The organism is Kitasatospora sp. NPDC004272, from assembly GCF_053603035.1.
In genome coordinates this window covers 1-57,671 of record NZ_JBSGET010000028.1, presented here as the reverse complement: position 1 = coordinate 57,671, position 57,671 = coordinate 1, and the positions used below count along the sequence as shown (strand labels likewise).

The 57,671-nt window shown below is 73.8% G+C and carries 34 protein-coding genes, 1 other RNA gene and 1 pseudogene (1 of these 36 running past the window's edge); 6 read left to right on the top strand and 30 right to left on the bottom strand.

Features of this window, described 5'->3' with window-relative positions:
- The 4 genes from ACWEO5_RS11955 to ACWEO5_RS11940 form a co-directional block, all read right to left on the bottom strand.
- Positions 1–1,109: the 5' portion of a WXG100 family type VII secretion target gene (locus ACWEO5_RS11955; protein WP_452162280.1), read on the bottom strand. The gene continues 424 nt to the left of window position 1, outside the view; 1,109 of the gene's 1,533 nt are visible here — the first part of the coding sequence; the start codon lies at positions 1,107–1,109; its stop codon lies off the left edge, out of view.
- 1 nt (position 1,110) lies between these two features.
- A complete protein-coding gene (locus ACWEO5_RS11950; protein WP_452162279.1) occupies positions 1,111–1,440 on the bottom strand; it encodes a hypothetical protein in 330 nt (109 codons plus the stop codon).
- A gap of 128 nt (positions 1,441–1,568) precedes the next feature.
- Entirely contained in the window at positions 1,569–2,987 is a 1,419-nt protein-coding gene (locus tag ACWEO5_RS11945; RefSeq protein ID WP_452162278.1) for a S8 family serine peptidase, read from the bottom strand.
- Between the two features lie 136 nt (positions 2,988–3,123).
- Positions 3,124–4,479: a S8 family peptidase gene (locus ACWEO5_RS11940; RefSeq protein WP_452162277.1), complete on the bottom strand. Its 1,356-nt coding sequence runs from the start codon at positions 4,477–4,479 to the stop codon at positions 3,124–3,126.
- A 391-nt stretch (positions 4,480–4,870) separates the two neighbouring features.
- Here ACWEO5_RS11940 and ACWEO5_RS11935 point away from each other — a divergent pair, with 391 nt between their 5' ends.
- Both ACWEO5_RS11935 and ACWEO5_RS11930 read left to right on the top strand, forming a co-directional pair.
- Entirely contained in the window at positions 4,871–6,214 is a 1,344-nt protein-coding gene (locus ACWEO5_RS11935) for a hypothetical protein (protein ID WP_452162276.1), read from the top strand.
- A gap of 114 nt (positions 6,215–6,328) precedes the next feature.
- Positions 6,329–7,867 carry a hypothetical protein gene (locus ACWEO5_RS11930; protein WP_452162275.1) on the top strand — a complete coding sequence of 513 codons (1,539 nt, stop codon included), beginning with the start codon at positions 6,329–6,331 and terminating at the stop codon, positions 7,865–7,867.
- 44 nt (positions 7,868–7,911) lie between these two features.
- Here the strand turns inward: ACWEO5_RS11930 and ACWEO5_RS11925 are convergent, their stop codons facing one another.
- The 6 genes and pseudogenes from ACWEO5_RS11925 to ACWEO5_RS11900 form a co-directional block, all read right to left on the bottom strand.
- Positions 7,912–10,233, bottom strand: coding sequence for a xanthine dehydrogenase family protein molybdopterin-binding subunit (locus tag ACWEO5_RS11925; protein ID WP_452162274.1), 2,322 nt, complete (start codon positions 10,231–10,233; stop codon positions 7,912–7,914).
- Between the two features lie 347 nt (positions 10,234–10,580).
- Positions 10,581–11,159, bottom strand: a pseudogene (locus ACWEO5_RS11920) ((2Fe-2S)-binding protein); the annotation flags it as partial.
- Between the two features lie 47 nt (positions 11,160–11,206).
- Positions 11,207–12,103 carry an FAD binding domain-containing protein gene (locus ACWEO5_RS11915; protein ID WP_344551202.1) on the bottom strand — a complete coding sequence of 299 codons (897 nt, stop codon included), beginning with the start codon at positions 12,101–12,103 and terminating at the stop codon, positions 11,207–11,209.
- A gap of 237 nt (positions 12,104–12,340) precedes the next feature.
- Positions 12,341–13,978: a beta-N-acetylhexosaminidase gene (locus ACWEO5_RS11910; protein WP_452162273.1), complete on the bottom strand. Its 1,638-nt coding sequence runs from the start codon at positions 13,976–13,978 to the stop codon at positions 12,341–12,343.
- Between the two features lie 73 nt (positions 13,979–14,051).
- Positions 14,052–14,327: a DUF3039 domain-containing protein gene (locus ACWEO5_RS11905; protein ID WP_030459614.1), complete on the bottom strand. Its 276-nt coding sequence runs from the start codon at positions 14,325–14,327 to the stop codon at positions 14,052–14,054.
- Positions 14,328–14,385: 58 nt separating this feature from the next.
- The gene (locus tag ACWEO5_RS11900) at positions 14,386–14,955 is read right to left on the bottom strand and encodes a YqgE/AlgH family protein (protein WP_452162272.1); all 570 of its coding nucleotides are present in this window, start codon (positions 14,953–14,955) and stop codon (positions 14,386–14,388) included.
- 224 nt (positions 14,956–15,179) lie between these two features.
- Between ACWEO5_RS11900 and murA the strand changes: the two genes are divergently transcribed.
- Entirely contained in the window at positions 15,180–16,544 is a 1,365-nt protein-coding gene (gene murA / locus ACWEO5_RS11895) for a UDP-N-acetylglucosamine 1-carboxyvinyltransferase (RefSeq protein ID WP_344551196.1), read from the top strand.
- Positions 16,545–16,616: 72 nt separating this feature from the next.
- Here murA and ACWEO5_RS11890 read toward each other — a convergent pair whose 3' ends face one another.
- The 10 genes from ACWEO5_RS11890 to ftsE form a co-directional block, all read right to left on the bottom strand.
- A complete protein-coding gene (locus tag ACWEO5_RS11890; protein WP_014136004.1) occupies positions 16,617–16,898 on the bottom strand; it encodes an HU family DNA-binding protein in 282 nt (93 codons plus the stop codon).
- A gap of 429 nt (positions 16,899–17,327) precedes the next feature.
- A complete protein-coding gene (locus ACWEO5_RS11885; protein WP_344551195.1) occupies positions 17,328–18,803 on the bottom strand; it encodes an NAD-dependent malic enzyme in 1,476 nt (491 codons plus the stop codon).
- A gap of 326 nt (positions 18,804–19,129) precedes the next feature.
- Positions 19,130–21,430, bottom strand: coding sequence for a HelD family protein (locus ACWEO5_RS11880; protein WP_452162271.1), 2,301 nt, complete (start codon positions 21,428–21,430; stop codon positions 19,130–19,132).
- Positions 21,431–21,703: 273 nt separating this feature from the next.
- On the bottom strand, positions 21,704–22,849 hold the full coding sequence (locus ACWEO5_RS11875) for a uroporphyrinogen-III synthase (RefSeq protein WP_452162270.1): 1,146 nt from the start codon (positions 22,847–22,849) through the stop codon (positions 21,704–21,706).
- A gap of 179 nt (positions 22,850–23,028) precedes the next feature.
- Positions 23,029–24,399 (bottom strand): nitrate/nitrite transporter, encoded by a 1,371-nt coding sequence (locus tag ACWEO5_RS11870; RefSeq protein ID WP_452162269.1) that lies wholly within the window; start codon positions 24,397–24,399, stop codon positions 23,029–23,031.
- A gap of 194 nt (positions 24,400–24,593) precedes the next feature.
- Positions 24,594–24,972: a transfer-messenger RNA gene (ssrA, locus tag ACWEO5_RS11865) on the bottom strand.
- 114 nt (positions 24,973–25,086) lie between these two features.
- Entirely contained in the window at positions 25,087–25,569 is a 483-nt protein-coding gene (gene smpB, locus ACWEO5_RS11860; protein WP_344551190.1) for an SsrA-binding protein SmpB, read from the bottom strand.
- Positions 25,570–25,613: 44 nt separating this feature from the next.
- Entirely contained in the window at positions 25,614–26,888 is a 1,275-nt protein-coding gene (locus ACWEO5_RS11855; protein WP_452162268.1) for a S41 family peptidase, read from the bottom strand.
- A gap of 51 nt (positions 26,889–26,939) precedes the next feature.
- A complete protein-coding gene (gene ftsX, locus ACWEO5_RS11850; protein WP_344551188.1) occupies positions 26,940–27,848 on the bottom strand; it encodes a permease-like cell division protein FtsX in 909 nt (302 codons plus the stop codon).
- A gap of 11 nt (positions 27,849–27,859) precedes the next feature.
- Complete coding sequence (gene ftsE / locus ACWEO5_RS11845) at positions 27,860–28,549, bottom strand: cell division ATP-binding protein FtsE (protein ID WP_344551187.1); 690 nt, start codon at positions 28,547–28,549, stop codon at positions 27,860–27,862.
- Between the two features lie 261 nt (positions 28,550–28,810).
- Between ftsE and ACWEO5_RS11840 the strand changes: the two genes are divergently transcribed.
- Positions 28,811–28,999, top strand: coding sequence for a hypothetical protein (locus tag ACWEO5_RS11840; RefSeq protein ID WP_344551186.1), 189 nt, complete (start codon positions 28,811–28,813; stop codon positions 28,997–28,999).
- A 154-nt stretch (positions 29,000–29,153) separates the two neighbouring features.
- Here ACWEO5_RS11840 and prfB read toward each other — a convergent pair whose 3' ends face one another.
- The 3 genes from prfB to ACWEO5_RS11825 form a co-directional block, all read right to left on the bottom strand.
- Positions 29,154–30,257, bottom strand: a complete 1,104-nt coding sequence (gene prfB / locus ACWEO5_RS11835; RefSeq protein ID WP_344551185.1) for a peptide chain release factor 2 — start codon at positions 30,255–30,257, stop codon at positions 29,154–29,156.
- Between the two features lie 34 nt (positions 30,258–30,291).
- Positions 30,292–31,539, bottom strand: coding sequence for a serine/threonine-protein kinase (locus tag ACWEO5_RS11830; RefSeq protein WP_452162267.1), 1,248 nt, complete (start codon positions 31,537–31,539; stop codon positions 30,292–30,294).
- Positions 31,540–31,681: 142 nt separating this feature from the next.
- Positions 31,682–33,466 (bottom strand): protein kinase domain-containing protein, encoded by a 1,785-nt coding sequence (locus ACWEO5_RS11825; RefSeq protein WP_452162266.1) that lies wholly within the window; start codon positions 33,464–33,466, stop codon positions 31,682–31,684.
- A 341-nt stretch (positions 33,467–33,807) separates the two neighbouring features.
- On the opposite strand from ACWEO5_RS11825, the gene ACWEO5_RS11820 reads away from it, so the two are divergent.
- Positions 33,808–36,516: an FtsK/SpoIIIE domain-containing protein gene (locus ACWEO5_RS11820; RefSeq protein ID WP_452162265.1), complete on the top strand. Its 2,709-nt coding sequence runs from the start codon at positions 33,808–33,810 to the stop codon at positions 36,514–36,516.
- A 248-nt stretch (positions 36,517–36,764) separates the two neighbouring features.
- Here the strand turns inward: ACWEO5_RS11820 and ACWEO5_RS11815 are convergent, their stop codons facing one another.
- The 4 genes from ACWEO5_RS11815 to ACWEO5_RS11800 form a co-directional block, all read right to left on the bottom strand.
- Positions 36,765–41,702, bottom strand: a complete 4,938-nt coding sequence (locus tag ACWEO5_RS11815; RefSeq protein WP_452162264.1) for an NAD-glutamate dehydrogenase — start codon at positions 41,700–41,702, stop codon at positions 36,765–36,767.
- A 292-nt stretch (positions 41,703–41,994) separates the two neighbouring features.
- Positions 41,995–43,569, bottom strand: coding sequence for an aldehyde dehydrogenase family protein (locus tag ACWEO5_RS11810; RefSeq protein WP_452162287.1), 1,575 nt, complete (start codon positions 43,567–43,569; stop codon positions 41,995–41,997).
- Between the two features lie 105 nt (positions 43,570–43,674).
- Positions 43,675–44,331 carry an HAD family hydrolase gene (locus ACWEO5_RS11805; RefSeq protein WP_452162263.1) on the bottom strand — a complete coding sequence of 219 codons (657 nt, stop codon included), beginning with the start codon at positions 44,329–44,331 and terminating at the stop codon, positions 43,675–43,677.
- Positions 44,332–44,462: 131 nt separating this feature from the next.
- The gene (locus ACWEO5_RS11800; protein ID WP_452162262.1) at positions 44,463–45,425 is read right to left on the bottom strand and encodes a helix-turn-helix transcriptional regulator; all 963 of its coding nucleotides are present in this window, start codon (positions 45,423–45,425) and stop codon (positions 44,463–44,465) included.
- Positions 45,426–45,558: 133 nt separating this feature from the next.
- Between ACWEO5_RS11800 and ACWEO5_RS11795 the strand changes: the two genes are divergently transcribed.
- Positions 45,559–46,875, top strand: a complete 1,317-nt coding sequence (locus ACWEO5_RS11795) for an FAD-binding oxidoreductase (RefSeq protein WP_452162261.1) — start codon at positions 45,559–45,561, stop codon at positions 46,873–46,875.
- A 135-nt stretch (positions 46,876–47,010) separates the two neighbouring features.
- Here the strand turns inward: ACWEO5_RS11795 and ACWEO5_RS11790 are convergent, their stop codons facing one another.
- The 3 genes from ACWEO5_RS11790 to ACWEO5_RS11780 form a co-directional block, all read right to left on the bottom strand.
- On the bottom strand, positions 47,011–47,835 hold the full coding sequence (locus ACWEO5_RS11790) for an ABC transporter permease (RefSeq protein WP_452162260.1): 825 nt from the start codon (positions 47,833–47,835) through the stop codon (positions 47,011–47,013).
- The gene (locus ACWEO5_RS11785; RefSeq protein WP_452162259.1) at positions 47,832–55,022 is read right to left on the bottom strand and encodes an amino acid adenylation domain-containing protein; all 7,191 of its coding nucleotides are present in this window, start codon (positions 55,020–55,022) and stop codon (positions 47,832–47,834) included. The genes ACWEO5_RS11790 and ACWEO5_RS11785 overlap by 4 nt, the downstream gene beginning before the upstream one ends.
- On the bottom strand, positions 55,022–57,671 hold a 2,650-nt coding region (locus tag ACWEO5_RS11780), incomplete at its 5' end, for a non-ribosomal peptide synthetase (RefSeq protein ID WP_452162258.1). The genes ACWEO5_RS11785 and ACWEO5_RS11780, both read right to left, overlap by 1 nt.

Below are 57,671 nucleotides of genomic sequence, written 5' to 3'. Positions count from 1 at the left end.
GAACCGCCGACCGCCCGGCCCGCACCGGCGCCGCCGGTCCCACCGGTCAGCCCGCTACCCGACACCCGGCCGGCACCGCCGAGAGCGCCGCCACCGGCCACGTAACCGCCACCACCCATCCCCGGCAGGTACGCGCCACCACCGCTGACACCGCCACCACCGGCACCACCGACCCCGGTGCCACCCCCCGGCAACGTCCCGACCCCACCGGTCCATCCGCCACCGGACCCCGTCGGCGGCGTCACCGGCGGCAACGGGTCGAGCCCGTCGATCCCCGTCCCCGGCGAATGCACCGGCGGCAACGGCCCGGGCGCGGGCATCGTCGTCACGGGAGGCACCACCGGCACCCCCGGATGCCCGGGCTGCCCCGGCTGCGTGATCCCGGGGATCCCCGGAAGCGTCTGCCCGGGCAGGGTCTGCCCGGGCTGCGTCGGCAGCGAGGGCGGGAGCATGGCCGGCGGCTTGGCCACGGGAGGCGGGCCGCCGGGGCTCACGGGGTTCTGCGGGGGCTCGGGGAAAGGCTTGCGGGGATCGGTGATGACACCGTTCCCCGGGTCCGGCATCGCCTTGGCAGCCTTCTCGTAATACGGAGCCAGGTACTCCATCGTGCCGATGGCGTACTGGTGCTGGATCTCGGTCGCGGAGAGCTCGTGGCGGTTCTTGTTGACCGCGCTGATGCGGTCCATCCCACTGGCCAGGTCGGCCTTGAACTGCACATCGGAACGGTCGCCGAGGTCGGTGACGTACTTCCAGCCGCTGCTGAGGTGGCTCGGGACCTCGATGCTGTCCATGTGCGTCTTGGCCTCCTGTAGGGCGCTGGAGGCGGTTTCCATGGCGTAGGAGGTGTTGAGCGCGTGTTCGGCCGTGTTCTGCAGGCTCTGCTGGATCTGGCCGGCCTTGGCGACGAAGCCGTCCGCCGCCGCCCCCTCCCAGTTGGCCGTCGCGTGCTCCACGGCCTGTTGGAGGTCGTCGGCTGCGGCCCTCAGGTCCGAACTGGTGGTGCCCCAGTGGTCGGCGGCCTTCTTGAGGTTCTCCGGCCGCGAGTGCGAGAGCATCGCCTTGAGCGGGATCAGGTCCTGGTTCGCATACTCCGGGAAACGCTGCATCATGTCAGCTCAACTCCTGCCTGTGCTTGAGCATCTCCGCCGAGTTGTTCGCTTCCTGGCTTTTGTAGGCGTTGGTGACCGTGTGTGTCTTGTCCCCGAAGTCACTGATCAACTTGTTCAGGTTGTTGATGGTGTTGGTCAGCCAGCTCTGCATCCTGGTGTGAGCCTGGTGGAGCTCCGTGGCGTGACTGAAGTTGGACCCGAAGTCGGACGCCGCGACATCTGTGCCGTAGGCGCTCTTCTCCGCAGTCTGAGCCGTGTTCTGCTGGATGACCCGCAGTCGTCTGACGACCGCCTCCAGCTCATCCGTGTTGACGCGGTAGCCGTCGGCCATGCGGCCTTCTCCTCCCCCTGGAGTATGTGGATGGTTCCCCGTTTGAATGCCCCGTCAACCAGCCGTGTGGGCAGGCTGGTTGAAGCGTTCGATCGTATCGCTTATGTGGTGCGCATACCCATACGCCGTCAATGTTGGGACTGGCCACCGTCCGAACCGTACGGGTTCTGATAGGAGTTCGGCTGCGGCGGGTAACCGGGCGGCGGCGCCTGCCCCCCGTACTGCTGTGGGTAGCCGGGCTGTTGACCGTACTGCTGCTGGCCACCGGGCCAGTTCGGCGGCGCTCCGTAGGGCGGCTGCCCCTGCATCGGAACGACCGCCTGGCGGCGGCGGCTCTTCGCCGCCAGGACAACGATCACGATCACCGCCAGCACCACGACGACCGCACCACCGACCGCGATGAGCAGTCCGGCTCCGGGCCCGTTGTCCTTGGCCATTTCCTGCAGCCCGGAACCCGCGCTCCCCGCTCCGGCCCCGCCGTCCCCAGAACCAGAACCAGAACCGGTTCCGGCTCCCGACGTGGCAGCAGAGGTAGCCTCACCACCTCCGCCCGACGCCTTCGCGTAAGGACCGCCCAGCGGCCCCTGCTTGGATCCGGCGGGGATGTCCTTGGTCAGCGCGTCGTACGGCGACAGGATCCCGTACCCGTAGTGCTGATCGGGGAGTTTCGCCCCCTGCAGGGCATCCGGCACCTTCGCCGACTCGACCAGCCGCTCCGCCACCTGGCCCGCCGTCAGGTTCGGGAACTTCGCCCGCACCAGCGCCGCCGCACCGGAAACCAGGGCGGTCGAGTTCGACGTCCCGTCTCCAAGGCAGTACTGGCTACCGGAGCACTCACCGGCCCCGACGATGTCCGTACCCGGCGCCGTGACCAACACCTGGGAGCCGTAGTTCGACCTCTCCCAGACCGCCCCCGTCTTGTCGACGGCACCGACCGCGAACACACCCGGCTCGTTCGCCGGACTGGCGACCGCGATTCCGTCGTTCCCCGTACCCGCGATGATCAGCACGTCGTGCTGCGCCGCGTATGCCACCGCCTCGGTCAGCTTCGCATTGGTGCCCGGGCTGCCCGCGCCGGCCAGCGAGAGGTTGATGACCTTGGCACCGTGCTCGACCGCCCACTTGATCCCGGCAGGAACCTCGTCGCTGCCGTCCGACTTGTCCTTGTAGATCGGCAGGATCTTCGCCCCCGGCGCGATGCCCATGATCCCGGCTCCGGCACCGTGACCGTGCCCGGCGATGAGGCTCGCCATGCCCGTCCCGTGAGAATCGGTGGGCCTGGTGTTCTCATCCCTGCCGCTCTGGTCGTACCCGGGCAGCACCGACCCTGCGAGATCCGGGTGCGTGGCATCGACACCGGAGTCGATCAACGCGACGATCACGCCGTCGCCCTTGCTGACCGCCCACGCCTTGTCCATGCCGAAGTAGGCGTTCTGCCACTCCGCGTCCCGCACCTGATCCGCCGACGCCACAGGCGCCCCCGCGAACAGCGTGCCCGCCGTCAGCGCGGTCGCGCCGAGCGCGCCCGCCAGTCTGGTCAGCCTCATCAAACACCCCGTCAGTCGACAGCCCGTTCGCCCTAGCAACGCCCCCGGAACGCGGGACGGTCCCGATCGTATCGTTCGCCTTCCGTTCCACCACGGCACCCTGTGACGGGGCCACTACATTTCACCGGAGCACGACCTACTGCCAACCGCCGCCCTGATGGGGAGGTTGAGGAGGCGTCTGCTGCGGCGGCCCGTACGGCTGCTGTTGCTGCGCGGGCGGCCAGCCCGGGTGGATCCCGTACGGCTGTGGTGCGGGCGGAGCGAACCGTGTGCGGCGTCGGCTCCTGGACACCAGCACCGCGATCAGGACGACCAGCAGCAGCACAACGACGGCAGCAGCACCGACCGCGAGGAGGAGACCTGCTCCGGGTCCGTCGCTCTTGGCCATCGCGTCCAACGCGGGGCCCGCACCTGTCGGCCCGGCTCCCTCGTCACCGGGTGCGGCGCCGGTACCCGGCGTGGCAGCGGAAGTCTTCCCACCACCCGACGCCTTCGCGTAAGGACCGCCCAGCGGCCCCTGCTTGGATCCGGCGGGGATGTCCTTGGTCAGCGCGTCGTACGGCGACAGGATCCCGTACCCGTAGTGCTGATCGGGAAGCTTGGCCCCCTGCGAAGGGTCCGGCACTTTCGCCGACTTGACCAACCGCTCTGCCACCTGTCCCGCCGTCAGGCTCGGGAACTTCGCCCGCACCAGCGCCGCCGCACCGGAGACGAACGCGGTCGAATCGGACGTCCCGTCACCGATGCCGTACTGGCTCCCGGGAGCCGCACCGACGATGCGCACGCCAGGTGCCGAAAGCATTACCTGGGAGCCGTAATTCGACTTCGCCCAGATCGTGCCTGTCTTGTCGATGGCACCGACCGCGAGCACGCCCGGCTCGTTCGCCGGATTGGCAACGGCGGCTCCGTCGTTCCCCGTACCCGCGACGATCAGCACGTCGTGCTGCGCCGCGTACGCCACCGCGTCGGTCAACTCCGAATCACTTCCCGGCTTGCCCGCAGCGGCCAGCGAGATGTTGATGACCTTGGCACCGTGGCCAACTGCCCACTTGATGCCAGCAGGAACAGCATCGGTACCATTCGCCGAATCCTTGTAGACCGGCAGGATCTTCGCCCCCGGCGCGATGCCGATGACCCCCACCCCGTCGCCGTGGCCGTGACCGACGATGTGGCTCGCCATCGCGGTCCCGTGCGGCACGGTGGGCTTGGTGTTCTCGCCCTTGCCGCTCGGATCGTATCCGGGCAGCACCGACCCCGCGAGGTCCGGGTGCGTGGCGTCGACGCCGGAGTCGATCACTGCGACGATCACCCCGTCGCCCTTGCTGACCGACCATGCTTTGTCCATATCGAAGTAGGCGTTCTGCCACTCCGCGTCCCGCACCTGGTCCGCCGAGGCCGCGGGCGCCCCCGCGAGGGTCAGCAGCAGGGCCGAGAGCAGGGTTGCCGCCAGGGTTCTCGGGCCGGGTGCGTTTGTGGGCGGGTCGGTCTTCATCGGTGTGTCCCCCGTTTCGTTCCGGTGCGGCCGTCCTCTCCCCAGGGACGCCCGGCGGAAGGATCGTATCGCTCACACACGGCCCGGCCGTGGTGCGGAAAGCGGCCGGTGGGGCTGGTGGGGCGCTGTGCTATGAATGGCGCGTCATCCATCCAGGGGGGATCTTGTGACGTACCCGCCGCCGCCCGGCGTGCCCGATCCGGGGCATCCGGCGCCGCCTTTCCCGCAGCCGCCTTTTCCGCAGCCGGGGTATCCGCAGCAGCCGTACGTCCAGCAGCCGTACGTCCAACAGCCTTATCCGGCGCAGCAGTTCCCGCCCTACGGGGGGCAGCCGGGTCTGCAGCCGCCGCCCCGGCGGGGTGGGGCGGGGCGGAAGCTGGCCTGCCTGGGGGTGGTGGTGGTCCTGCTGCTGGGGGCCGCGGTGGGTGGTGTGGTGCTGCTGCGCACGATCGGGCGGCAGCCGCGGATGGAGGCGTTGAAGTCGGGTGCCGAGCCGTGGGTGAAGGTGACGGAGGGGCTGACGAAGGCGCTGGCGGCGAAGGACGAGGAGGCGTTCGTCAAGCAGTTCGCGGCGGGGCCGACCAAGGAGAAGCAGCGGAGGGTGTTCCGCAACCTGGTCAAGATCCCGTGGGAGAAGGCCAGTTGGGAGAGCGGCCTGGTGCGGGACGGGCGGCTGTCGGTGAAGTTCGTGCACCAGGTGAAGGGGGTGGACAGCTATCCGATCGCGGAGCGCTACGAGTGGAAGGTGCTGGGCCCCGACTCGACGTCGAACGGGAAGGCCCCCACGGAGGCGGCGATCGCCGACGGCGCGGAGGTGATCACCGAGGTCGGCGGCGTCACGAACGGCGAGGGCAAGACCATGGACGACGGTTACTACCCGGCTCCGTGGGACCTGTACGACGAACTGTCCGTGCAGGTCCGGGACCACCTGGTGGCGATGTCCGACAAGGCCCAGGAAGCCGAGCTGAACCGGGACGTGGACGTCCTGGCCCGGGCGGCGGCGGACGACCTCGCGGCCTGGCGGAAGTGCGCGCCGGCACCGACCGGCAAGACCGCGGCGGCGGCGGGCTTCTTCGTGGTGCTGGAGAGGAGCCGGGACGTCTACAACAAGCTGTACCACGGTGACGGGCGGCCGAACGACAGCCTGGAGGCCGGCGTCAACATGGGGTTCTGGGCCGATTCCCCGCCGGAGTCCGACCCGGATCTGACGGTGATCGGCGGCAGCCGGATCGTGATGGACACCACCGACGGCCGCTTCACGGGCAAGCAGTGGCAGGAGGGCGTGACGAACATCGGCCGGCACGAGATGGCGCACGCGATCGTCGCCACCCTGACCTCCTGGAGCGAGAGCAGCACGGCGGACACCCGGAAGGCCTGGGTCTCCGAGGGCTTCGCCGAGTACATGGCGCTGCGCGGCAAGGAGGACCGGGCCCGCCAGGACCTGGCCGTCCTGAAGCAGGTCCCCTTCGACGGGAAGCTGCCGCCCGGCGAGCGGAGCTCCTTCTACTCCTACGACGCCGCCCGGCGCTCCGCGAACTACACGCTGGCCGCCGACGCGCTGCGCTACATGGCGTCGAAGTACGGCGACGCCAAGGTCTGCGGGTTCGTGGCGGGGCAGTACACCCGGCCGGAGGAGTACGAGCAGCAGATCACCGCGGCGACCGGGCAGCCCTTGGAGGAGTTCCAGTCGGCCTGGGCGGCGCACGTCCGCTCGACCGTGCAGGGCCTGCGCTGACGGGTTCCGCCCGGGGCCCGGTCCGCCTGCGGGGAGGCCGGGTTGACGCTCGGTCGGGTACGTCCGGCCGTGTGCTATGAATGGCGGGCCGTTCGTATCCAGGGGGATTCCGCAGTGACGTACCCGCCGCAGCCCGGTGCCTCCGCACCGGGCCAGCCGCCGTACCAGCAGCAGTACCAGCCGCCGCACCAGCAGCAGCAGTACCAGCAGCAGCCCTACCCGCCGCAGCAGCACTGGCAGCAGCCGCAGTTCCCGTTCCCGCAGGGCCCGTCCGAGCCGCCGCGGCGCGAGCGGCGGGTCTGGCTGCGGGTGCTCGCGGTGGTGTCGGCGCTGGTGCTGCTGGCGGCCGGCGGGCTGGGGTACGCGGTGTGGCGGACCCAGCAGCGGCAGGCGCAGTACGCGAAGGACAACGATCCGGCCAAGGCGTGGCGGGCGCAGTTCGACAAGATGTACAAGGCCCTGGAGTCGAAGGACGAGGACGCCTTCGTCGAGATCTTCGCCGAGGGTCCGACCCGGGACAAGCAGCGCAAGGTGTTCCGGAACCTGGTCAAGATGCCGTGGGACCAGGTGGGTTGGACCGCCCCGGGCGCGCCGGTGCAGGGGGTGTTGCAGGTCTCGTTCGTGCACCAGGTGGAGGGCGTGGACAACCTGCCGGTCGCCGAGGAGTACGAGTGGCTGGTGCCGGACGGGCTGTTCGTGCTGCCGAGGCCGGGGCTGGTGACCGAGGTCCGCGGCTGGCGGGACTTCATCAGCGGGAAGACCGTCAAGACCTCGCTCTACCCGGGCCCGTGGGACCTGTACGACGAGATGTCGGTGGAGGTCCGGGACCACCTGGTGGTGGTGTCGGACAAGGCCCAGGAGGCCGAGCTGAAGCGGGACACCGAGGTGCTCGCGCAGGCCGCGCGGGACGACCTGGAGACCTGGCGGAAGTTCGGGCCGGCGCAGGCCAACGACCGCAAGCCGGGCGCGGGCTTCTTCCTGGTGCTGGAGAAGGACCGGGACACCTACAACAAGCTGTACCTGGGCGAGAACAAGGAGAACGACAACCTGGAGGCCGGCGTCAACTGGGAGGTGCCGACCGTCGGCGAGTTCCGGAAGGCCGGTGAGGGAAAGTCGCTGATCGGCGGCAGCCGGATCGCGATGGACACCAACGGCGGCCGCTTCACCGGGGCGGACTGGCGCGCGGGCGTGCTCGACATCGGCCGGCACGAGATGGGCCACGCGATGGCGGCGACGCTGCACGTGAAGACCGACACGGAGCTGCTGACCGACGACACGGACGCGGTGCGCCACTGGGTCTCCGAGGGCTTCGCGCAGTACATGGCGCTGCGCGGCAAGGACGCGGACGCGAAGGCGGACCGCGACTCGACCCTGCGCGACTACCCGTTCTCGGGTGAACTGCCGGGCCCGGGTACGGACTTCTTCGCCAAGGAGGCGCGGGAGCGGCACGCGAACTACGTGCTCGCGGGCGACGCCATCCGGTTCATCGCCGAGAAGTACGGGGAGCAGAAGGTGTTCTCCTTCGTCACCGCGCACTACGCCGACCCGACCGCGCTGGACCAGGAGCTCAAGGACGCCACCGGTCTGACGCTCGCCCAGTTCCAGTCCGCCTGGGCGGCGCACGTCCGGGCTACCGCGCCCGTGCGCCGCTGACGGCCGGCCGGGGGTCCGCCGGCCGGGGGCCGGCCGGCGGGCCGTCAGGCCAGGACGGTGGCGTCCTCCGGCGGGATCGGCAGCCGGCCGACCGGCAGCCCGGTGGCGGCCCGGACCGCGGCCGCGACCGCGGCGGGGGCGACCACGGCGGGCACCGCGCTGACGGCCTTGGCGCCGAAGGGGGCGACCACGTCGCGCTCCTCCAGCAGGGCGGCGATCCGGACGTCGGGGGTGTCGAGCGCGGTGGGCAGCCGGTAGCCGGTGAGCGAGGCGTTGACCGGGACGCCGCCCTCGGTGCGCAGGTTCTCCAGCAGGGCGAGTCCGACGCCCTGGGCGACGGCGCCCTCGATCCGGTCCTCGATCTGCCGGGGGTTGAGGGCCCGGCCGACGTCCTGGGCGACGGTGACGTCGACGACCCGGACCGCGCCGAGTTCGATGTCGACGTCGACGACGGCGCGCATCGCGCAGAACGCGATGGAGACGAAGGCGTCGCCCTGCCCGGTCTCGGGGTCGAGCGGTTCGGTGGGGTGCGGGCGGCACTGGGCGGTGGCCCAGAGCTCGCGGCCCTCCAGCGCCTCGCCGACCGGCATGCCGAGCACGCCGTCGTACGAGGTGATCTTCCCGTCGTTGATGGTGAGCAGTTCGACGGACATGCCGAAGTCGGCGGCGATCGGCTGCAGCATCTGGTGGCGGACCATCAGCGCGGCCCGTTCGACGGCGCCGCCGGAGACCCAGGTGTGCCGGCCGCGGGCGGACGGGCCGGCCGCGGACTGGTCGGAGTCGACGGGCGCGATGTAGACCTCGCTGACGCCGAGCACCGACTGGACGATCTGCCGGGCCAGGGTGGCGAAGCCCTGGCCGGAGTCGACGGCCGCGCAGATCACGGTGGCGTGGTCGCCGGAGACCCGGACGGTCGCGGTGGCGACCTCGTCCTCGCCCTCGGCGCCGAGCATGTGCACCATGCCCACCGCGTAGCCGATGCCGCGCCGCACCGCGGCGGGGTCGCCCGCGCCGCCGGGGCCGCCGGGCAGCAGCCAGGCGGCCTCGGGGTCGTCGAGCGGGAGGGCGGGCAGCGGGGTGGTGTCGAGCGCGTCGAGCAGGGCCTCGACGGGGGCGGGGCAGGTGACGGCCTGGCCGGTGGGCAGCGGGTCGCCGGTGGTCATGGCGTTGCGGCGGCGGACCTCCAGCGGGTCGAGGCCGAGCTGCTTGGCGAGCTGGTCGAGCTGGGACTCGTACGCGAAGCAGGTCTGCAGGGCGCCCTCGCCGCGCATCCGGCCGGCCGGCGGGTTGTTGGTGCGCACCGCCCAGGCGTCGACGAAGACGTTGGGGCAGGTGTAGGGGCCGACCGAGAAGGCGACGGCGGAGGCCAGCGCTTCGGCGGAGACGTCGGCGTAGGCGCCGCCGTCGAGCAGGATCTGCGCCTCGACCTTGACCAGCCGACCGTCGGCGTCGGCGTGGTGGCGGTAGCGGAGCAGGGCGGGGTGCCGGGTGGTGTGGGCCTGGAAGGACTCGGCGCGGGTGAGGGCCATCTTGACCGGCCGGCCGGTGCGCAGCGCGAGCAGGGCCATGGTGACCAGGAAGGAGAGGTCCTCGCGGTCGGTGGTGGCGCCGGGGACGCCGGTGACGACGAGCCGGACCCGGTCGGGGTCGATGCCGAGGCAGGCGGCGGTGCGGTCGCGGTCGCCGTGCGGGTCGGTGGAGGACAGGTGCAGTTCGACGCCGCCGTCGGGGCGGGGCACGGCGAGGCCGGCTTCGGCGCCGATCGGGGCCGGGTCCTGCCGGCCGACCTGGTAGAGGCCCTCGATGACGACGTCGCCGGTCGCGTCGGGGTCGCCGGTGCGCAGCGGCAGGTGGCGCAGCAGGTTGCCGTCGGGGTGCAGCGGGGGGGCGTGGAAAGCGGCCTCGGGGTCGGTGACGGGTTCCAGCGGCTCGTACTCGACCAGGATCGCGGCGGCGGCCAGCCGGGCGGTGTCGGGGTGGTCGGCGGCGACGGCGGCGACGGGTTCGCCGTGGTGGCGCACGACGTCGGCGGCGAGCACCGGGCGGTCGGCGGTGACCGGCCCGCGGGGGGCGCCGTCGGGGGTGCCGTCGGGGCCCGCGGGCAGGTCGGCGGCGGTGACCACGGCGTGCACGCCGGGGATGGCGAGGGCGGGGGCGGTGTCCACCGAGAGGATCCGGGCGTGCGGGTGCGGGGAGCGCAGCACGGCGCCCCAGAGCAGTCCTTCGGCCCACAGGTCGGCGGCGTACGGGTAGATGCCCAGTGCCTTGGGCAGGGCGTCGGTGCGCAGCGGGGAGGTGCCGAGGCCGGTGGTGCCGGTCTCGGGGTCCGCGGGGGCGGCCGCCGGGAGCTCGGTGGCGGAGGTCATGCGTTCTCGTCCTCGGGGAGGCGGATGCCGTGGGCGGGGGTGGCGTCGTAGCCGGGGTACTGGGTGCCGTAGCCGTCGGTGGCGTAGACGGTGTCGTCGTAGGCGCCCGCGTCCTGGTAGGCGGTGCCGAACGGGTCGGGGCCGGCGGGCGCGGGCTCTGCGGGGGCGGTGCCGAACGGGTCGGCGGCGGCGGGTGCGTGCTGCCAGTCGGCCGGGACGGGGGTGCCGTGCGGCGGGGTGGGCGGGTAGGCGTAGCCGCCGGTGCGCGGGGTCTCGCCCTGGGGTTGGGCGGGGATCAGCTGGTCGGCCTCGTGCCAGAGTTCGGAGTCGGCGTACAGCGGGAGTTCGCCGCCCCGGTCGGGGTGCGGGGGTTCGGCGGCGGCCCGGGGGGCGGGTTCGGCGGCCGGGCCCGCGGCGGCGGCCCGTTCGGCGGCGGTGAGTTCGGCTTCCAGGGCGGCTTCGCGGGCGTCGGCGACGGCCTGGACGGCGGCGAGCGCGCCGCGGTAGCCGGTGCAGCGGCACAGGTTGCCGCAGAGCGCCTGCCGGGCCTCGACCTCGCCGGGCCGGTGGTTGCGCTGCAGCAGGTCGTGCACGGCCATGGCGAGGCCGGGGGTGCAGTAGCCGCACTGGACGGCGCCGGAGTCGGCGAGCGCCTGCTGGACGTCGCTGGCGCCGCCCGCGCCGGAGAGGCCCTCGACGGTGCCGATCTCGCTGTCGGCGGCGAGCGCGGCGGGCACCAGGCAGCCGTTGACCAGCTGGCCGTCGACCTGGACGGTGCAGGCCCCGCACTCGCCCTGTTCGCAGCCGTCCTTGGCGCCGGCCAGGCCGAGCCGCTCGCGCAGCACGTACAGCAGGCTCTCGCCGATCCAGGCGTCGGTGACGGGCCGGTCGACGCCGTTGACCCGCAGCGTGTAGGAGGCGGTGGGGCGCACGTCGCCGGTGAGCGCCCCGGGGTGGTTCAGCAGTTCGTCCGTCACTTGAGCGCCCTTCCCAGTGCCCGGCGGGCCAGCACCGCCACGGTACGCCGCAGGCGGGCGGCGTCCGCGCCCGCCCCCTCTCCGTGCGCCCCGCCCTCGGGGACGCACGCCCCGGCCACGTACTCGCCGAAGGCGGCGAGCGCGGCGGGGTCGATCAGGACCGCTCCGTCGGCGCCGCGGGCGTCCCAGTCGATGCAGCCGGCCACCCAGTTCTCGGCCTCCAGCGGCCGCAGCGGGACGGGGGCGACGGCGCCGACGGCGCAGCGCACGCCGCGCCGGGCGGGGTCGAGGACGAGGGCGACGGAGGCGGCGGCGCGGGCCGGGCCGCTGCGGCCGGTGGACTTCAGGAAGACCTGGGGGGCGTGCAGCAGCGGGACCCGCACCCAGGTGAGGAGTTCGCCGGGGCGCAGCGGGTCGAGTCCGGTGAGCAGGTGGCTGATCGGCACGTCGCGGACGGCGCCGGGCCGGGCGAGGGTGGCGGTGGCCTCCAGGGCGGCGAGCACCGGGAGGGTGTCGCCGGCCGGGGCGCCGGTGGCGATGTTGCCGCCGAGGGTGCCGACGTTGCGCACCTGCGGGGGTCCGGCGGTGCGGGCGGCGTCGGCGAGGGCGGGGATGAGCGCGGCGAAGTCGGGGCGGTCCATCCGGGCGTGGGTGAGTCCGGCGCCGAGGACGGCGGTGCCGCCGTCCTCGTAGCGCCAGCCGCGCAGTTCGGTGATCCGGCCGAGTCCGATCAGCGCGCCGGGGCGCAGCCGCCCGGCGTTGACCGCCTCCATCAGGTCGGTGGCGCCCGCCACCGGCACCGCCCCGGGGGTGACGGCCAGCGCTTCGACCGCCTCGTCGACCGAGGCCGGCAACATGATCGTCCGGTTCACCAGGTTCCCACCGTGCTCCATTTGCAGTGCGGCCTGCCGCCCGTAGGGTACGGGCGATCGGTGCGGGTTGGGCAACTCTGGCACACAAAGACCGCTGATCATTTCCCGGGTCGCGGACAGGTCCGAACAACTCGGGACAACTCCGGACGCGGCCGCGATCAGGTCGTGTCCCGGGTGATCGGTTGTTCACCTGGTCAGGACGTTCGGACCTCGCCCGGAGTTCCCCGCCACTGACGCTCCGTCACGGGCGCCGCCGGCTCACGGGGCGGTGTTCTCGCCGGACGGTCCGGGCTTCCCGGCCAGCGGGCGGCCGACGACGCCGGGCTTGCGCTGCCAGGGGCGCGGGCCCTCCGGGCGGCGGTACTCGATGCCGAGGGCGTCCAGCCGCGGGTAGTGGCCGGCCATCCGGCGCTCGAAGCCGGCCCAGTCGCGCGCGTCCGGGTCGCGCGGCAGGTCGGACCAGGCGACCTCGGCGAACGCGGCCAGCCGGGGGAACGCCTTGTAGTCGACGTCCCGGCCGCTGTACATGAACTCGGTCCACAGGTTCGCCTGGGTGCCGATGACGTGCGCGGCGGCGGCCTCGTCGAGCTGCGGCGGGACGGGCTCGAAGCGGTAGACGTCCTCCAGGGTGCGCACCCAGCCGACCGGGACCGGCTCGTCCTCGCCGTCGGCCTGCCGGTGGTCGAGGTAGACGTGCTGCTCGGGGCACATCACCACGTCGTGCCCGGCGTTGGCGGCGGCGATCCCGCCCTCGTAGCCGCGCCAGGAGGAGACGGCCGCGCCGGGGGCGAGGCCGCCCTCCAGGATCTCGTCCCAGCCGATCAGCCGGCGGCCGCGCTCGGCCAGCCAGCGGTCGAAGTGCCGGATGACGTGGCTCTGCAGCTCGAACTCGTCCTTCAGGCCGAGTTCGGCGATCCGGGCCTGCGCGGCGGGGCTGGCCTTCCACTGGTCCTTGGGGCACTCGTCGCCGCCGAGGTGGACGAAGGTGGAGGGGAAGATCTCCAGCAGCTCCTCCAGCACGCCCTCGTAGAAGCGCAGGGTGACCTCGGAGGGGTTGAGGATGTTCTCGCTGACGCCCCAGTCGGTCCAGGTGCCGAGCGCGGCGGTGTCGACCACGTCGGTGTTGCCGAGCTCGGGGTAGGCGGCGATGGCGGCCTGGTTGTGGCCGGGCAGGTCGATCTCGGGGACGACGGTGATGTGCCGGGCGGCCGCGTACGCGACGATCTCGCGCAGGTCGTCCTGGGTGTAGTAGCCGCCGTGCGGCTGGTCGTCGCGCCGCCCGCCGGCCCGGTAGCCGACCATCGAGCGCTCGCGCCAGCCGCCGACCTCGGTGAGCTTCGGGTAGCGCTTGACCTCGATCCGCCAGCCCTGGTCGTCGGTCAGGTGGAAGTGCAGGACGTTGAGCTTGTGCGCGGCGAGCTGGTCGATGAAGCGCAGCACCCCGGCCTTGGGCATGAAGTGCCGGGCGACGTCGAGCATGGCGCCGCGCCAGCCGAACCGGGGCGCGTCGCAAACCTCCACCGCGGGCACCGTCCAGTCGGCGCCGGGCAGCGGGGCGCTGCGGTACGCGTCGGGGCCGAGCAGCTGGCGCAGGGTCTGCGCGGCGTGCGCGAGGCCCGCGGTGCTGCCGCCGGTGAGCCGGACGGCGGTGGCGTCGGCCTGCAGCCGGTACTCCTCGGCGCCGAGCGCCGGGTCGAGCTCCAGCACCAGGTCGCCGGCCTCGCCGGCCGGGGCCGGGTCCAGGTCGAAGCCGGTGGCGGCGGAGAGTTCGGCGCGCAGCCGGCGGGCGGCGGCCGCGGTGCCGGGGGCGGCGGCGATCCGGGAGCCGGCGTGCAGGACGAAGGGCGGCGCGTCGGTGCGGGTCTGGACGTGCGACGGGGCGGGGATGAGGTCCATGTGCCCCATCCTGCCCCGGACCGCCCCGATTGGCATAGACCAGTTGGGGGGTGTTTGCGCAGGTGACCGGAGGTCAGTCCTTCTTGTCGTCCCCGCCGGGGTTGTTCAGCCCGTCGAAGATCTCCTTGCACATCGGGCAGACCGGGTACTTCTTCGGGTCGCGCCCGGGCACCCAGACCTTGCCGCACAGCGCCACCACGGGGGATCCGGAGAGCGCGCTCTCCATGATCTTGTCCTTCTGGACGTAGTGGGCGAAGCGCTCGTGGTCGCCGTCCCCGTGCGAAGTCTGCGGGACGGGCTCGACCAGGGTGCCGGTGCCGAGACCGCGCTCGGGCTCAAGAGTGCTCATGGGTGCCAAGTCTATGGGGGCCGCCCGGAACCGGGCCACCACGGGAGGAGCGGCGGCCTCAGTTCAGCAGCGGGTCGTCGGGGTAGGTGGCGAGCATCGCCAGCGGCCCGCGCTGGCGGCGCAGCACCTCGCGCCAGAGCCGGTCCGGCTGGGCGCAGGAGACGTCCCCCGCCTCGCAGTCGACCAGGTGCCAGGCGCCCTCGGCGATCTCCTCCTCCAGCTGGCCGGGGGACCAGCCCGAGTAGCCGGCGAACACCCGCATCCCGCCGAGCACCCCGGCCAGCACCTCGGGCGGCGCCTCCAGGTCGACCAGGCCGATCGCGCCGTGCACCCGGCGCCAGCCGAGCGGCGCGGCGCCGTGGTCCTCGCCGGGGACGACGGCGACGGCCAGCGCGGAGTCCAGCGCCACCGGCCCGCCCTGGAAGAGCACCGCCGGGGCCCCGGCCAGCGGCGCCCAGCCGTCGAGCACGGCCGCGACGTCCACCGGCGTGGGGCGGTTGAGCACCACCCCGAGCGCCCCCTGGGCGTCGTGGTCGAGCAGCAGGACCACCGACCGGGAGAAGTTCGGGTCGGTCAGCACGGGCGTCGCCACGAGCAGTCGCCCGGTGAGCGAGGGGGCCGCTTCCATGTCTGACATCATGCCCCGTACCGGCCTTCCCGGGACACCCGGCGTCGGCGGTCGGGAGCCACCCGTCCGGCCCAGTGGCGGTGCCGCGCGACGACCCCTACAGCACGATCACCATTAGGGCACAACGCAACCAATCGCCCACCCCCTACCATCTAGTGGTGGTGAAGGGCCCTTCCCCCAACTCCGCAGCCGAAAACCTCCTGCGCACCCGGATTGCGAGAACGATGACCGACGACGTCCTGCTGGTCCACGGCGGTAACCCGCTCGAAGGCGAGATCCAGATCCGCGGCGCCAAGAACCTGGTCCCCAAGGCCATGGTCGCCGCGCTGCTCGGCCAGGGCCCCAGCAGACTGCGCAACGTGCCGGACATCCGGGACGTCAAGGTCGTCCGCGGCCTGCTGCAGCTGCACGGGGTCACCGTCCGCACCGGCGACGAGGACGGCGAGCTGATCCTCGACCCCTCGCACGTGGAGGCCGCCAACGTCGCGGACATCGACGCGCACGCCGGCTCCTCGCGGATCCCGATCCTGTTCTGCGGCCCGCTGCTGCACCGCCTCGGCCACGCCTTCATCCCGGGCCTGGGCGGCTGCGACATCGGCGGCCGGCCGGTCGACTTCCACTTCGAGGTGCTGCGCCAGTTCGGCGCGACCATCGAGAAGCACCCGCAGGGCACCTACCTGGTCGCCGCCCAGCGGCTGCGCGGCACCAAGATCGAGCTGCCCTACCCGTCGGTCGGCGCGACCGAGCAGGTGCTGCTGACCGCGGTGCTCGCCGAGGGCGTCACCGAGCTGCGCAACGCCGCGATCGAGCCGGAGATCGTCGACCTGATCTGCGTGCTGCAGAAGATGGGCGCGATCATCTCGCTGGGCACCGACCGCACCATCCTGGTCACCGGCGTGGACGAGCTCGACGGCTACACCCACCGGGCCCTGCCGGACCGCCTGGAGGCGGCCTCCTGGGCGTGCGCGGCGCTGGCCACCAAGGGCGACATCTACGTCCGGGGCGCCGAGCAGATCCCGATGATGACCTTCCTGAACACCTTCCGGAAGGTCGGCGGCGCCTACGAGATCGACGACGCGGGCATCCGGTTCTGGCACCCGGGCGGCGAGCTCAAGGCGATCGCCCTGGAGACCGACGTGCACCCGGGCTTCCAGACCGACTGGCAGCAGCCGCTGGTGGTGGCGCTGACCCAGGCCACCGGCCTGTCCATCGTGCACGAGACGGTGTACGAGTCGCGGCTGGGCTTCACCGGGGCGCTGAACCAGATGGGCGCGCACATCCAGCTCTACAGCGAGTGCCTGGGCGGCACCCCGTGCCGGTTCGGGGCGCGCAACTTCAAGCACTCCGCGGTGGTCTCCGGCCCGTCCAAGCTGATGGGCGGCGAGCTGGTCATCCCCGACCTGCGCGGCGGCTTCTCGTACCTGATCGCGGCGCTGGCGGCCGAGGGCACCTCCACGGTGCACGGCATCGACCTGATCAACCGCGGCTACGAGAACTTCATGGACAAGCTGCGCGACCTGGGCGCGCACATCGAGCTGCCCTCGGCGGCCGAGCTGGCCGAGCTGGCCGGGGTCCAGTTGACCGCCTGAGCGGCCCGGGAGAAGCCGGTGGCCCGGACCCCCGAGGGGGTCCGGGCCACCGGTGCGTTCAGCTGCGGGGGGTCACTTGCCCTTCGCGGCTTCCTTCAGCTTCGAGCCGGCGCTCACCTTGACGCTGAAGCCCTCGGCGATCTGGATGGGCTCGCCGGTCTGCGGGTTGCGGGCGGTGCGGGCGGCGCGCAGGGTGCGCTCGAAGGTCAGGAAACCGGGGATGGTGACCTTCTCGTCGCCCTTGGCGACGACCTCGCCGGTGATCTCGGCGAAGGCGGCCAGCACGGCGTCGGCGTCCTTGCGGGTCACCTCGGCACGCTCGGCCAGCGCGGCCACCAGCTCACTGCGGTTCATGTGTACTCCTGTGGTCTGTTGCTCTGCCGTGCGCGGAGGCATGGCCGGTCCGCGCGACGGTGCTCGTTCAGGCGAGGGGTGGTCAGGGGCCGGGCTCGCACCGCGAAGCGCCGCAAACTGCCCGCCTGGGTACGAATCCTGCCCCGACCGGCACTGAGAAAGCCAATCGGGAACCGGCGTGGTTGACCCGAACAGCGCCCGCCGGACGGAGGTGTGACGCTCCGTCGGCTCCGGCAGCGGCCGGAGCGGGCGGCGGTCGGGGTGACACGCCGTGTCGCGACCGGGGACGTACCGTACTTGTCGGACACGCCTCCCCGCCGCAGGGCTACCGTACGCCCTGGCACCGACAAGCCCAAACACGCCCCTTGCCCTTGTGTCGCAAGGGCTCCGGCGCCCCCGCGCGCGGCGGGGGCGCCGGAGCCGCCGAGCTCAGAGCCGAACGGCCGGGAAAGCACCGGTGTCGAGCGTCCCGACGATGCCCGGGGTGGGCCGCTCCGGGGCCGCCTCGGCGTCGCCGCGGGCCGCCAGCGCGGCGTCCCGGACGGCGGCGGCGACGGTCTTGGCCACGCCGGGGTGGAAGACGCTGGGGATGATGTAGTTCGGGTTCAGCTCGTCGTCGGTGACGGTGGTGGCCAGCGCCCGGGCGGCGGCCAGCATCATCTCGGTGTCCACGCTGGCGCTCTGCGCGTCCAGCAGGCCGCGGAAGACACCCGGGAAGACCAGCACGTTGTTGATCTGGTTGGGGAAGTCGCTGCGGCCGGTGGCGACCACCGCGGCGGTCTGCCGGGCCACCGCCGGGTCGACCTCCGGGTCGGGGTTGGCCAGCGCGAAGACGACCGCGTCCTTGGCCATGGTGGCCAGGTCGTCGCCGTCCAGCACGTTCGGGGCGGAGACGCCGATGAACACGTCGGCGTCGGCCACCGCGTCCTTGAGGGTGCCGGTGCGGCCGGAGCGGTTGGTGTTCTCGGCGATCCAGCGCAGGCTGCCGTCCAGGTCGTCGCGGCCCTCGTGGACCACGCCGCGGACGTCCGCCACGGTGGCGTGCGCGACGCCGGCCGCCATCAGCAGCTTGAGGATCGCGGTGCCCGCGGCGCCGGCGCCGCTCATCACCACCCGGATCTCGCCGATCTCCTTGCCGACCACCTTCAGCGCGTTGGTCAGCGCGGCCAGCACCACGATCGCGGTGCCGTGCTGGTCGTCGTGGAAGACCGGGATGTCCAGCGCCTCGCGCAGCCGGGCCTCGATCTCGAAGCAGCGCGGCGCCGAGATGTCCTCCAGGTTGATGCCCGCGAAGCCCGGCGCGATCGCCTTGACGATCGCCACGATCTCGTCGGCGTCCTGGGTGTCCAGGCACAGCGGCCAGGCGTCGATGCCCGCGAACCGCTTGAACAGCGCCGCCTTGCCCTCCATCACCGGCAGCGCGGCCTTCGGGCCGATGTTGCCCAGGCCCAGCACCGCGGAGCCGTCGGTGACCACCGCGACGCTGTTGCGCTTGATGGTCAGCCGGCGGGCGTCCTCCGGGTTCTCGGCGATCGCCATGCAGACCCGGGCCACGCCGGGGGTGTAGATCATGCTCAGGTCGTCGCGGTTGCGGATCGGCAGCTTCGAGGACATCTCGATCTTGCCGCCGAGGTGCATCAGGAAGGTGCGGTCGGAGACCTTGCCGATGCTCACGCCGTCGATGGTGCGCAGCTTCTCGACGATCTCCTGGCCGTGCCCGACCGAGGACGCCGCCACGGTGACGTCGATCCGCAGCGCTTCGAGGCCGGAGGCCGTGACGTCGAGACCGGTGACCGAACCGCCGGAGGACTCCACCGCGGTGGTGATCGAGCTCACCGCGTTGCCGGTGGCCGGGACCTCCAACCGGACAGTGATCGAGTTCGAGACACTGGGCACCGTCGCCATCGACGTTCCTTCTTCCTGAATCAACAAAGTGTTGAAGTTCATGCCGCTCGGCATGCTAGACCTCGATGGTCGCACCGACCAAGGGCCCGCCAGAAATAACGTGCGTTGAGTGTGCGGATCCGACAAACCGACCGGTCCGGACCTCGTTCTCCTTGCCCGTCCGCGCAGATGCGTTACATTGGAACGGCACCGGCTCGATCCAAGCCCCCGGGCCCAACCTTCGTCCCTTCGAGGGACCACTTGCCGCGAGGCGAGCATGGCGGGTCGGTGTTCAACGTGACGGAGGCCCCCCACCCGCAGGTGGGGGGCCTCCGTGCTTCCCGCCGCTACTTCAGCAGCGCGGGGACGCCCGCGGCGTCCGGCAGGTCGTCCGGGCCGGAGAGCACCGTCAGCCGCTGGGTGGCCCGGGTCAGCGCCACGTACAGCACCCGCAGGCCCGCCTCCGACTCCCCCGCGATGCCGGTCGGGTCGGCCACCACCGTGGCGTCGTACTCCAGTCCCTTCGCCTCCAGGCTGCCCAGCGCGACCACCCGGTCGCCCAGCCCGGCGGTCCAGGTGGCCGCCTCGGCCCGGCGGTCCATCGGGACCACCACCGCGACGGTGCCGTCCACCTCGCCCAGCAGCCGCTCCAGCTCCGCCCGGGCGGCCGCGCCGAACGCCGCCGCCGACGGCTCGCGGACCGCCGCGAACCGCGGGTGCGCGCCGGTGGCCCGCACCGCGGTCGGCGACGGGGTGCCCGGAGCGGCCAGCTCCAGCACCTTCGCCGCCACCTCGGCGATCTCCGCCGGGTTGCGGTAGTTCACGGTCAGCGTGTGCCGGCGGCGCGGCTTGCCCGCCAGCACCTCGTCCATCGCCGCCTGCGCCTCCTGCGGGAACGGCCAGGAGGACTGCGCCGGGTCGCCGACGATCGTCCAGGTCGCCATCCGGGAGCGGCGCCCGATCATCCGCCACTGCATCGGGGTGAGGTCCTGCGCCTCGTCCACGATCACGTGCGCGTACTCGCGCCGCTCCTCCGGGACGCGGTCGCGCTCGCGCTGGCGGTACGCCCGCTCGCCGTACGTGGTGACCTCGTCCAGGCCGGTCAGCAGGTCGACCGCGTCCACCTCGCGCACCTTCGGGCGGGCCGGTTCGCCGAGCAGCACCTGCAGCTCGTCCACCAGCGCCACGTCGTGCGCGGACAGGCCGCCCGCGCCGCGCTCGTCCAGGTGCCGCCAGGACGCGGCGAGCAGCCGGGACTCCTCCGGGGTGACCGCGCGGCGGGCGATCCGGTTGGTGTGCCGGTGCTGCTTCAGGGTGGCCAGCACCCGGCGCGGGGTCACCGCGGGCCACCAGGCGTCCAGGAAGTCCAGGAACGGGGCCTCGTCGGACACGTACTCGTCGAAGGACTCGCGCTCCTCCTGGCGCTGCTCGCGCTCCGCGTACGTGGTCGGCTTCGGCAGGTCGCGCACCGCCTCCGACCACAGCGCGTCCAGCAGTAGGCGGCGGGCCCGCGGGCGCAGCAGGTTCAGCGGCGTGCCGCCGCCGCCCACCACGTTGCCGCGCACCGCCTTCAGGCGGCCCGCGTCCAGCCGCAGCGCCCGGCCCCGGGCGAACACCTTCAGCTCGGTCGGCGCGCCCAGCTCCAGGGCCGCCCGGGCGGCCCGGCGCAGCAGCTGCACCATCCGCGCCGAGCCCTTGATCCGGGCGGTCTCCGGGCTGTCGTACCGGGACGCCTCGATCCCGTCCACCAGGCTGCCGACCGCGCGGATCGCCACCTGGCCCTCCTCGCCCAGCGACGGCAGCACGCCCTCGGTGTACGACACCAGCAGCGCGGTCGGGCTGACCACCAGGATGCCGCCCGCGTACCGGCGGCGGTCCTGGTAGAGCAGGAACGCGGCCCGGTGCAGGGCCACCGCGGTCTTGCCGGTGCCGGGGCCGCCGGTCACCAGGGTGGCGCCCGCGGCGGCGGCCCTGATCACCTCGTCCTGCTCCTTCTGGATGGACGAGACGATGTCGCGCATCGAGTGGCCGCGGGCCCGGCCCAGCGTCGCCATCAGCGCGCCGTCGCCGACCACCGCCAGCTCCTCGCCGCCCAGCGTCGGCGCCAGGTCGGGACGGAGCAGGTCGTCCTCGACGCCCATCACCTTCCGGCCCTTCGACCGGATCACCCGGCGCCGGATCACCCGGCCCGGCTCCAGCGGCGTCGCCCGGTAGAACGGCGCCGCCGCCGGGGCCCGCCAGTCGATCACCAGCGGACCGAACTCGGCGTCCAGCACGCCCAGGCGCCCGATGTGCAGGCTCTCGGCGACGGCCGGGTCCGCCGGGTCCAGCGGCGTCTGGGACGGGATCCCGTGCTCCTCCGGCGCGTCGGCCTGCTGGAGGTCGATCCGCCCGAAGAGGAAGTCCTCGAACTCGTTGTTCAACCGCTGCAGGTGGGCACCGGCCCGGTACACCTGCGCGTCCCGCTCGGCGAGCGCGCCGGGCGTGCCGACCTGCACCCGCTTGGCGGCGTCCTCCAGGATGTACTCCGCCTCGGCCAGCTTCTCCTCCAACCGCTGGTAGACGGTGTCGAGGTGGCGCTGCTCACCCGCGATCTCGCGGTCGCGGACAGTGTCGGATCGGTGCTCGGCGGAACCGTGCGCGCCCAAGGAGCCCCCAAAGGTGCGGAGAAAAAGGCGGACGGAAGATCTTACAGGGAAACCGGACACCTTTCCGACGGCGGGAGAGCACAGTTAGGGGCTCGGGGAACGGCGAGCCCGTGCTGCTGGCGGCCGGAGCCCATCGGAGGTCGAGGCTGCTGCGTGTCCGTGACAGAACCGGAAGCAGGTGCGCGCTCCGGCAGTGAACCTCTCGCAGACCCGGGCTCGCCGTTCCCCGAGCCCCTGGTGGTTGCTCGACCGAGCCCCTGGCGGGGCTCCCGGTCAGTGGTCCAGGGTCAGCCGGTAGCCGCGCTTGACCACGGTGGTGATCAGCCGCGGCGCGCCGAGCGCCTGGCGCAGACGGGCCATCGCCGTCTCGACGGCGTGCTCGTCGTCGCCGCTGCCGGGCAGGGCGCGGAGCAGGTCGGCGCGCGGGACGACCCAGCCGGGGTGGCGGGCGAGGGTGCGCAGCAGGGCCATCCCGGCCGGGGGGACGGGGCGCAGGTGGCCGTCGACGAGGGCGGCCTGGCCGCGCAGTTCGAGGGTGTGCCCGGCGACGGGCAGCCGGCGGGCGCGTTCGGGGAGGGCGGTGGTGAGGGTCTGGACCATGGCGCCCAGCCGCATCCGTTCCGGCCAGACGGTGGGCACGTCGAGCTCGTCGAACGGGGCGGAGGTGACCGGGCCGACGCAGACCGCGAGGACGTCGCGGCGCAGGGCGTGCAGCAGCTCCTCGGTGCGGCCGCGTTCGGCAGCCCGGTCGAGCAGGCTGATCGCGGCGGGCGCGGAGGTGAAGGTGACGGCGTCCAGCGCGCCGGCGCAGGTCGCGTCGAGGAGGCGGTCGAGCGGGCCGAGGTCGGCGGGCGGGAGCCAGCGGTAGACCGGGACCTCGACGACGTCCGCCCCGGCGGCGCGCAGCGACTCGACGAAGCCGGGCAGCGGGGCGCCGTGCAGCTGGACGGCGATCCGGCTGCCGTCGACGCCCCGGTCGAGGAGGTGGGAGAGCACCTCCGCGGAGGACTCGGTGGCGGCGGAGAAGGACTCGCGCAGTCCGGCGGCGCGGATCGCGCCCTTGGCCTTGGGGCCGCGGGCGAGCACGGAGCCGTGGCCGAGGGCGGTGCGCAGGTCCTCGCCGAGGTCCCAGCCGTCGGCGGCCTCCATCCAGCCGCGGAAGCCGATGCCGGTGGTGGCGACGGCCAGGTCGGGCGGGTCGGCGATCAGGGCGCGGGTGGCGGTGTTCAGTTCGGTGTCGTCGGCGAGCGGGACGATCCGCAGGGCGGGGGCGCGCAGCACGTTCGCGCCGCGGCGCTGGAGCAGGGCGGTGAGTTCGTCGGCGCGGCGGGCGGCGGTGATGCCGATGGTCCAGCCGGCGAGCGGGCCGCTGTCGGCGGGCTCGGGTTCGTCCTGCAGGCGTCGGGTCGGGTCGGCCATGCGGTGTCGTCCTCTGGGGTGCGCCACCCCCCGGGTGTCCTGGCTGGGGACGGAGGGGCGGCGGTCGGTCGGGTGGGTGGTTGATCAATCGTGGCCGGTCGCGGTGTCACCCCCGGGTCGCACCGATTACCGGCGTGTTTCACTGCCGGTCAGGGCGGTCCCGGGGGTGTGACGGTGGTTCAGACCTGTGCGAGGGCGGGTACGTCGGTGCTGGCCGCGGGGGCGGCCGGGCGGCGGAGGTAGACGGTCCAGGTGAGGGCGAAGCAGACGGCGTAGGCGGCGAGGAAGGAGACGAAGGCGGGGGTGCCGGACTTGGCGATCAGGAAGGACTCGCGGAAGGCCAGGTTGATGAAGAGCCCGCCGAGGGCACCGACGGCGCCGATCACGCCGATCGCGGCGCCGGACATCATGCGGGACCAGGCGGCGGCGTCCTCCGGGGCGGCGCCGGCCGCGATCCGGTCCTGGGCCTTGGCGTCGAAGATGCCGGGGATCATCTTGTAGGTGGAGCCGTTGCCGAGGCCGGCCAGCGCGAACAGGGCGACGAAGCCGGTGAGGAAGACCGGCAGCGAGCGGATCGACGAGGCGTAGGTGACGACGCTCGCGGCGGCGGCCATCGCGGCGAAGTTCCACAGGGTGATCCGGGCGCCGCCGAACCGGTCGGCGAGCTTCCCGCCGAGCGGGCGGATCACCGAGCCCAGCAGCGGGCCGAGGAAGGTGAGCTGGGCGGCCTGCAGCGGGGTGCGGCCGAACTGGTTCTGCAGCACCAGGCCGAAGGCGAAGGAGAAGCCGATGAAGGAGCCGAAGGTGCCGACGTACAGCACCGACATCAGCCAGGTGTGCTTCTCCCGGACGATCGCGGCGAGCGAACCGGTGTCGGCCTTCATCGGGGCGAGGTTGTCCATGAACAGGGCGGCGCACAGCGCGGCGACCACGATCAGCGGCAGGTAGATGCCCAGCACCAGGCGGGGGTGCCCGGCGCCGGCCCAGGAGATCACGGCGAGCGAGACCAACTGGATCACCGGCACCCCGATGTTGCCGCCGCCCGCGTTGAGGCCGAGCGCCCAGCCCTTGTGCCGGGCCGGGTAGAAGGCGTTGATGTTGGTCATCGAGGAGGCGAAGTTGCCGCCGCCGAAGCCGGTGAGCGCCGCGACCAGCATGAAGGTGGTGTACGAGGTGCCGGGGTGCATGACGTACGCGGCGGTGAGGGTCGGCAGGAGCAGCAGCAGCGCGGAGACGACCGTCCAGTTCCGGCCGCCGAAGCGGGCGACCGCGACGGTGTAGGGGATCCGGACGAAGGAGCCGACCAGGGTGGGCATGGCGACCAGGAAGAACTTCCCGGCCGGGTCGATTCCGTACTCCTTGCCCATGAAGAGCACCATCACCGACCACAGGCTCCAGATCGAGAAGCCGATGTGTTCGGAGAGCACCGAGAAGGCGAGGTTGCGCCGGGCCGTGCGGCGCCCGGTGGACTCCCAGAAAGCGGTGTCCTCCGGGTCCCACTGCTGGATCCAGCGGCCGCCGGTCCTGCCGTTCGTGGTGGTGCCGTCCATGGGCTCGCTCCTTCGAGTGCGGGTGTTCTGGACCCTGTGCCTCTGACGCTAGGAGCCCACGATTTCGGGTTCGTTGTGCGGTGTGAAGGGTGCGGAACCGTCCTCTCACCCGCCGCCGGCCCGCCGTGTGAGGGTCCGGGAACGCACGAGAGCCGCCCTCCGGAGCGGAGGGCGGCTCTGCGATGCACATGGGGTGGTGGAGATGCCGGGAATCGAACCCGGGTCCAGTGAAGTGGATTCAGGACTTCTCCGAGCGCAGTCCGCTGTGATTTTCTCGGCCCTGGCGGTCACGCGGACAAGCCGCCAACAGGCCCAGTCACTGTTTGGTTTCCCCGCCACCCCCGCGACCGGGGTGGAAGGTTGAGTTCCCTAGATTATGCCAGGATCCGGGTCGGGAACGCCCCGGGCTGACACCCATTCACTTTCGCAGATCAGGCTGCGAGAGCGAACTGCTGGGAATCGCGCTTAGAGTTGGCGATTATTTTTTTGCGACAGATGGTTAACGAGATCATTGCCGCGTTCCTCGGCTCGCTTCTCCTGTTTCGACTGTCACTGTCGAAACCGATCATCCCCATGTTTTTTTGACAAACAGCTCCGGCGGGAGGCGGACCGCCCTCCGGGTGATGCGCTGCCCATAGTACTCAACCGGCCCGTCAAGGGTCCAGCGCATTAACCGCGGGCGGCGGTTCAGCCCTGGCCGGTGCGGCGGCGGACGGCGGCCACCGCGCGGTCGGTCTCGCGGCGGTCCTGGCGCTCGCGCAGGGTCTGCCGCTTGTCGTACAGCTTCTTGCCGACGGCGAGGGCGAGTTCGAGCTTGGCGCGGCCGTCCTTGAAGTACAGGGACAGCGGGACCAGCGTGTGGCCGGTCTCCTTCACCTTGGACTCGATCTTGCGGATCTCCATCTTGTGCAGCAGCAGCTTGCGCTTGCGCCGCGCCGAGTGGTTGGTCCAGGTGCCCTGGGCGTACTCGGGGATGAACACGTTGTCGATCCAGGCCTCGCCGCCCTGGACGTACGCGTAGCCGTCGACCAGGTTGGCCCGCCCCTCGCGCAGCGACTTGACCTCGGTGCCGGTGAGCACCATGCCGCACTCGTAGGTGTCGAGAATGGTGTACTCGTGCCGCGCCTTCTTGTTCTGCGCGACCAGCTTCTTGCCCGTTTCCTTTGCCATAGCCCGGCCATTCTCGCACCTCGGCGGCGCGCTCGGCAGCCCCTTTACGGCGCGGCGGGGCCGGCGGGCGCCGTGGCGGGCCCGGCGGAGGCCCCCGGGCCGGGGGACGCGGCGGGCGCGGCGGGGTCGGCGGGCCCGGCGGGGGCTCCGGGGGCGGGCGTCGAGGCGGCGGGGGCGGCGGTGGACGCGGGGGCGGGCGTCGAGGCGGCGGCGGGCGCGGTCGGTCCGGAGTCGCTCAGCCCGTCCAGCACCTTGAGGGCGAGCGCCTCCGGGTCCTCCCCGGCGGCGGGCACGTCGGGCTGGAAGCCGGTGCCGTCCGGGGAGCGGCCGGCCGGGGTCCGGTAGTGGCCGACGGTGAGTTCCAGCACCGAGCCGTCGGCGAGCCGGCTGGGCTGCTGGACGGTGCCCTTGCCGAAGGTGCGGCTGCCGACCAGGACGGCCCGGCCGCGGTCCTGGAGCGCGCCGGCCAGCAGTTCGGCGGCGCTCATGGTGCCGCCGTCGACCAGCACCACCAGCGGGACGGCGGTGCTGCGGCCCGCGGCGGCGGTCAGTTCGCGGTGCTCGCCGTTCGCCTGGTAGCTGGCCACCGGCCCGCCGTCGAGGAACACCGAGGCGGTGTCGACGGCCTCCTCGACCAGGCCGCCGGAGTTGCCGCGCAGGTCGAGCACGACGCCCCCGGCGCCGGCCGCGGCGGCCCGCACCTGGTCGCCGACGCCCTCGGTGAAGGCGTGCACGGCGATCCGGGCCACGCCGGGCGCCGGGCGGTCGGACTCGACCTCGCGGGCGGCCAGTTCGGCCCGGGTGAGGGTGAGTTGGCGCACCGGGCCGGTCCCGTCCAGGACGCCCACGGCGACCGCGCTGCCGGCCGGTCCGCCGCGCAGCCGGGAGACCAGTTCGGTGACCGGGAGCTGTTCGGCGGGCGTCCCGTCGACGGTGACCAGCCGGTCGCCGGCCTCGATCCCGGCCCGGGCGGCGGGCGAGCCGGGCAGCACCTCGGCCACCAGGGTGGGCCCGCCGGCCTCCCGGTCCACGCTCAGTCCGACGCCCGCGTACCGGCCGCCGGTGAGGTCGGCGTACTGCTGCGGGCTCAGGTAGGCGGCCCACCGGTCGCCGCTGTCGCCGACCAGCTGCCGGGCCTGCTGCGGGGTCAGGTCGGCCCCGGCGAGGTCGGCGGTGGGCGGGAGGGCCTCGGACGACGAAGGGGCCCGGGTCGAGCCGTCCGGCTCTCCCCAGGCCCCCGAGGCCGCTCCGGCGAACAGCACCGCGCCGAACACCAGGCCGAGCGTCATCCCCTGGCGTACCCGCGGTGCTGTCGGCATGCCTGCGAGTCTAGGCGGGCGGGCGCGCCGTCCGGTAGCACCGACGGTGCGTCAGACCTTCAAGTACTTGCGGAGGGTGAAGAACGCGGCCACCGCCGCCATCCCCATGCCGACCACCACCAGCAGCGGGATGACCGACAGCACCGAGGACAGGCCGATGAAGGTGATGAACTGCACCTTCTTGGCGAGCCAGTGCTGGACGAAGAAGTGCCCGCCCAGCAGCAGTGCCGAGGCCAGTGCCGAGCCGAGCAGCGCGGCGAACGCGGCCTCCGCGATGAACGGCATCTGCACGTAGAAGTTGGAGGCGCCGACCAGGCGCATGATGCCGGTCTCGCGGCGGCGGCTGAACGCGGACACCCGGACGGTGTTGACGATCAGCAGCAGCGCGACGAACAGCATCATCACCATGATCACGAACGCCGCGGTCTGCAGGCCGCGCAGCAGGCCGAACAGGTTCTCCAGGATCTTGCGCTGGTCGTCGACCGACTTGACGCCCGGCTTGCCCGCGAAGGCGCTCTGGATCACGTCGAACTTGGTCGGGTCGTTCAGCTTGACCCGCCAGGACTGCGGCATCGCGTCCGGGCCGACCGCCGCCAGCAGCGGGTTGTCCGGGTTGCTGTCCTTGAAGTGCTTGTACGCCTCCTGGGAGGACTCGTACGTCGAGCTCTGCACCAGCGGCGTCATCTTGTCCAGGTCGGCCTTCACCTGGGCGACCTGGTCGTCGGTGGCCGCACCCGCCGCGCACTGCGGCACGTTGTGGTCCGCCTTGATGCAGAAGTAGATGCTGACTTCGACCTTGTCGTACCAGTAGTCCTTCATGGAGTTGACCTGGTCGCGGACCAACAGCGAGGCACCGGCGAGGGCGAGCGACAGCGCGACACTGACCACGACGGCGATGGTCATGGTCAGGTTGCGGCGGAGACCGACGCCGATCTCCGACAGAACGAACTGGGCGCGCATGCTTCTCTCTTCTAGCTCTGGTATCCGTAGACGCCGCGGGCCTGGTCGCGGACCAGCAGGCCCTTGTCGAGTTCGATGACGCGCTTGCGCATCTGGTCGACGATGGCCTGGTCGTGGGTCGCCATCAGCACGGTGGTGCCGGTCCGGTTGATGCGGTCGAGCAGCTTCATGATGCCGACCGAGTTCTGCGGGTCGAGGTTGCCGGTGGGTTCGTCGGCGATCAGCAGCATCGGCCGGTTCACGAACGCCCGGGCGATCGCCACGCGCTGCTGCTCACCGCCCGACAGCTCGCCGGGCATCCGGCCCTCCTTGCCGCCGAGGCCGACCAGGTCGAGCACCTCGGGCACCACCTTGTTGATGGTGCTCTTCGGCTTGCCGATCACCTCCAGGGCGAACGCCACGTTCTGCCCGACGGTCTTGTTCGGCAGCAGGCGGAAGTCCTGGAAGACGGTACCCAGTTGGCGCCGCATGTGCGGCACCTTCCAGTTCGAGAGCTTGCCCAGGTCCTTGCCCAGCACGTGCACCGCGCCGACGGACGGGCGCTCCTCGCGCAGGCACAGGCGCAGGAACGTCGACTTGCCCGAACCGGACGAACCGACCAGGAAGACGAACTCGCCCTTCTCGATCTCCAGCGAGACGTTGTCCAGGGCCGGACGGTTCTGCTTGGGATAGGTCTTGGAGACGTTGTCGAATCTGATCACGGCTGCATCACGGGGGCCATCCTAGGTGGATCGGAGCCAGTGACCTTACGCGATGCCCCACGGCACCCGCAGTCGCCGGACGCCTACCGACCGTGGTTTCGTCAGGTGTTGTTCCGGTTCGGACCGTAAATTGCGAGGTACGTCACAGATCGGTAACCCTTCCTCTCCGGGGGCCGCGGGGTGCGGAACCTGGCAGAGTGGTAGCAAGTCGGAACCGAATCCGCCTCCGGCGCGTTGGCTATGCAGCAAGGAGGAGATCGCATGACCTGCGACCAACTGGTGTGCGCCAACTGCAACGGCCGCGTGAGCGACGGCCGCTGCCCGGTCTGCCGCGCCAACCGCGCCCGGCTCCAGCAGGAGCAGCACGGGCCGTTCGCGACGCTCAACCCAGCGGTGCTGCTGGCGCTGCTGTTCGCCGCGGTGCTGATGCTCGCCCTACTGCTGCACTGAACCCACACACGGGGAAGGGCCCCTCCGCCGAGGCGGAGGGGCCCTTCGCTGTGCTCACGCTGCGCGATCAGCTCTCGCGCTGCTCGCGCCACCGGGTGCCGGCCTCGATGCTGTGCTCGATGTTCATCTCAGCCGGCCTCCTCACCTCGCGCGATCAGCTCTCGCGCTGCTTGCGCCACCGGATGCCGGCTTCGATGAAGCCGTCGATGTCCCCGTCCAGCACGCCCTGCGGGTTGCCGACCTCGTGCTCGGTGCGCAGGTCCTTGACCATCTGGTACGGGTGCAGGACGTAGGAGCGCATCTGGTTGCCCCAGGACGAGCCGCCGTCCTTGAGGGCGTCCATCGCGGCGCGCTCCTCCTGGCGGCGGCGCTCCAGCAGCTTGGCCTGGAGGACGTTCATCGCCGAGGCCTTGTTCTGGATCTGGGAGCGCTCGTTCTGGCAGGAGACCACGATGCCGGTCGGCAGGTGGGTGATGCGGACCGCGGAGTCGGTGGTGTTGACGCCCTGGCCGCCGGGGCCGGAGGCGCGGTAGACGTCGATCCGCAGGTCGCCCTCGTCGATGTCGACGTGGTCGGAGGTCTCGACGACGGGGAGCACCTCGACGCCCGCGAAGGAGGTCTGCCGGCGGCCCTGGTTGTCGAACGGGGAGATCCGCACCAGGCGGTGGGTGCCCTGCTCGACGGAGAGGGTGCCGTAGGCGTAGGGGACCTTGACGCTGAAGGTCGCGGACTTGATGCCGGCCTCTTCGGCGTACGAGGTGTCGTAGACCTCGGTCGGGTAGCCGTGCCGCTCGGCCCAGCGCAGGTACATGCGCATCAGCTGCTCGGCGAAGTCGGCGGCGTCGACGCCGCCCGCCTCGGCCCGGATGTTGACCAGGGCCTCGCGGGCGTCGTACTCGCCGGAGAGCAGGGTGCGCACCTCCAGCTCCTCGACGGCCTTCTGCACGGAGACCAGCTCGGCCTCGGCCTCGACGCGGGTGTCCGCGTCGTCCTCGGCCTCGGCGAGTTCGAACAGGACGCCCAGGTCCTCGACCCGGCCGCGCAGGGTCTCGACCTTGCGCAGCTCGCCCTGGAGGAAGGAGAGCCGGCTGGTGACCTTCTGCGCGTTCGCGACGTCGTCCCACAGGGTGGGGGCGGCTGCCTCCTCCTCCAGGGTCGCGATGTCTGCCCGGATCTTGTCCAGGTCGAGGACTGCCTCGATCGACGACATGGTCGAGTCGAGGTTCTTGAGCTCTTCGGAAGGATCGACGGCTGCCACGCCTCAAGGGTAATGGTTCCGCGGGGGGGCTCGGCTACAACCTCGGGTACCAGGGGGTGTGCACGGCCGCGGCGGCCCCGGCGGGGGGCTCGGCGGCGAACGCCGTCCACGCGGCGGCGGCCCCGGCGAGCAGCAGGACGACGGCGATCAGCACGGCCAGGGTGCGGCGGCGGCGGATCATCTGGGCCCGGGTGCGGCGGTGGGCGGCGGGCCGGTCGCGCTGGGCCCGGGACTCCTCGGCGTAGGAGGCGAGCTCCCGGGCCGAGGGGCGGCGCAGGCTGGTGTGGGTGTCCCGGGTGGAGTCGGGCTGCGGGCCGGGCACCAGCGGGACGGCGGGGCCGCGGCGGCGGCGGTGGGTGCCGCCGGTGGCGGCGTCGGCCTCGGCGTAGACGGCCTCGCCGGGGGTGGGCGCCTCCTCGGGGGCGCCGCGCTGGGCGGGCACCGCGAGCGGGCCGACCCCGGCCAGTTCGGGGAGCAGTTCGCGCAGCCGGACGGCGAGTTCGGCGGCGCGCAGCCGGGAGGCGGGGGCCTTGGCCAGGCACTCGGAGATGATCCGCCACAGGCCGTCCGGCATGCCCTCGACCGGGGGGACGTTCTCGGTGACGTGCCGGCGCAGCACCGCGCCGGTGTGGCCGCCGCCGAACGGGGTGGTGCCGGTGAGCAGTTCGTAGAGCACGGTGGCGGTGGCGTAGATGTCGACGGCGGCGCGCGGCTCCAGGCCCTCGATGATCTCGGGGGCGAGGTAGTCGGGGGTGCCGATGATCCGGGTGGCGCGGGTGCGGCGGGGGGCGTCGACCAGGCGGGCGATGCCGAAGTCGGTGAGCTTGGCCCGCGGGGCGCCGGCCGGGCCGGGCGGGGCGGCGAGGTCGAGCAGGACGTTCTCCGGCTTGACGTCGCGGTGCACGATGCCGGCGGCGTGCGCGGCGGCCAGGCCGTCGGCGACGTCGGCGATCACCGAGGCGGCGACGGCGGGGCTGAGCACGCCGTCGTGCTCCAGCCGGGTGCGCAGGTCGCTGCCCCGGACCAGGTCCATCACCAGGGCGAGGTCGCTGCCGTCGACCACCATGTCGTGGACGCCGACCACGTGCGGGTGGTCGAGGCCGGTGAGGGCGGCGCGCTCCTGGACGAAGCGGCCGACCAGCACCTGGTCGGCCGCGAGGTCCTCGCGCAGCAGCTTCACCGCCACCGGACCGTCGGGGCCCTCGCCGAGCCACACGGTGCCGGCCGAGCCGCGGCCGATCACCTGGTGGACGGTGTACCGGCTGCCGATCTTGCGTGCCAATGCTGCTCCGTGGGCTCGTGAGGTCGGTGCTCGACCAACAACCTACGCGCCCGCGGACCCTCCGGGGGCGCCGGAGGGCCCCCGGAGGGGTACCGATCCGGTGGAATTTCGCGGGATTGTCGACAAACCGTCAATTCCACCGTCAGGTGTGGCTGGTGACCCAGTCGCTCGCCGAGTGGTACCAGCCGACCACGTTGTCCCAGTAGTGCGGCAGCGGCGTGAAGTTCCACAGCGCCAGGCAGCCCAGCGCCAGCACCACCAGCACCAGCAGGCAGCCCTTGAGGCAGCCCAGGCCGGGGATCCGCATCCGGTTCGGGCTGCGCCGCCGCGGCTCCCGCTCCCGGGGCGCCTCGCGGGCCGGCTCCGGCTCCCGGTACGGCGGCTCCTGGTGGCGCGGCGGGGCGGGCTCGGGCCGGCGCTGCGGCGCGCCGTAGCCCTGCGGCCGGCCGTCGTAGCCGGGCGGCGGCCCGGGCTGCTGGGCCTGGTACGGCGGCGGGGCGACCGGCGGGCGGCCCTGCTGCGGGTGCTGCTGCGGCGACCGCTGGGGGTGCTGGGGCTGGTACGGGCCCTGCTGCGGGGCGTAGCGGCCGTCCTGCGGGGGCCGGCCGCCCTGCTGCTGGTACGGCGGCGGGGCGACCGGCGGGCGGCCGCCGGGGCCCTGCTGCGGGTGCCGGCCGGCCTGGTAGGGGTGCGGGGCGACCTGCGGCTCGCCCAGGTCCTCCGGCTCGAAGTAGCCGATCCGGGTCTGCGCGTTGCGGTCCCGGGCGGCGCGCAGCTGGGTCTGCCACGGGTGCGGGCCCTCCGGCTGCGCGGGGGGCTGCTCGGCCCCGGGCGGCACCTGCGGCATCATCCGGGTGCGCTCGGCGGCCGGGGCGGCCGGCGGCGGGGCGATCAGCTGGGTGCGGTCCTCGGCGCCCGGCACGGCCGGCCGGTGCGCCATCACCTGGGTCGCGGCGGCCGGGTCGTACCCGCCGGCCAGGGTGGCGTCGTGCGGCGCGGGGGCGGCGGCCAGCGCCGGGTCGGGCACCAGCAGGTCGCCGACGGCCAGCGCGGCGTCCACCGCGGCCGGGGTGGCGTGCACGCCGACGCCGGCCGCGACCACCCGGAGCGCCTCGGCCAGCGAGACGGCGGTGGGGCGCTGGGCCGGGTCCTTGCGCAGGCAGCGCTCGACCACCGTCCACAGCGGTTCGGGCATGCTGCCGGGGCGCTGCGGCTCCTGGGCGAGGTGCGCCTGCAGGACGGCCATCGGGTTGTCGCCGCGGAACGGCGGACGGCCGGTGACCAGTTCGTACAGCATGATGCCCGCGCCGTAGACGTCCACCGCGGCGGTCTGCGGGCGGCCCTCGGCGGACTCGGGGGCGACGTAGGCGGGGGTGCCGACGAACTCGTGGGTGCGGGTGATGCCCGGGGAGTCGGCGAGCCGGGCGATGCCGAAGTCGGTGAGCATCGGGTGCATCCGCTCGTCGCCGTCCACCGCGAGGGTGGCCAGCAGCACGTTGGCGGGCTTGAGGTCCCGGTGCACGATGCCGTCGGCGTGGCTGGCGGCCAGCGCGTCGGCGATCTGGGCCATCAGCAGGGAGCCGGCGATCGGCGACAGCGGGCCGGACTCGCGCAGGTAGCGGTACAGGTCGGGGCCGTCGACCAGGTCCATCACCAGGGCGAGCAGCTCGCCCTCGACCACCAGGTCGCGGGTGCGGACGATGTTCGGGTGGGACAGCCGGAGCAGGACGGAGCGCTCGCGCAGGAAGCGCATCACCACGTCCGGGTCGGCGGCGAGCTCCTCGCGCAGCACCTTGACCGCGACCGCCTGCCCGGGCACCAGGCCCGGCACCGCCGCGTCCTCGCGCACCCGGCCGCGCCAGACCGTACCGGTCGCGCCGCGTCCGAGGCCCTCCTCCAACACGTACTTACTGCCGACAGGCCGCACCTGTGCACTCCGTTCGGTCACCCGGCGCCCGCTGCCGGGGCCGCGTTCCGGCACTCCCCCGTTCCCGTGAACGGCGCCGGGGCCTGGGGAGTCCGCCCGGCCGGGCGGGCTCCCGTATTTTCGGCAACTCTAACGGTGTCCGACCGGGTTTCCGAGGTGTTCCCCGGCCGGGCCGGGCGCGGTCGGGCGGCCCGGTGGCGGCCGCTCCTTGACCTGACCCACCGTCGGATTCACCATGGCGATGATCGCAAGATCGTCAAATCCGGTACCGTGCGCGGACTGTCCGTCCCGAGTGGCAGGATGGCACGCACCACACGTGTGCAGAAGGGACCCCGGGCGAGATGCAGATCCGGCTCACCGTCCTTCGACCGCGCAGCGGCCCGGCCGGCCCCGGCACCGCCGCCGACGTACTGGTCACCGCGCCGGCCGGCACCGTGCTCGGCGCCGTCGCCACCGCCCTGGCCGGCGCGGTCGGCGTCCGCGGCGCCCGCTCCGCCACCCACGTCCACCTCTACGACGGGGAACGGCGGCTGGACGAGCAGACCCCGCTCGGCCACCCCCCGCTGGTGGACGGCGCGGTGCTCGCCCTCGGCGAACCCGACCCGGACGCCGAGGGCGCCGACGAGCGCCCCGCCGCCGAACTGCGGGTGGTCGGCGGCCCCGACGCCGGCGGCGTCCACCGCCTGCACGGCGAACGGATCCGGATCGGCCGCTCCGCCGAGGCCGACGTGCCGCTCGACGACCCCGACGTCTCCCGCCTGCACCTCTCCCTGCACCTGGCCGCCGACGGCCGGGCCACCGTCCAGGACCTCGGCTCCACCAACGGCACCCGGCTCGACGAGCAGTGGCTGCCCGAGGGCAGCGCCGAGGTCGCCCCCGGCGCCCTGCTCCGGATCGGCGAGTCCACCCTCCAGCTCGCCCGCGCCGAAGGCACCGCGGCCCGCCCCACCGTCCCCGACGGCGAGGGCCGGATCCGGCTCGCCCCGCGCACCGGCGCCCGCCCCGCCCCCGGCCGCCCCGCCGCGCCCCCCAGCACCGGCCCCGCCCCGGAAGCCCCCGCCGCCGGGCGCGGCGGCCGCTGGCTGCGCCGCGGCAAGGCCGAACCGCCGGCCGCCGACGACGACCGCCGGCACGACGCCGCCCGGCTGCGCCAGGCCGCCAACCAGCGCGAGCGCTGGCCCGACCCGGCCGCCCTGCTGCTCACCGCCCTCGGCACCGGCCCCCGGCTCTGGGAACGCGGCCCCGACCACCCCGACGCGCTCACCCTCCGGCTCGGCACCGCCGACCTGCCGGCCGGCCCCGGCGCCGCGCCCGGCAGCCTGCTGCCCGCCGTCCCGGTCACCCTCGACCTGCAGACCGCCGGCAGCCTCGGCCTGGCCGGCCCCCGGCACCGCCTCACCGGGCTGGCCCGCGCCGCCCTCGCCCAGCTCGCCGCCCTGCACCCGCCCAGCGGCCTCGCCCTGGTCGTGGTCAGCGCCGAGCAGCCCGCCGAGGACTGGGCCTGGGCCCAGTGGCTCCCGCACCTGCGCCCCGCCCACGGCCAGGCCTGCCGCCTGCTGTACGGCCTCGGCCCCGAACAGGCCGAGGCCCGGCTCACCGAGCTCGCCGCCGCCACCGCCGGGCCGCCCGCCACCGTCGTCCTGGTCGACGGGGACGTCGGCACCGAGGCCGGCCGGCACGCCCTCGGCCTGCTGCTGCGCCAGGGCCCCGCGGCCGGCGTCTTCGTCCTCTGCCTCGCCGAGACCCCCGAGGAGCTCCCCACCGGCCTCGGCGCGCTGGGCCTGGTCACCGGCGAGGTCTCCACCCGCCTCACCCTGGAGCGCCCCGCCGCCGGCGGCCGCGAACGCCTCACCGACATCGCCCTCGACGCGGTCTCCCCCGCCTGGGCCGAGCGGCTGGCCCGCACCCTGGCCCCGCTCGCCGAGACCGACGCCGAGGCGCCGCCGCGCGGCCCGCTCCCCGACGCCCTGCGCCTGCTCGACCTGCTGCGCGCCGAATCGCTCTCCCCCGCCCGGCTCGCCGAGGGCTGGCAGGCGCTGCCCGCCGGAGCGGGCGGCGCCACCGCCCTGCTCGGCACCGCCCGGACCGCCGCCGGCGAGGAGGACTGCACCCTCGACCTCGCCGAGGACGGCGACCACCTGCTGATCGGCGGCGGCCCCGGCTCCGGCAAGTCCGAACTGCTGCGCAGCCTGGCCGCGTCGCTCGCCGTCTCCGAACGCCCCGACCGGCTCGCCCTGCTGACCGTCGACGGGGACCGCGCGGAGGACGGCGGCCTGGCCGGCTGCACCGACCTCCCGCACGTCACCGACCACGTCAACGCCGCCGAGGACCCGCGCGGCGCGCTGCTCGCCGCCGAGCGCCTCACCGACGAACTCGCCCACCGCGAAGCCCTGTTCGACGGCCTGACCTTCACCGAGTGGCACACCCGGCGGGCCCTGGCCAAGACCCCCGCGCTGGTCGGCGGCCCCGCCGCCGACCCGGCCGCGCAGGTCCGGGTGGTCGAGCCCCGCCGCTCCCCCGAGGCGCCCCCGGCCGACACCGCCCCGCCCCGGCTGGTCGTCCTGGTCGACGACTACGACGCGCTGCTCGGCCCCGCCTCCCCCGGCGGCCGCCCGCTGGCCCGCGCCCTCGCCGCCGTCGCGGTGCACGGCGCCCGGCTCGGCGTGCACGTGATCGCGGCGACCGGCTCGCCCGAGAGCACCGCCGGCACCGAGGTCGACGAGGCCGCCCAGCTGCGGATCGCCCTGCGCACCGAGCAGCCCGGCGACTCCGCCCTGCTCGTCCACCTCCCCGACGCCGCCGCCCTCCCCGCCGGCACCCCCGGCCGCGGCTACCTCCGCCGCCCGGACGGCGCGGTCACCGCCTTCCAGGGCGCCCGGGTCAGCGGCCGCATCCCCCGCACCGCGACGCTCCGCCCCACCGTCGTCGTCCAACGCCTGGAGGACCACGGCGCGGCGCCCTCCCCCCGGCCGGTCCGCGAGCTCGGCAACGGGCCCACCGACCTGGCGCTGCTCGCTTCGGCGCTGCGCCGGGCCACCGAGAGCTCCTAGGGAGCGAAAACAGGGGCTCGGGGAACGGCGAGCCCGCGGCTGCCGGCGGTTCACTGCCGTGGCGCGCGTGAGCTTCCGGTTCTGTTCACTACACGCAGCAGCACGAACCTCCGATGGGCTCCGGCCACCAGCAGCACGGACCCGCCGTTCCCCGGGCCCCTGACGGGGCCACTGCGCAGCACGGACTCGCCGTTCCCCGAGCCCCTGACGGTGCTCTCCCGAGCCCCTGGCGGGGCTTCTCCTGTCGCTTACCTGCCGTTGCGGAGCAGGGTGCGGATCACCCGCATCGCGACGGAGAGGCTGGACAGCTCGTAGTTGCCGGAACCCCTTATGTCGTCGAGCGTGGTGCGGGCCCGGCTGAGCAGGGTGCCGTTGAGCTCGGCCCAGGCCGAGTAGCGCTCCTCGGGGCTGGATCCGGCGGGCCCGGCGGCGAGCACGTCCGCGGTGAGGGCGGCGTGCGCGGCGAACAGGTCCTCGCGAATCGCGGCGCGGGCCATCGAGGACCAGCGGTCGGTGCGCGGCAGGTCGATGACCCGGTCGAGCAGGTGGCTGATCTGGAGCCGGTCGCCGAGGTCGTAGTACAGCTCGGCGACCTCCATCACGTCGGTGTCCGAGCGGTCCGCGACGCCGACGATGTCGAGGGTCGGGAAGGCGGAGGAGAGTCCGGCGATCCGGGTGGCGAGCTCGTCGGGGACGCCGGCCGCGGACAGCTCCCGGTGGACGGACTCGAACCAGGCGAGGTCCTCCCCGGTGAGCGGCTTGGGCAGCGCGTCCCAGACCTGGTTGACCCGGTCGTGGAAGAACGCGATGGTGCCGGCGATGTCGAGCGGCTGCCGGTTGTTGAGCATCCACCGGGTGGCGCGCTCGACCAGTCGGCGGGCGTGCAGCCGCATCGTGGTCTGGATCCGGGCGGCGACCTTGTTGTCGAGGCGCTCGACCTGGTCCCAGATCTGCTCCAGGCCGAAGACCGCGCGGGCGGCGGCGTGGGTGCGGGCGATCTCCTCCATGGTCGCGCCGGTCTCCTCGCGGAGCCGGAACGCGAAGGTGCAGCCGCCGCGGTTGATCGTGTCGTTGACGATCAGGGTGGTGATGATCTCGCGGCGCAGCGGGTGGTGGTCGATCTGCTCGGCGAACCGGGCCCGCAGCGCGCTGGGGAAGTACGCGTGCAGCACGTCCCGGAAGTACGGGTCGTCGGGCAGGTCGGTGGCGAGCAGCTCGTCGGCCAGGGTGATCTTGGTGTAGGCGAGCAGCACCGACAGTTCGGGCTGGGACAGGCCGCGGCCGGCCTGCTGGCGGTCGCGGATCTGCTTCTCGGTGGGCAGGTACTCCAGGGCCCGGTCGAGCTGTCCGTTGGCCTCCAGCCGGTTGATCATGCGGGAGTGCACGTTGACCATGCTGGCGGCCTGGGCGACGGCGTTGGCCAGGACGACGTTCTGCGCGTAGTTGTTGCGCAGCACGAGGTGGCCGACCTCGTCGGTCATCTCGGCGAGCAGCGTGTTGCGCTGCTTGACCGTCAGGTCGCCGTCGGCGACCACCTGGTTGAGCAGGATCTTGATGTTCACCTCGTGGTCGGAGGTGTCCACGCCGGCCGAGTTGTCGATGGCGTCGGTGTCGATCCAGCCGCCGCTGCCCTGCGGGCCGCCGCTGGCGGCGAACTCGATCCGGCCGAGCTGGGTGCAGCCGAGGTTGCCGCCCTCGCCGATCACCCGGGCCCGGACGTCGCCGCCGTTGACCCGGATCGCGTCGTTGGCCTTGTCGCCGACCTCGGCGTTGGTCTCGGCCGAGGACTTGACGTAGGTGCCGATGCCGCCGTTCCAGAACAGGTCGACGGGGGCCTGCAGGATCGCCTTCATCAGCTCGGCGGGGGTGAGCTTGGCGGCGTCGGTGCCGAGCCGCTCGCGGACCTGCGCGGAGAGCTGGATGGACTTGGCGGAGCGCGGGTAGACGCCGCCGCCGGCCGAGATCAGCGACCTGTCGTAGTCGTCCCAGGAGCTGCGCGGCAGGTCGAACAGCCGGCGGCGCTCGGCGAAGGAGGCCGCCGCGTCCGGGTTCGGGTCGAGGAAGATGTGCCGGTGGTCGAAGGCGGCGACCAGCCGGATGTGCTCGGAGAGCAGCATGCCGTTGCCGAACACGTCGCCGGACATGTCGCCGATGCCGATGACGGTGAAGTCCTCGGACTGGGTGTCGACGCCGAGTTCGCGGAAGTTGCGCTTGACGGACTCCCAGGCGCCGCGGGCGGTGATGCCCATGCCCTTGTGGTCGTAGCCCGCCGAGCCGCCGGAGGCGAAGGCGTCGCCGAGCCAGAAGCCGTACTGCTCGGCCACGCCGTTGGCGATGTCGGAGAAGGTCGCGGTGCCCTTGTCGGCGGCGACCACCAGGTAGGTGTCGTCCTCGTCGTGGCGCACCACGTCGAGGGGGTGCACGACCTCGCCGGCCACCAGGTTGTCGGTGATGTCGAGCAGCGCCGAGATGAAGGTCTTGTACGAGGCGATGCCCTCGGCGAGCCAGGCGTCCCGGTCCACCGCCGGGTCGGGCAGCTGCTTGGCGACGAAGCCGCCCTTGGCACCGACCGGCACGATGACGGTGTTCTTGACCATCTGGGCCTTGACCAGGCCGAGGATCTCGGTGCGGAAGTCCTCGCGCCGGTCGGACCAGCGCAGGCCGCCGCGGGCGACCTTGCCGAAGCGCAGGTGGACGCCCTCGACCCGGGGCGAGTACACCCAGATCTCGAAGGCGGGGCGCGGCGCGGGCAGGTCGGGGATGGCCTTGGGGTCGAACTTCATCGACACGTACGAGTGCCAGCGGCCCTCGGCGTCGTGCTGGAAGAAGTTGGTCCGCAGGGTGGCCCTGATCAGGTGCAGGAAGGAGCGCAGGATGCGGTCCTCGTCCAGCGAGACGACCTCGTCGAGGGCGCCGGCGAGCTCTTCGAGGATGCCCTCGGTGAGCTCCTCGCTGCCGGACCGGTGGCTGGGCGAGAGCCGGGCCTCGAACAGGTTGACCAGCAGCCGGGTGGTGTGGGTGTTGTTGCGGAGCGCGTCCTCCATGTAGTCCTGGGAGAACGTGGAGCCCGCCTGGCGCAGGTACTTGGCGTAGGCGCGCAGCACCACGGCCTGGCGCCAGGTCAGCTTGGCGGTGAGGACGAGCTCGTTGAAGCCGTCGTTCTCGGCCTCGCCGCACCAGGTGGCGGAGAAGGTGTCCTGGAAGCGCTCGCGGTCCTCGTCGGTGAGGTCGGTGCCCTCGCGGAGCTTGAGGCCGAAGTCGACCACCCAGGCGGTGGTGCCGTCGGTGCGGCGCAGCGCGTACGGGTGCTCGTCGAGGACCTCGACGCCCAGGCGCTGCAGGACGGGCAGCACCTCGGTGAGCGAGATCGGGCCGCCGACCCGGTAGATCTTGAAGCGGCGCTCGTCGTCGCCGGCGCCGACCGGCTGGTAGAGGTTGAGCCGGAAGTCGCCCTCGCCGCTGAGCGATTCGATCTGCTTGAGGTCGGCGACGGCGGTGCGCGGCGGGAAGTCGGCGCGGTAGCCGTCGGGGAAGGCGGTGGCGTACTTGTGCGAGAGCTCGGCGGCGCGCTCCTCGCCGAACTCGGTGCCCAGCTGGTCGTTGAAGCCGTCCATCCAGAACCGGGCGGCCTCGGCGAGCCGGTTCTCGATCCGCTCGACGTCGGAGTCGGAGAGCTGCGGCAGCTCGGCGCCGGGGGCGACCCGGACCACGAAGTGCAGGCGGGTGAGCACCGATTCGGTGGCGTACACCGTGTAGTCGATGGTGTCGCCGCTCAGTTCGGTCTTCAGGATCTCGGTGAGGGCGAGCCGGATCCGGGTGGTGTAGCGGTCGCGCGGCAGGTAGACGTACGCCGAGTAGTAGCGGCCGTACTCGTCCTGGCGCAGGAACAGCCGCAGCCGGCGGCGCTCCTGGAGGTACAGGACGCTGGTGGCGATCGACTGGAGCTCGGCGGCGGCGGTCTGGAACATCTCGTCGCGCGGGAAGGTCTCCATGATCTGGAGCAGGTCGCGCCCGTCGTGGCTGTCGCCGGAGAAGCCCGCCCCGGTCATGACCTCCTGCACCTTGCGGCGCACCACCGGGATCCGGGTGACCGACTCGGTGTACGCGGCGGAGGAGAACAGGCCGAGGAAGCGGCGCTCGCCGACCGGCTCGCCGGCCGCGTCGAACTTCTTCACGCCGACGTAGTCGAGGTACGCGGTGCGGTGCACGGTGGCGCGGCTGTTGGCCTTGGTGAGGACCAGCAGCTTCTTCTCGTGCGCCTTGGCGCGGACGGGGGCGGACAGCCGACCGAACGCCTCGGAGACCGGGTGGTGGTCGGTGTCGTGGCTGAGCGGGTCGGCTCGCAGGACGCCCAGGCCGGTGCCGGCGACCGCCTTGAGCACCTCCTCGCCCTCGTGCTCGACCAGGTCGTACTCGCGGTAGCCGAGGAAGGTGAAGTGGTCGTCGGCGAGCCAGCGCATCAGCTCCCAGGCCTCGCCGACCTCCTGCTCGGGCAGGTGCGCGGGGGGCTCCTCGGCGAGTTCGTCGGCCAGCCGGAGCGCGGAGTCGCGCATCTTCGACCAGTCCTCGACGACCTCGCGGACGTCGCCCAGCACCCGGCGCAGGCCCGCCTCCAGGGTGCGCAGGTCCTCGCGGTCGGTCTCGCGGTCGATCTCGATGTGCATCCAGGACTCGACCACGGCGTCGGCGGGCCACTCGGTGCCGGCCGCCTGGGCGCGGTTGCACGCGTCGGTGTCGAGGATCTCCAGCAGCTTGCCGGTGATGTCGCGGCGCACGGCGAGCTGCGGGTGGACGACCAGGTGGATGGCCCGGTCCAGCCGGGTCAGCTCGTTGGTGACCGAGTCGACCAGGAACGGCATGTCGTCGGTGACCACCTCGACCACGGTGTGGCCGCAGGACCAGCCGTTCTCCTCGACGGTCGGGGTGTGCACCCGGACCTCGGCGGTGCCCTGCGGGCGCTTCAGGCCCAGCCGGTAGTGGGAGGCCGCGGCCCCGTACACGTCCACCGGGTCCCGGTTGATCACGTCCTCGGGGGCGGTGTGGAGGTAGTAGTGGTGCAGGTAAGCGGCCAGAGCACCGTTGCTCAGGCCCTCCCCCGGCGCCGCTCCCCCCACCTGGCTGTTCTCAGCGGCTGCTGCTGCTTTCCTGAGCAGGTCGGCCTTGGCTGCGTCCAGCTTGGTCTGCATGGCTGTTTGGCTCCTGTCGCGCGCCGTTGCGTGACTCGGTGATGGCTGTGGGTGCACCGCCGGGCCCCGTCGGCAATCCTCCCGTACACGAGGGGTGAAAAGCGCTCAAGGCACGCATGAGTCGCGTTCCGCCCGGGTACGACAGCACGTTTGGCCTGCCTGACCGATAACCGGCGACGTCGTCAGCCTAGCCTGACGAAACGAAGGTGTCAGGGGACACGGAGGAGCAATCCCGCAGGAGGAAGGGGCCTTCCTGGACACCTTGTCCAACGCCTCCCAGCTGGGGTGTCCGTCATTCGGGTGACCACTCCATGTGCGGGTGGACGTAGTCCGTCGGCGGGGTGAACGCCTCGCCGATCGAACGGGCGGACGTCCAGCACCCCGGGTCCGGGGCCGCCGCGCCGCCGGACGGCTCCCCGTTGACCCGCAGGTCCCCCGCGGCGAAGCGCAGCCGCTCCACCGCCCGGACCAGCGCCGGCCGCTCCCGCACGAACACCGCGCCGGACGGCCGGGCGTCCGGGACGTCGGCGGCGACCAGCTCCAGCGCCTCCTCCCAGCGGGCGTCCTCGTACACCCGGACCGCGAGCAGCGGCCCCGCGCACCCGCCGTACCGGTCGGTGCCGCCGAGCAGCACGGTGGGCCGGACGAACCAGCCGATCGCGCCGTCGTGCTGGCCGCCCGCCAGCAGCTGCACCCCGGGGTCGGCCCCGGCCCGCCCGATCGCGTCGACGGCGGCGGTGAACGCCCGCTCGTCGATCAGCGCGCCCATGAAGTTGCCCAGGTCGGTGACGTCGCCGACGGGCAGTTCGTCCACCTCGCCCAGCAGGTCGTCCCGGATCAGCCGCCACAGGCCGCGCGGCAGGTACGCCCGGGACAGCGCCGACCGCCCCTGGCCCTGGTGCTCGAAGGCGCCGCGGAGCAGCGCGGTGCGCACCGCCGCCGGATCGGCCGAGGGGTGGGCGAGCAGGAAGTCCCCGCCGGCGCCGGTCGCACCGGCGAGCCGCGGGAAGCCGCGGTAGCGGGCGACGTTCACCCCGATCTCCCGCCACAGCCGCCGGAACGCCGCGGCCGAACCCGCGAAGTGCAGCCCGGCCAGCGCCGGGTCGCGCAGCGCCACCTCGCCGACCGCCTGCCCGTCGCCGGTGACCAGGTTGACCACCCCCGGCGGCAGCCCCGCCTCCTCCAGCAGCAGCATCGTCAGGTGCGCGGCCAGGGTCTGGGCGGGCGCGGGCTTCCACACCACGGTGTTGCCCAGCAGGGCGGGCCCGGTCGGCAGGCTCCCGGCGTCCGCCGTGGAGTCGGCCGGGGTGATCGCGCAGACGAAGCCCTCCAGCGGCCGGTGGTCGGCCCGGTTCCACCCTCCGGGCCCGGAGGACGGCTGCTCGGCCAGCAGCCGCCGGGCCGCGTGCACGTCGCCGCGCCAGCGGTCGGCCAGCGCGCACGCCGCGTCGGTCTCCGCCTGCCGCACCGTCCTCGACTGGCCCAGCATGGTCGCGGCCACCAGCGTCTCCCGCCACGGCCCGGCCAGCAGGTCCGCGGCCCGCAGGAACACCGCCGCCCGGTCGTCGAAGGACAGCTCCCGCCACTCCCGCGCCGCCGCCAGCGCCGCGTCCACCGCGGCCCGCACGTCGGCGGCCGTCGCCGCGCCCAGCACGCCGAGCTTCGCCGCGTGGTGGTGCGGCTGCGCCAGCTCCGTCCGCTCGCCGCCGCCGAGCCGGCGCTCCCCGCCGATCACCATCGGCAGCGAGGTGTGCCGCCCGGCCAGTTCGTCCAGTCTCCGCACCAGCCGGGCCCGTTCGGCACTGCCCGGCGCGTACGCGCGGGGCGTCTCGCGGACGGGGACGGGAAGGGTGGTGACCGCGTCGATCGGCATGGTGCTGGGGTGCTCCCTAGGGCTGGACGGACGGGGCGGGGCTGCCTGCTCGTACCCCCACCCTGGCCGCGCCTGCCCCGCCACCGCGCCGTGACACGCCTACCGGGCGAGTTCCTCCGCCAGCGCGACGGCCTCCGCCAGCGAGTCCACCACCGGCACGCCGAGGTGGGCCAGCTTCTCCCGGGGGTGCGAACCACCGGTGTACAGCACCGACTTGATGCCCGCGGTCAGCGCCGCCTCGGCGTCGTCCGCGGCGTCCCCGATCAGCACCGTCCGCCCGCGGTCGATCCCGTCGCCCAGCGCGTCCAGGTGCAGCGCCAGGTGCCCGGCCTTGCGGCCGCCGGACTCGCCGCGCCGCCCGTCCACCCGGGTGAAGTACCGGGTGATCCCGAACGCGTCCACCGCCGGGACGAGCTTCTCGTGCCCGTACATCGACAGCACCGACTGGCTGTGCCCGGCCTCGACCCACTGCGACAGCAGCCCCTCGACGCCCGCCGTCAGGGCGCAGGAGGGGAACAGCTCCGTGTACTCGGCGTCGAACGCGTCGTCCAGCACCAGCCACTCCTGCGCGGTCGGCACCCGGCCCATCAGCCGCTCGTAGAACCGCGGGATCGGGATCTCGTAGTGCGCCCGGTACTCCTCCAGCGTGATCGGCGCGACCCCCACCGTGGCGAACGCGGCGTTGCTCGCGCCGACCACCGCCGCCATGTCCTCCAGCAGGGTGCCGTTCCAGTCCCAGACTATGTGTGTACGCACCCGCCAAGGGTAAGCGGCGCCGTTGTCGAGCGGCACGAAGGACCGCCCTGCCGGGCGGCCGCCGGCGGGAGCGGTACGTGCCGGCGGCGCGGGCTCCTCCGTGAACTGCGGGAACGCACCCGGAGTTCCGGTCAGGACGTCGGCGGCGCGTGGTGGCGGGCGAGTTCGGTGGCGAGGTCGCGGAGGCGGTCCCCGGCCTCGGCGGGGCCGTGCACGGTGACGGCGCTCCCGAACGGCAGCAGTGCCCGGACGTCCTCCAGGTGCAGGAAGCGGATCGTCACCCGGTGGCCGTCGGAGGCGTCGTCGTGGTCGCCCAGGACGAGTCGTCGGCCGAAGACGCGTTGCGCCCGCCCGATCTGGTGCCGGTCGACGGTGGCGCTGACCTCCACCGAGTGGTCGTGCTCCCACTGGTCCGTCAGCGCCGCCGCGACGGTGGCCAGGGTCTGGTCCGGGCGCAGCCGTCGTGGCCGGTCGACCTCGTTCCACGTCGTGATCCGTTCCAGCCGGTACATCCGCGGCGCCCGGGCGCAGTCGGCGACGAGGTACCAGACGCCGGCCTTGGCGAACAGGCCGTAGGGATCGACGACCAGGTCGCGCGGGGCGGGTGAGCGGGCGCTGGCGTACCCGATCCGCAGCCGGCTGCCCCGCCGCACCGCGCCGATCAGCGAAGCCGGGGCCGTGCCGGATGCCCGTGCCTGGCCCCAGGGGCGGCTGTCCACGTGCACCACCTCGGTGAGCGGCAGGAGTTCACGAACCCGACGCGTCCGTCCGGCGGCGATCTTGGAGAGCGCGCGGCGGCTCTCGGCCGAGGCGTCGAGCTCCGCGCGCTGCTTGTCGTCCAGCCCGGTGAGCAGCAGGTGGTCACGCTCGTCCGGGGTGAGTCGCGCGAGGTCGAGTCCGGACCCGGGCACCATGGTCACCCCTCCGAAGCGGCCCCGGTGCGCGGTCACCGGCAGGCCGGCGTCACGGAGCCAGTTGAGGTCCCGGGTGATGGTGCGCAGCGACACCCCGAGCGCGGAGGCGAGTTCCTGCGTGGTGGCACCCCGCCTCGATTCGAGGAGCAGCATCAGGTGGAAGAAGCGGTCCGGGGTCACGTCCTCGATCTTCACAGGAATTGCGACACGGTGCGGCGCATATTCCGGCCAGGCTGGTGGCCGCGCGACGACGACCCGTCCGTTCGCCGGGCGGGTGCTCCCAGCCGCCCCCTGATCCAGAAAGGCGCTCGCGATGAGTGACCGCACGACCGACGCCGGACCGCCGGTGCTGCACCGCCCGGGCTCTGCCGAGTACGACGGGCACCGGGCCGGCTTCCAACTGCGGGAGCAGCACCGGCCGGCCCTCGTGGTGGCGGCGCGGGGCGCCGGTGACGTGGTGGCGGCCGTCCGGTACGCCGCGGACGCCCGCATGCCGATCGCGGTCCAGGCCACCGGGCACGCACTCGCCGGACCGCTGGCCGGCGCGGGCGTGCTGGTGTCGACGCGGGGGATGGACGGCGTCGACGTCGACCCGGACGCCGGCACCGCACGGGTGGGCGCCGGAGCGCGGTGGCGCGACGTGATCGACGCCGCCGCACCCCACGGCCTGGCGCCGCTGTCCGGGAGCCTGCCCGGCGTCGGCGCCGTGTCCTACACGCTCGGTGGCGGCATCGGGTTGATGGCCCGCCGCTACGGCTTCGCCGCCGACCACGTCACGCGCCTGGAGCTGGTCACCGCCGACGGCTCGCTGTTGACGGTGTCGGAACACGAGGAGGCGGACCTGTTCTGGGCGCTCCGCGGCGGTGGCGGGAACTTCGGCATCGTGACCGAGTTGGAGATCGCCCTGATGCCGGTCGCCGAACTGGTCGGCGGCGCTCTGGTGTTCGACCTGCGCAAGACGCCCGACGTGGTGCCCGCCTGGTTGCGCTGGACGGCGGCCCTGCCCCCGGAGACGACCTCGGCGTTGACCGCGCTCGGGTTCCCCGGTCAGCACCTGGCGCACGTCCAGATCGCCCACCTCGGCTCGCCCGCGGAGGCCGACGAACTCGTGGCCCCGTTGCGGGCGTTGAAGCCCGTGCACGACAGCCTCCGGACGATCCCCTACCAGCAGTCGCACACCGTGTTCGGTGAGCCGGACCAGCCGCACGCCTACCTCGGCGACAACGTCCTGCTGCGGGTGGTCGACGAGGAGCGCCTCAGCGACGCCGTCGCCCTCTCGGCGCCGGACCAGCCGCTCCCCTCCGTCCTCACGGTCCGCCACCTCGGAGGGGCGCTGTCGGCTCCGCCGGGGGTGCCGAACGCGGTCAGCCACCGCGAGGCGCAGTACCTGCTGTGCGCGGTCACCCCGACGGCCGGGCCGAACGCGGAGCGGGCGCGGGCGCTGCACGGCGAACTGTTCGCCGGCTGGTCCGCGGACGCCCTGGGCAGCTCGCCGAACTTCACCTTCGGACGCCCCGACCGGCGTACCGCCGCGGACCGGTTCGACGCCGCGCAACGGGACCGGCTGCTGCGACTGGCCCGCAGACACGACCCGGCCGGACTGCTGCACCCCGGCTTCGTCATCGCCTGACCGCCTCCCGGGTCGGACGTCCACCACGAGGGCCGGATCCAGGACCGGCCGGACGCCGCCGACCGGGTCCCGCGCGAGCGGTCGGCGGGGCGGCTGACCGGGAGGTTCGTCCCGGTCAGCCGGTCCGGGCCGGCCTCAGGCGGCCGCCCGGCGGAAGGTGCGCAGGCTCAGCCAGGCGGTGCCGACCAGCAGGACGACCAGCCAGACGACCGCCACCAGGTGCGGGTGCTGGCCCGGGAAACCGCCGTCCGCGACGTAGGGGTTGCCCCAGAGGCGGCGGCAGGAGTCGGAGACCGCGCTGATCGGGTTCCACTGGACCACCGGGTGCAGCCAGGCCGGCATCGCCTCGGCCGGGAAGACCGCGTTCGACAGGAAGGTGCAGACCACCAGGACCAGCGCGCCGATCGAGTCGATCGACTCGATGTTCCGCACCACCAGCCCGATGGTGATCCCCACCCAGACCATCGCCATCACGAACCCGGCCGCCACCGCGAAGCCGGCCAGCACCGACAACGGGCTGCCGTGGATGCGCCAGCCGACCGCCAGGCCGGCCGCGCAGACCACGGCCAGCACGGCCAGGCTGACCAGGAAGTCGCCCACCGCGTGCGCCACCAGCACCGAGCCGCGCACGATCGGCAGCGAGCGGAACCGGTCCATCAGGCCGGCCTTGAGGTCGAGCGCGACGCTGATCGCGGTCGGGCCGATGCTGGCCAGGCCGACCTGCATGGCGATGCCCGCCATCAGGTACTCCTGGTAGCTGCCGCCGGCCGGGGCCTTGATCGCGTTCTTGAACAGGTAGCCGACGGCCAGCAGCATCACCATCGGGTTGAGCACGACGCCGATCAGCCGGCCGGGGGCCCGGCGCAGGTGGCGCAGCCGGCGTCCGGCCAGGGCGAGGGTCTCGACGGCGGAGCCGCCGATCGGGGCCGCGGCGAGCGGTCCCGGGGCGAGAGTGCTCATGGGGTCCTTTCCGAGCGGGGGTTCCGGGCCGACCGGCGCAGTCCGGCGTCGACGAGGGCGCCGATCTCGGCCTGCGGGGCCGGGTGCATCAGGTATTCGTGGGCGTGGTCGATCCCGTGGACCACCACGCCGCCCGCCACGTGCGGGGCCCAGCGCCCGGGGGCGTCGGCCCGCTCGCCGGCGGTGCGGCCGGCCGTCGCCACGAACAGCGTCATCTCGCCGTCGAAGCGGCCCGGGGTGAAGCGTTCGGCGAGTTCCACGTGGTGGCGCATGACCTCGACGAGCCGTTCCACGTCCGCCTCGGTGAGGCTGGCGAACGGTCCGCCGTGCCGGGACAGCACCCGGGCGACGGCGGCGGTGTCGAGCGCGTCCGCGGCGGCCGCGGCCTGCTCCTCCCCGAGGTACTCCAGGAAGCTGGTCAGCAGTCCCTCGCGGCCCGGCATCTCGCCGTCGAGCGCCCGGTCGTACGGGAAGGCGTCCAGGTTGGCCAGGTAGGCCACCTCCTCGCCCTCGGCCCGCAGCCGCACCGCCAGTTGGTGGGCCAGCAGCCCGCCGAAGGACCAGCCGAGCAGGTGGTAGGGGCCGTGCGGCTGGATCGCGCGGATCCGGGCCAGGTACTCGTCGGCCTGCTCCTCGATGCTCCCGGCCGGCGTGCCGCCGCTGACCTGCGGCGCCTGGAGGCCGATGACCGGCCGCCGTTCGTCGAGGTACCCGCTGAGCCCCAGGTAGGGCAGGCTGGTGCCGAGTCCGCCGTGCACGCAGAACAGCGGCGGCAGTTCGCCGGTCGGGCGGATCGGCAGCACCGGGCCGAACGGGTCCGGGTCGTCGGCCAGGCCGCTCTCGCGCAGCTGCCCGACCAGGTGGGCGGCGCCGCCCGGCTGCTCGCCCCGGTGGTCCAGCAGGGCGGCCAGCGCGGCGACGGTGCGCTGGGTGAAGACCTCCGCCACGGCCAGCCGCAGTCCGCTCTTGGCGGCCCGGGCGATCAGCTGGACGCTGCCGATGCTGTTGCCGCCCAGCGCGAAGAAGTCCTCCTCGGCGCCGACCGACTCGCGGCCGAGCACCTCCGCGAAGGCGGCGGCGAGCGTCCGCTCGGTCGGGGTCCGCGGGGCCCGGCCGGCTCCGGCCGTCCGGTCGGGGGCCGGCAGGGCCTCCCGGTCGAGCTTGCCGTTCACCGTCACGGGCAGTTCCGGCAGGGTGATCAGGATCGGCGGCACCATGTAGTCGGGCAGCCGCAGGGCCAGCCGGCTGCGCACCTCGGCGTGGTCGACCGCGGCCCGCGGCACGGGCACCAGGTAGCCGACCAGGGTCTGCAGGCCCGGGTGGTCCTCCCGGGCCACCACCACGGCCTGGTCGACCAGCGGGTGCTCCAGCAGCACGCTCTCGATCTCGCCGAGCTCGATCCGGTAGCCGCGCACCTTGACCTGGTGGTCGGTCCGGCCGATGTAGTCCACCGTGCCGTCGGGGAGCCAGCGGACCAGGTCGCCGGTGCGGTACATCCGGGTGCCGGGGGCGCCGTACGGGTCGGCGACGAAGCGCCCGGCGCTCAGCGCGGGCCGGTTCAGGTAGCCGAGGGCCAGGCCGGTGCCGCCCAGGTAGAGCTCGCCGACCGCGCCGACCGGCACCGGGCGCAGCGCGGCGTCCAGCACGTACGCGCGGTGGCCGGCCAGCGGGCGGCCGATCGGCGGGCGGCCCGCGGTGACCGGGTCGCTGACCGTGCAGACCGCGGTGGTCTCGGTCGGGCCGTAGATGTTGTGCAGCTGCACGGCCCGGCCCCAGCGGTCGACCAGCTCGGCGGGGAGCGCCGCGCCGCCGACCGTCATCACCAGGTCCGCGGGCAGGGCGGCCTCGGCGGGGAAGGCCGCCACCACCACCGGCGGCAGCAGGCAGAGGTTGATCCGCTGCTCGGTCATGAAGTCGGCCAGCGGCAGGCCGGCCCGCCGCTCGTCGGGGACCTGCACCAGGGTGGCGCCGGCCAGCAGCGAGCAGCACAGCTCCCAGACCGCCGCGTCGAAACTGAAGGTGGCGAACTGCAGCACCCGGGTGTCGGGGCCGATCGCGAACCGCCGCAGGTGGTCGGCGGTCAGCTCGGCCACCGTGCGGTGCGCGACCAGCACGCCCTTGGGCTTGCCGGTGGAGCCGGAGGTGTAGATCACGTAGGCGGGCCGGCGGTCGTGCAGCGGCCGGCGGCGCTCCCGGTCGGTGAGCGGCTCCGGGGAGCGGCCGGCCACCCGGGCCGCGGTGGCCGGGTCGTCCAGCGGCACGGCGGCGGCCCGGCCGGCGGCCTCGGCGGGCAGCGCGCCGGCGGCGAGCAGCCCGGTCGAGGTGAGCAGCAGCCGGGCGTCCGCGTCGGCGAGCATGTGGGTGATCCGGTCGGCCGGGTAGGCGGGGTCGACCGGCAGGTAGGCGGCGCCGGACTTGAGCACGGCCAGCAGGGCGACCAGCAGTTCCTCGGAGCGGGGCAGCATCAGGGCGACGACCGCCCCGGGGCCGGCGCCCAGGTCCGCGAGTTCGCGGGCCAGCCGGTTGGCCCGGGCGTCCAGTTCCCGGTAGCTGAGCGTGCCGTCGGCGGAGACGAACGCGGGGTGCTCGCCGCGGCGGGCCGCCCAGCCCTCGAACAGCTCGGGCACGGTGGCGCCGGTCGGGGCGGCGGGCGGGACGGGCGGGACGGCCCACTCGTCCAGGATCTGCCGCCGCTCGGCCTCGTCGAGCACCGGCAGGTCGCTCAGCGCCGTCCCGGGGGCGTCGACGGCCGCCTCCAGCAGCCGCAGGAAGCGGGCCGCCATCCGCTCGGCGGTGGGGCGCTCGTACAGCTCGGTGGCGAACTCCAGCCGGCCGGACAGCTCCTCGCCGGGGCCCCGCTCGGTGAACTCGAAGACCAGGTCGAACTTGGCGGCGGTGCTCCCGGTCTCCCGGAAGGAGGACCGCAGGCCGGGCAGTTCGAACCGGGGGGCCTCGGTGTTCTGGAAGGCCAGCATCACCTGGAACAGCGACTGCCGGGCGAGCGAGCGGACCGGGGCGAGCGCGTCCACCAGCCGTTCGAACGGCAGGTCCTGGTGCTGGAAGGCGGCCAGGTCGGCGTCGCGGACGCGGTGCAGCAGCTGCTCGAAGGTGGGGTCGCCGCCGAGGTCGGTGCGCAGCACCAGGGTGTTGACGAAGAAGCCGACCATCGGGTGCAGCGCCTCGTCGGAGCGGCCGGCGACCGGCACGCCGATCGGGACGTCGGCGCCCGCGCCGAGCCGGCCCAGCGTGGTGGCCAGCGCGGCCTGGACCACCATGAACGGGCTCACCCCGGACGCGCGGGCCAGCCGCACCAGCCGGCCGTGCAGGTCGGCGGGGACGGCGAACCGGACCACGTCGCCCCGGTAGCCGGCGATCGGCGGGCGCGGGTGGTCGAGCGGCAGGCCGAGTTCCTCCGGGAGGCCGCGCAACGCCTCGGTCCAGTAGGCCAGTTGGGTGTTCTGCAGGCTGTCGGGGTCGTCCTCGGCGCCCAGCATCCGCTGCTGCCAGAGCGCGAAGTCGGCGTACTGGAGCGGGAGCCGCTCCCAGTCGGGCAGGGTGCCGGAGGTCCGGGCCCGGTAGGCGAGGGCCAGGTCCTCGGCGAGCACCGGGGTCGACCAGCCGTCGAAGGCGATGTGGTGGACGACCAGCAGCAGCACGTGCTCCTGCGGGCCGACCGCGAACAGCCGCACCCGCAGCGGCAGGTCGCGGGAGAGGTCGAAGGTCCGGTCGGCCTCCTCGGTCAGCCGCCGCTCCAGGTCGGCGCCGTTCACCGGCTCCGGTTCGAGCGCGGGGCGGGAGCGCTCGGCGGGGAGCACGACCTGGCCCGGTTCGTCCCCGAGGTCGGGGAAGACGGTGCGCAGGATCTCGTGCCGGTCCGTCAGGTCGCCCAGGGCGGCGCGCAGCGCGACCAGGTCCAGCGGGCCGTCCAGGTGGGCGGCCAGCGGGACGTGGTAGCCGCCGGCCGCCGGGTCGAGCCGGTTGACGAACCAGAGCCGGCGCTGGGTGTGCGACAGCGGCAGGAAGTCCGGCCGGTCGCCGGCCCGCAGCGGCGGGCGGGCCGCCGCGGCGGTGTCCAGGCGGGCGGCCAGCCCGGCGGGCGTGGGGTGCTCGAACAGGGTGCGCACCGACATCTCGGCGCCGAGCGCGCCGCGCACCCGGCCGGCCAGCCGGGTGGCCAGCAGGGAGTGCCCGCCGAGTTCGAAGAAGTGGTCCTCGGCGCCCACCGAGGCCAGGCCCAGGACGTCGGCGAACAGCCCGCAGAGGATCTCCTCGACCGGGTCGGCGGCCTCCCGGCCGGCGGCCGCCGCCAGGTCGGGGGCGGGCAGCCGCCCGCGGTCCACCTTGCCGCTGGGGTTGAGCGGGAAGGCGTCCAGCCAGACGAACGCGGCGGGGACCATGTACTCGGGCAGCGTGCCGCGGACGCCCTCGCGGACCGCCGCGGTGTCCGCCCCGGCCCCGGGCGCGGCCACCAGGTGGGCGACCAGCCGGGTGTCGCCGGGGGCGAACTCGCGGGCCGTCACGACGGCCCGTTCGACCTCGGGCCGGGAGGCCAGCACGCTCTCGATCTCGCCGAGCTCGATCCGGTAGCCGCGCACCTTGACCTGGTGGTCGGTCCGGCCGATGTAGTCCAGCGCGCCGTCGGGGAGCCAGCGGACCAGGTCGCCGGTGCGGTACATCCGGGTGCCGGGGGCGCCGTACGGGTCGGCGACGAAGCGCTCGGCGCTCAGCGCGGGCCGGTTCAGGTAGCCGTGGGCCAGGCCGGTGCCGGCGATGTGGAGCTCGCCGACCGCGCCGACCGGCACCGGGCGCAGCGCGGCGTCCAGCACGTACACCCGGGTGTTGGCGATCGGGCGGCCGATCGGCGGGGCGCCGGCCCGGGTGCCGTCCAGCCGCTCGGCGGTCGACCAGATGCAGGTCTCGGTGGGCCCGTAGACGTTGAACACGGCGGCGGCGCGGCGGCTCAGCTCGGCCGCCAGGGGTTCGGGCAGCGCCTCGCCGCCGACCAGCACCCGCAGCCCGGCCAGGCTCTCGGGGGCGGTGGCCACCAGGGCCTGCCAGTGGCTCGGGGTGGCCTGCATCAGGGTGGCCCGGCCGGTGGTGACGGCCGCCGCCAGGGCGGCCGGGTCGACCGCGGTGGCCCGGTCGGCCAGCAGCAGCCGGGCGCCGGCCAGTTGCGGGACGAAGAGCTCCAGCATCGCGATGTCGAAACCGAAGGTGGTCACCGCGAGGAAGCGGTCGTCCTCGGTGACCTCCAGCCGGCGGCACATGTCGTCGACCAGGTTGACGAACGCGCCGTGCGGGACGACGACGCCCTTGGGCCGGCCGGTGGAGCCGGAGGTGTAGATCACGTAGGCGGGCAGCGCGGCGTCGAGCGGGGCGCCGCGTTCGGCGTCGGTGAGCTCGTGGTCGGGGAGCAGGGCGCGCTCGGCCTCGGCCACCGGGTCGTCCAGCAGCAGCACGGTGCCCGTCCGGCCCAGTCCGGCGAGGGTGGGCGAGGTGCTCAGCAGGACGCCGGGGGCGGCGTCGGCGAGCATGTGGGCGATCCGGTCCGCCGGGTGGTCGGGGTCGATGGCGAGGTAGGCGGCGCCGGTCTTGAGCACCGCGAGGGCGGCCACCACCAGGTCGGTGGAGCGCGGCAGGGCCAGACCGACCACGCTGCCGACCCGGGTGCCGCGGTCGATCAGCTGGCGGGCCAGCCGGTTGGCCCGCGCGTGCAGGTCGCCGGCGGTCAGCAGCTCGTCGCCGTACTGGACCGCGACGGCGCCGGGCCCGGCGGCGGCCCGGTCGGCGAGCAGCCGGGGCAGCAGCGCGGCGGGGGCGGGCGCCCCGGTGCGGTTGCGGGCGTGCAGCACCTCGTCCCGTTCGGCGGGGGCCAGCAGGTCGAGCCGGGCGAGCGGGAGGTCGGCCGCGGCGGCGATCCGGCCGAGCAGGGCGGCCAGCCGGTGGGCGAGCCGTTCGGCCTCGGCGTCCTCGAACAGGTCCGGGCGGTACTGGACGCGGAGTTCCAGCTCCCGGCCGGGCAGGGCGACCAGGCTCAGCGGGAACTCGGTGGCGTTGCGGATCTCGGAGCCGTGCAGGGTCAGGCCGGTCAGCTCGGTGAAGGCGGTCGCCGCGGGCATCGGGTAGTTCTGGAACATCACCGCGGTGTCGAACAGGCTTCCGTGCCCGGCCAGTTCCTGGATCTCGGCGAGGCCCAGGTGGCGGTGCGGGAGCAGTTCGGCCTGCTGGTCCTGGAAGTCCGCGAGCAGCTGCGCCACCATCCGGGCCGGGTCCAGCCGCAGCCGGGTGGGCAGCGTGTTGGCGAACATGCCGACCATCGACTCGACGCCGGGCAGCTCGGCGGGGCGGCCGGAGTCGACCACGCCGAAGAGCACGTCGGCGCGGCCGGTCAGCTGGCCGACCAGCAGGCCCCAGCAGCCCTGCACCACGGTGCCCAGGGTGAGTTGGCGGCCGCGGGCCCACTCGGCCAGCCGGGCGGTGTCGGCCTCGGCGAGCGCGGTGACCGCCGTCCGGGGCAGCAGCGCGGCCCTGGCGGGGTCCGGCGGGACGGTGTGGGTGGGCTCCTCGACGCCGGCCAGGGCCGCCCGCCAGGCCGCCCGGGCCGCCGTGCGGTCCTGCCGGCCCAGCCAGGCCAGGTACTCGCGCGGGTGCGGGAGGGGGGCGGTCGGCGCCGGGCCGCCCGCGTACCGGGTGAAGAGCTCGTCCAGCAGGAGCGGCATCGACCAGCCGTCCAGCACGATGTGGTGGACGGTCAGCAGCAGGCGCAGCCGGTCGCCGCCGAGCCGCACCAGGGTGGCGCGCAGCAGCGGGGGCCGGGTGAGGTCGAACGGCTCGGCCCGGTCGGCCTCGGTCAGCCGCTCCAGGGCCGCGGCGCGCTCGCCCTCGGCCGTGGCGGACAGGTCGTGCTCCCGCCAGAGCGGTTCGACGGCGGCGGGCACCACCTGCACCGTCTCGCCGGAGCGGCGGGCCCGGAAGCAGGCCCGCAGTCCGGCGTGCCGCTCCAGCAGGCCGGCCAGGGCCGCCCGCATCCGCCCGGCGTCCAGGTCCCCGGCGAGGTCGGCGACCAGTTGCAGCACGTGGACGTCGACGTCCCGCCCGACGAAGTCGGCGTGGAACACGAAGCCCTGCTGCAGCGGTGAGAGCGGCAGGAACTCGCTCGTGCGCCCTCGTCCCTCGGTGCGTCCCATCATGACTCCAGCTCGATGTCGAGTTCGTCCATCTCGTCCTCGCTCAGCTCCAGCAGCGGGGCCGGCGCGGCGGCGCGGGCCGGTTCGGCCGGCGCGGCGGCGGCCGCCGCCACCGCCAGGGCGGCGGGGGTGCGGTGCCCGAAGACGTCCCGGGGGGTGATCCCGAGGCCGCGGGCCCTGGCCTGGGCGGCCACCCGGATCGAGCTGATCGAGTCGCCGCCCAGGGTGAAGAAGTTGTCGTCGACGCCGACCTCGGCCAGGCCGAGCACCTCGGCGAACACCTCGCACAGCACCCGCTGCTCCTCGGTGGCCGGCCGCAGGCCGGCGGCGGGCGCGGCCCGGTCGGGCCCGGGCTCGGGCAGCGCCTTGCGGTCGACCTTGCCGTGCGCGGTCAGCGGCAGCGCCGGCAGCGACACCCAGGCGGTGGGCACCAGGTGGTCGGGCAGCACCCGGGCCAGCTCGTCCCGCACGGCGGCCGGGTCGCCGCCGCCGACCAGGTACCCGACCAGCCGGGTGGCCCCCGAGCGGTCCCGGACCGCGGTGACCGCGGCGTCGGTGACCCGGGGCAGGGCGCGCAGCGCGGCCTCGACCTCGCCGAGCTCGATCCGGTGGCCGCGCACCTTGACCTGGTGGTCGCGGCGCTCGACGAACTCCAGCTGCCCGTCGGGGCGCCACCGGACGTGGTCGCCGGTGCGGTACATCCGCGCGCCGGGCTCGTGCGGGTCGGCGACGAACGCGGCGGCGGTCCTGACCGGGTCGTGCAGGTAGCCGCGCCCGACGCCCGCGCCGCCCACGTACAGCTCGCCGACCGTGCCCAGCGGCACCGGGCGCAGGTCGTCGCCCAGCACGTGCAGGCTCGTGTTGCGCACCGGCGCGCCGATCGGCACCCGGACGTCCACCTCGTCGCCCGGCCGCAGCACGGCGTGCGTGACGTCGTCCGAGCACTCGGTCGGCCCGTACGCGTTGACCAGCGGGACCTCCGGGTGGCGCGCCCACCAGCGGTGGCACAGGTCCGGCGGCATCGCCTCGCCGGTCACCATCAGCCGCCGCAGCGGGCCGGCGGCGGGGGCGGTGCCGGCCGCGTCCCAGGCGTCCAGGGCGGCCCGCAGCAGCGAGGGCACCACCTCCAGCACCGCGCCCCGGTCGGCCGCGGCCACCGCGAACAGCGCGTCCGGGTCGGCCGCCGTCGCCCGGTCGACCACCCGAACGGTGCCGCCGACCAGCAGCGGGGCGAGCATCTGCCAGACCGACACGTCGAAGGTGACCGGCGCGTTCTGCACCACCGTGTCGCCCGCGGCCAGGTCCAGGTCCTCGACCTTGGCGAGCAGGTGGTTGGCCATCCCGGCGCGGTGCACCATCGCGCCCTTGGGCTTGCCGGTGGAGCCGGAGGTGAAGATCACGTAGGCGAGGTCGTCCGGTCCGCCCAGCGGCGCGGCCAGCCCGTCGAGCGGGACGGCTCCGGCGGTGAACTCCCCGGTCAGCGGCCGAAGCCGCGGGGCGGGGCCGGTGCCCGGGGCGGTCAGCCCGGCGGCCAGCTCCTGCTGTCCGGGGCCGACCAGCAGGTGCCGGACGCCGGCGTCGGCGAGCAGCGCGGCGGTCCGGGCCGGCGGCGCGTGCACGTCCAGCGGCAGGTAGGCCGCGCCGCTCTGCAGCACGCCCAGCACCGCACCAACGAAGGCGGTCCCGGGGTCGGCCAGGACGCCGACCAGGGTGTCCGGGCCGACCCCGTCGGCGGCCAGCGCGGTGGCGAGTTCGTCGGCCCGGTGGACCAGCGAGGAGTAGGAGGCGGCGGTGCGCCCGTCGCTCACCGCGAGCGCGGCCGGGGTGCTCCGGGCGAACTCGCGCACCCGCTCGACCACTCCGGCGCGGATCGCCCCGGTGGCCGGGCGGGCGGTGTCGTTCCACTTGCGCAGCAGGCCGGCCTCGTCCTCGGTCAGGACGTCCAGGTGTCCCAGCCGTTCGGCGGTCCCGGCCGCCAGGTCGAGCAGCAGCCGGCGGAACCGGTCGGCGATCACCGCGACCTGCTCCCCGGTCAGCAGGTCGGGGGCGTAGTCGAAGCGCACCTCCAGCTGCCGGCCCGGCAGGACCACCAGGCTGAGCGGGTAGTGCCGGGCGTCGTGGGCGGAGACCTCCTCGATCCGCAGGCCGGTGCCGGCCGCGGCGTCGGCGGCGCCGTCCATCGGGAAGTTCTCGAACACCAGGGCGGTGTCGAAGGGTTCGCCGAGGCCGGCCAGCGCGGGGTTGCCCTCCAGCATCTCGGCCAGCCCCAGGTGGTCGAAGTCGCGCAGCGCGGCCTGGGCGGCCTGGATCCGCTGCAGGTAGTCGTCGACCCGGTCGGCGGGGTCCAGCACGGCCCGGACCGGCAGGGTGTTCAGGAACGGGCCGACGATGCCCTCCACCCCGGGCAGCGCGGCCGGGCGGGTGGAGACGACGGAGCCGAACAGCACGTCCGGACGGCCGACCAGCCGGCCCAGCAGGATCGCCCAGCCGCCCTGGAAGACGGTGTTGACGGTCAGGCCGCGGCGGGCGGCGAAGCCGGTGACCGCGGTGGTCTCCGCCTCGGTCAGCAGCAGCGGCAGGCGGGCGGGCACGGCCGGGCGCCGGTCCGGGGCGGCGGGGCTGAGCAGGGTCGGCTCGGCCGCTCCGGCC

What these genes read in the sequence shown, in the direction of transcription:
- ACWEO5_RS11875 (WP_452162270.1), bottom strand. Translation starts at nt 22,849, where the DNA reads ATGGCCGACCCGACCCGACGCCTGCAGGACGAACCCGAGCCCGCCGAC.
- ACWEO5_RS11940 (WP_452162277.1), bottom strand. Translation starts at nt 4,479, where the DNA reads ATGAAGACCGACCCGCCCACAAACGCACCCGGCCCGAGAACCCTGGCG.
- smpB (WP_344551190.1), bottom strand. Translation starts at nt 25,569, where the DNA reads ATGGCAAAGGAAACGGGCAAGAAGCTGGTCGCGCAGAACAAGAAGGCG.
- ACWEO5_RS11870 (WP_452162269.1), bottom strand. Translation starts at nt 24,399, where the DNA reads ATGGACGGCACCACCACGAACGGCAGGACCGGCGGCCGCTGGATCCAG.
- ACWEO5_RS11905 (WP_030459614.1), bottom strand. Translation starts at nt 14,327, where the DNA reads ATGAGCACTCTTGAGCCCGAGCGCGGTCTCGGCACCGGCACCCTGGTC.
- ACWEO5_RS11900 (WP_452162272.1), bottom strand. Translation starts at nt 14,955, where the DNA reads ATGGAAGCGGCCCCCTCGCTCACCGGGCGACTGCTCGTGGCGACGCCC.
- ACWEO5_RS11945 (WP_452162278.1), bottom strand. Translation starts at nt 2,987, where the DNA reads ATGAGGCTGACCAGACTGGCGGGCGCGCTCGGCGCGACCGCGCTGACG.
- ACWEO5_RS11795 (WP_452162261.1), top strand. Translation starts at nt 45,559, where the DNA reads ATGAGTGACCGCACGACCGACGCCGGACCGCCGGTGCTGCACCGCCCG.
- ftsX (WP_344551188.1), bottom strand. Translation starts at nt 27,848, where the DNA reads ATGCGCGCCCAGTTCGTTCTGTCGGAGATCGGCGTCGGTCTCCGCCGC.
- ACWEO5_RS11910 (WP_452162273.1), bottom strand. Translation starts at nt 13,978, where the DNA reads ATGGACCTCATCCCCGCCCCGTCGCACGTCCAGACCCGCACCGACGCG.
- ACWEO5_RS11785 (WP_452162259.1), bottom strand. Translation starts at nt 55,022, where the DNA reads ATGGGACGCACCGAGGGACGAGGGCGCACGAGCGAGTTCCTGCCGCTC.
- ACWEO5_RS11855 (WP_452162268.1), bottom strand. Translation starts at nt 26,888, where the DNA reads ATGCCGACAGCACCGCGGGTACGCCAGGGGATGACGCTCGGCCTGGTG.
- murA (WP_344551196.1), top strand. Translation starts at nt 15,180, where the DNA reads ATGACCGACGACGTCCTGCTGGTCCACGGCGGTAACCCGCTCGAAGGC.
- ACWEO5_RS11915 (WP_344551202.1), bottom strand. Translation starts at nt 12,103, where the DNA reads ATGGAGCACGGTGGGAACCTGGTGAACCGGACGATCATGTTGCCGGCC.
- ACWEO5_RS11885 (WP_344551195.1), bottom strand. Translation starts at nt 18,803, where the DNA reads ATGGCGACGGTGCCCAGTGTCTCGAACTCGATCACTGTCCGGTTGGAG.
- ACWEO5_RS11950 (WP_452162279.1), bottom strand. Translation starts at nt 1,440, where the DNA reads ATGGCCGACGGCTACCGCGTCAACACGGATGAGCTGGAGGCGGTCGTC.
- ACWEO5_RS11925 (WP_452162274.1), bottom strand. Translation starts at nt 10,233, where the DNA reads ATGACCTCCGCCACCGAGCTCCCGGCGGCCGCCCCCGCGGACCCCGAG.
- ACWEO5_RS11890 (WP_014136004.1), bottom strand. Translation starts at nt 16,898, where the DNA reads ATGAACCGCAGTGAGCTGGTGGCCGCGCTGGCCGAGCGTGCCGAGGTG.
- ACWEO5_RS11815 (WP_452162264.1), bottom strand. Translation starts at nt 41,702, where the DNA reads ATGCAGACCAAGCTGGACGCAGCCAAGGCCGACCTGCTCAGGAAAGCA.
- ACWEO5_RS11820 (WP_452162265.1), top strand. Translation starts at nt 33,808, where the DNA reads ATGCAGATCCGGCTCACCGTCCTTCGACCGCGCAGCGGCCCGGCCGGC.
- ACWEO5_RS11840 (WP_344551186.1), top strand. Translation starts at nt 28,811, where the DNA reads ATGACCTGCGACCAACTGGTGTGCGCCAACTGCAACGGCCGCGTGAGC.
- ACWEO5_RS11790 (WP_452162260.1), bottom strand. Translation starts at nt 47,835, where the DNA reads ATGAGCACTCTCGCCCCGGGACCGCTCGCCGCGGCCCCGATCGGCGGC.